Source organism: Acinetobacter gandensis (assembly GCF_001678755.1).
GTDB classification, from domain to species: Bacteria; Pseudomonadota; Gammaproteobacteria; order Pseudomonadales; family Moraxellaceae; genus Acinetobacter; species Acinetobacter gandensis.
Map to the genome: position 1 here is coordinate 1 of NZ_LZDS01000007.1, position 53,469 is coordinate 53,469.

General features: G+C 39.2%; 45 protein-coding genes, 1 tRNA gene and 2 pseudogenes. 22 read left to right on the forward strand and 26 right to left on the reverse strand.

From position 1 onward, the window contains the following. Window positions 1-120: 120 nt before the first annotated feature. Window positions 121-420, forward strand: a pseudogene (locus A9J31_RS03965) (ExbD/TolR family protein); the annotation flags it as partial. A gap of 103 nt (window positions 421-523) precedes the next feature. Here A9J31_RS03965 and A9J31_RS03970 read toward each other — a convergent pair. The 6 genes from A9J31_RS03970 to A9J31_RS03995 form a co-directional block, all read right to left on the reverse strand. Then, on the reverse strand, window positions 524-982 hold the full coding sequence (locus A9J31_RS03970) for a nucleoside deaminase (RefSeq protein WP_067762670.1): 459 nt from the start codon (window positions 980-982) through the stop codon (window positions 524-526). A 39-nt stretch (window positions 983-1,021) separates the two neighbouring features. Then, on the reverse strand, window positions 1,022-1,666 hold the full coding sequence (gene bioD / locus A9J31_RS03975; protein WP_067762671.1) for a dethiobiotin synthase: 645 nt from the start codon (window positions 1,664-1,666) through the stop codon (window positions 1,022-1,024). Next, entirely contained in the window at window positions 1,663-2,454 is a 792-nt protein-coding gene (gene bioC / locus A9J31_RS03980; protein WP_150923103.1) for a malonyl-ACP O-methyltransferase BioC, read from the reverse strand. Before bioC ends, bioD begins: the two co-directional genes overlap by 4 nt. A gap of 2 nt (window positions 2,455-2,456) precedes the next feature. Then, window positions 2,457-3,614 (reverse strand): 8-amino-7-oxononanoate synthase, encoded by a 1,158-nt coding sequence (locus A9J31_RS03985; protein WP_067762673.1) that lies wholly within the window; start codon window positions 3,612-3,614, stop codon window positions 2,457-2,459. Beyond that, a complete protein-coding gene (bioA, locus tag A9J31_RS03990; RefSeq protein ID WP_162270470.1) occupies window positions 3,611-4,936 on the reverse strand; it encodes an adenosylmethionine--8-amino-7-oxononanoate transaminase in 1,326 nt (441 codons plus the stop codon). The genes A9J31_RS03985 and bioA overlap by 4 nt, the downstream gene beginning before the upstream one ends. 87 nt (window positions 4,937-5,023) lie before the next feature. Continuing rightward, window positions 5,024-5,755, reverse strand: coding sequence for a lipase family protein (locus A9J31_RS03995; protein ID WP_067762674.1), 732 nt, complete (start codon window positions 5,753-5,755; stop codon window positions 5,024-5,026). A 189-nt stretch (window positions 5,756-5,944) separates the two neighbouring features. On the opposite strand from A9J31_RS03995, the gene A9J31_RS04000 reads away from it, so the two are divergent. Then, window positions 5,945-6,511: a peroxiredoxin gene (locus tag A9J31_RS04000; protein WP_067762675.1), complete on the forward strand. Its 567-nt coding sequence runs from the start codon at window positions 5,945-5,947 to the stop codon at window positions 6,509-6,511. Window positions 6,512-6,568: 57 nt separating this feature from the next. On the opposite strand, the gene ftn is transcribed toward A9J31_RS04000, so the two are convergent. From ftn to A9J31_RS04020, 4 genes and pseudogenes are all read right to left on the reverse strand, one after another. Continuing rightward, window positions 6,569-7,033 (reverse strand): heteropolymeric bacterioferritin subunit Ftn, encoded by a 465-nt coding sequence (gene ftn, locus A9J31_RS04005; RefSeq protein WP_067762676.1) that lies wholly within the window; start codon window positions 7,031-7,033, stop codon window positions 6,569-6,571. 376 nt (window positions 7,034-7,409) lie between these two features. After that, complete coding sequence (rlmF, locus tag A9J31_RS04010; protein WP_067762677.1) at window positions 7,410-8,384, reverse strand: 23S rRNA (adenine(1618)-N(6))-methyltransferase RlmF; 975 nt, start codon at window positions 8,382-8,384, stop codon at window positions 7,410-7,412. Between the two features lie 371 nt (window positions 8,385-8,755). Then, window positions 8,756-9,559, reverse strand: a pseudogene (locus A9J31_RS04015) (IS5 family transposase). 93 nt (window positions 9,560-9,652) lie between these two features. Further along, complete coding sequence (locus A9J31_RS04020) at window positions 9,653-10,921, reverse strand: MFS transporter (RefSeq protein ID WP_067762678.1); 1,269 nt, start codon at window positions 10,919-10,921, stop codon at window positions 9,653-9,655. Window positions 10,922-11,129: 208 nt separating this feature from the next. On the opposite strand from A9J31_RS04020, the gene A9J31_RS04025 reads away from it, so the two are divergent. The 5 genes from A9J31_RS04025 (at window position 11,130) to putP (ending at window position 15,906) form a co-directional block, all read left to right on the forward strand. After that, a complete protein-coding gene (locus A9J31_RS04025; protein WP_067762679.1) occupies window positions 11,130-11,768 on the forward strand; it encodes a 1-acyl-sn-glycerol-3-phosphate acyltransferase in 639 nt (212 codons plus the stop codon). A 61-nt stretch (window positions 11,769-11,829) separates the two neighbouring features. Next, window positions 11,830-12,753: a patatin-like phospholipase family protein gene (locus A9J31_RS04030; protein ID WP_067762680.1), complete on the forward strand. Its 924-nt coding sequence runs from the start codon at window positions 11,830-11,832 to the stop codon at window positions 12,751-12,753. A 97-nt stretch (window positions 12,754-12,850) separates the two neighbouring features. After that, on the forward strand, window positions 12,851-13,327 hold the full coding sequence (locus A9J31_RS04035) for an NfeD family protein (RefSeq protein WP_067762681.1): 477 nt from the start codon (window positions 12,851-12,853) through the stop codon (window positions 13,325-13,327). 16 nt (window positions 13,328-13,343) lie between these two features. Beyond that, a complete protein-coding gene (locus tag A9J31_RS04040) occupies window positions 13,344-14,198 on the forward strand; it encodes an SPFH domain-containing protein (RefSeq protein ID WP_067762682.1) in 855 nt (284 codons plus the stop codon). A gap of 217 nt (window positions 14,199-14,415) precedes the next feature. Beyond that, on the forward strand, window positions 14,416-15,906 hold the full coding sequence (putP, locus tag A9J31_RS04045) for a sodium/proline symporter PutP (RefSeq protein WP_067762683.1): 1,491 nt from the start codon (window positions 14,416-14,418) through the stop codon (window positions 15,904-15,906). Between the two features lie 120 nt (window positions 15,907-16,026). Here putP and A9J31_RS04050 read toward each other — a convergent pair whose 3' ends face one another. From A9J31_RS04050 to prpF, 3 genes are all read right to left on the reverse strand, one after another. After that, window positions 16,027-16,935 carry a polyprenyl synthetase family protein gene (locus A9J31_RS04050; protein WP_067762684.1) on the reverse strand — a complete coding sequence of 303 codons (909 nt, stop codon included), beginning with the start codon at window positions 16,933-16,935 and terminating at the stop codon, window positions 16,027-16,029. A gap of 192 nt (window positions 16,936-17,127) precedes the next feature. Beyond that, window positions 17,128-18,063 carry a GGDEF domain-containing protein gene (locus A9J31_RS04055; protein WP_067762685.1) on the reverse strand — a complete coding sequence of 312 codons (936 nt, stop codon included), beginning with the start codon at window positions 18,061-18,063 and terminating at the stop codon, window positions 17,128-17,130. 202 nt (window positions 18,064-18,265) lie between these two features. Next, window positions 18,266-19,456 (reverse strand): 2-methylaconitate cis-trans isomerase PrpF, encoded by a 1,191-nt coding sequence (gene prpF, locus A9J31_RS04060; RefSeq protein WP_067762686.1) that lies wholly within the window; start codon window positions 19,454-19,456, stop codon window positions 18,266-18,268. Window positions 19,457-19,787: 331 nt separating this feature from the next. Here prpF and A9J31_RS04065 point away from each other — a divergent pair, with 331 nt between their 5' ends. The 5 genes from A9J31_RS04065 (at window position 19,788) to A9J31_RS04085 (ending at window position 26,280) form a co-directional block, all read left to right on the forward strand. Beyond that, on the forward strand, window positions 19,788-21,176 hold the full coding sequence (locus A9J31_RS04065) for an amino acid permease (RefSeq protein WP_150923027.1): 1,389 nt from the start codon (window positions 19,788-19,790) through the stop codon (window positions 21,174-21,176). Window positions 21,177-21,249: 73 nt separating this feature from the next. Continuing rightward, a tRNA-Arg gene (locus tag A9J31_RS04070) sits at window positions 21,250-21,325 on the forward strand. 509 nt (window positions 21,326-21,834) lie between these two features. Beyond that, window positions 21,835-23,088: an OmpP1/FadL family transporter gene (locus tag A9J31_RS04075; RefSeq protein ID WP_067762688.1), complete on the forward strand. Its 1,254-nt coding sequence runs from the start codon at window positions 21,835-21,837 to the stop codon at window positions 23,086-23,088. Between the two features lie 309 nt (window positions 23,089-23,397). Next, on the forward strand, window positions 23,398-24,549 hold the full coding sequence (locus tag A9J31_RS04080) for an OmpP1/FadL family transporter (RefSeq protein ID WP_067762689.1): 1,152 nt from the start codon (window positions 23,398-23,400) through the stop codon (window positions 24,547-24,549). A 360-nt stretch (window positions 24,550-24,909) separates the two neighbouring features. After that, a complete protein-coding gene (locus A9J31_RS04085) occupies window positions 24,910-26,280 on the forward strand; it encodes an OmpP1/FadL family transporter (RefSeq protein ID WP_067762690.1) in 1,371 nt (456 codons plus the stop codon). A gap of 73 nt (window positions 26,281-26,353) precedes the next feature. Here the strand turns inward: A9J31_RS04085 and thrH are convergent, their stop codons facing one another. Continuing rightward, window positions 26,354-26,971 carry a bifunctional phosphoserine phosphatase/homoserine phosphotransferase ThrH gene (gene thrH, locus A9J31_RS04090; protein ID WP_067762691.1) on the reverse strand — a complete coding sequence of 206 codons (618 nt, stop codon included), beginning with the start codon at window positions 26,969-26,971 and terminating at the stop codon, window positions 26,354-26,356. Between the two features lie 200 nt (window positions 26,972-27,171). On the opposite strand from thrH, the gene A9J31_RS04095 reads away from it, so the two are divergent. Then, window positions 27,172-27,906 carry a phosphoadenylyl-sulfate reductase gene (locus A9J31_RS04095; RefSeq protein WP_067762692.1) on the forward strand — a complete coding sequence of 245 codons (735 nt, stop codon included), beginning with the start codon at window positions 27,172-27,174 and terminating at the stop codon, window positions 27,904-27,906. 168 nt (window positions 27,907-28,074) lie between these two features. Further along, the gene (locus tag A9J31_RS04100; protein ID WP_067762693.1) at window positions 28,075-29,454 is read left to right on the forward strand and encodes a WS/DGAT/MGAT family O-acyltransferase; all 1,380 of its coding nucleotides are present in this window, start codon (window positions 28,075-28,077) and stop codon (window positions 29,452-29,454) included. A gap of 318 nt (window positions 29,455-29,772) precedes the next feature. Here A9J31_RS04100 and A9J31_RS15635 read toward each other — a convergent pair whose 3' ends face one another. The 6 genes from A9J31_RS15635 to A9J31_RS04125 all read right to left on the reverse strand — a co-directional run bounded on the left by A9J31_RS15635 (window position 29,773) and on the right by A9J31_RS04125 (window position 34,539). Next, window positions 29,773-29,946 carry a PA1571 family protein gene (locus A9J31_RS15635; RefSeq protein ID WP_342669161.1) on the reverse strand — a complete coding sequence of 58 codons (174 nt, stop codon included), beginning with the start codon at window positions 29,944-29,946 and terminating at the stop codon, window positions 29,773-29,775. A gap of 143 nt (window positions 29,947-30,089) precedes the next feature. Continuing rightward, window positions 30,090-31,544 carry a ribonuclease G gene (rng, locus tag A9J31_RS04105; RefSeq protein ID WP_067762694.1) on the reverse strand — a complete coding sequence of 485 codons (1,455 nt, stop codon included), beginning with the start codon at window positions 31,542-31,544 and terminating at the stop codon, window positions 30,090-30,092. 42 nt (window positions 31,545-31,586) lie between these two features. Then, the gene (locus A9J31_RS04110) at window positions 31,587-32,153 is read right to left on the reverse strand and encodes a Maf-like protein (RefSeq protein WP_067762695.1); all 567 of its coding nucleotides are present in this window, start codon (window positions 32,151-32,153) and stop codon (window positions 31,587-31,589) included. Next, window positions 32,141-32,632: a rod shape-determining protein MreD gene (mreD, locus tag A9J31_RS04115; RefSeq protein WP_067762696.1), complete on the reverse strand. Its 492-nt coding sequence runs from the start codon at window positions 32,630-32,632 to the stop codon at window positions 32,141-32,143. Before mreD ends, A9J31_RS04110 begins: the two co-directional genes overlap by 13 nt. Beyond that, a complete protein-coding gene (gene mreC / locus A9J31_RS04120; RefSeq protein WP_067762697.1) occupies window positions 32,619-33,476 on the reverse strand; it encodes a rod shape-determining protein MreC in 858 nt (285 codons plus the stop codon). The genes mreD and mreC overlap by 14 nt, the downstream gene beginning before the upstream one ends. Window positions 33,477-33,492: 16 nt before the next feature. Then, window positions 33,493-34,539: a rod shape-determining protein gene (locus tag A9J31_RS04125; protein ID WP_067762711.1), complete on the reverse strand. Its 1,047-nt coding sequence runs from the start codon at window positions 34,537-34,539 to the stop codon at window positions 33,493-33,495. Window positions 34,540-34,672: 133 nt separating this feature from the next. On the opposite strand from A9J31_RS04125, the gene gatC reads away from it, so the two are divergent. The 4 genes from gatC (at window position 34,673) to A9J31_RS04145 (ending at window position 39,109) form a co-directional block, all read left to right on the forward strand. Then, complete coding sequence (gene gatC / locus A9J31_RS04130) at window positions 34,673-34,987, forward strand: Asp-tRNA(Asn)/Glu-tRNA(Gln) amidotransferase subunit GatC (RefSeq protein ID WP_067762698.1); 315 nt, start codon at window positions 34,673-34,675, stop codon at window positions 34,985-34,987. A gap of 52 nt (window positions 34,988-35,039) precedes the next feature. After that, a complete protein-coding gene (gene gatA, locus A9J31_RS04135; protein ID WP_067762712.1) occupies window positions 35,040-36,518 on the forward strand; it encodes an Asp-tRNA(Asn)/Glu-tRNA(Gln) amidotransferase subunit GatA in 1,479 nt (492 codons plus the stop codon). Next, window positions 36,518-37,993: an Asp-tRNA(Asn)/Glu-tRNA(Gln) amidotransferase subunit GatB gene (gatB, locus tag A9J31_RS04140; protein ID WP_067762699.1), complete on the forward strand. Its 1,476-nt coding sequence runs from the start codon at window positions 36,518-36,520 to the stop codon at window positions 37,991-37,993. The genes gatA and gatB overlap by 1 nt, the downstream gene beginning before the upstream one ends. Window positions 37,994-38,065: 72 nt before the next feature. Continuing rightward, window positions 38,066-39,109, forward strand: coding sequence for a hypothetical protein (locus tag A9J31_RS04145; protein ID WP_067762700.1), 1,044 nt, complete (start codon window positions 38,066-38,068; stop codon window positions 39,107-39,109). Window positions 39,110-39,477: 368 nt separating this feature from the next. Here A9J31_RS04145 and A9J31_RS04150 read toward each other — a convergent pair whose 3' ends face one another. Next, complete coding sequence (locus A9J31_RS04150) at window positions 39,478-39,870, reverse strand: lysozyme inhibitor LprI family protein (RefSeq protein ID WP_067762701.1); 393 nt, start codon at window positions 39,868-39,870, stop codon at window positions 39,478-39,480. Window positions 39,871-40,106: 236 nt separating this feature from the next. On the opposite strand from A9J31_RS04150, the gene A9J31_RS04155 reads away from it, so the two are divergent. Then, complete coding sequence (locus tag A9J31_RS04155; protein ID WP_067762702.1) at window positions 40,107-41,009, forward strand: NADP-dependent oxidoreductase; 903 nt, start codon at window positions 40,107-40,109, stop codon at window positions 41,007-41,009. A gap of 92 nt (window positions 41,010-41,101) precedes the next feature. Here A9J31_RS04155 and A9J31_RS04160 read toward each other — a convergent pair whose 3' ends face one another. The 5 genes from A9J31_RS04160 to sbmA all read right to left on the reverse strand — a co-directional run bounded on the left by A9J31_RS04160 (window position 41,102) and on the right by sbmA (window position 51,043). Then, window positions 41,102-41,545, reverse strand: coding sequence for a hypothetical protein (locus A9J31_RS04160; RefSeq protein ID WP_171256661.1), 444 nt, complete (start codon window positions 41,543-41,545; stop codon window positions 41,102-41,104). Window positions 41,546-41,695: 150 nt separating this feature from the next. Further along, a complete protein-coding gene (locus tag A9J31_RS04165) occupies window positions 41,696-42,541 on the reverse strand; it encodes a hypothetical protein (protein ID WP_067762704.1) in 846 nt (281 codons plus the stop codon). 94 nt (window positions 42,542-42,635) lie between these two features. Then, complete coding sequence (locus A9J31_RS04170) at window positions 42,636-43,607, reverse strand: hypothetical protein (RefSeq protein WP_171256658.1); 972 nt, start codon at window positions 43,605-43,607, stop codon at window positions 42,636-42,638. 250 nt (window positions 43,608-43,857) lie between these two features. Further along, complete coding sequence (locus tag A9J31_RS04175; protein WP_067762706.1) at window positions 43,858-49,209, reverse strand: GA-like domain-containing protein; 5,352 nt, start codon at window positions 49,207-49,209, stop codon at window positions 43,858-43,860. Between the two features lie 634 nt (window positions 49,210-49,843). Further along, on the reverse strand, window positions 49,844-51,043 hold the full coding sequence (gene sbmA / locus A9J31_RS04180; RefSeq protein WP_067762707.1) for a peptide antibiotic transporter SbmA: 1,200 nt from the start codon (window positions 51,041-51,043) through the stop codon (window positions 49,844-49,846). Between the two features lie 515 nt (window positions 51,044-51,558). On the opposite strand from sbmA, the gene A9J31_RS04185 reads away from it, so the two are divergent. The 3 genes from A9J31_RS04185 to A9J31_RS15280 form a co-directional block, all read left to right on the forward strand. Next, entirely contained in the window at window positions 51,559-51,753 is a 195-nt protein-coding gene (locus A9J31_RS04185; RefSeq protein ID WP_067762708.1) for a hypothetical protein, read from the forward strand. A gap of 204 nt (window positions 51,754-51,957) precedes the next feature. After that, window positions 51,958-52,389, forward strand: coding sequence for an HD domain-containing protein (locus A9J31_RS04190; protein ID WP_067762709.1), 432 nt, complete (start codon window positions 51,958-51,960; stop codon window positions 52,387-52,389). Window positions 52,390-53,273: 884 nt separating this feature from the next. Further along, the coding region (locus A9J31_RS15280; RefSeq protein WP_171256659.1) for a transposase at window positions 53,274-53,469 on the forward strand (196 nt) is incomplete at its 3' end.

Sequence of the window (53,469 nt, forward strand, 5' to 3'; positions counted from 1 at the left end):
ATGCACGTGTAGCAGTTCTTAACAGATTTACGGAATTAGGTCGACCACTTACCCAAGTTACGCCTTAAATTTGGCTCAATTAGGGGCGCTTTGCATTTCAAATCTTTGTGCAACAAAGCCATTCCAAATAACTCAATTAATATTGATCTACCCAATGGAACACCACCGCCAACCAATGAAAAACCACCTGAACCGGTGACACTTAAAATTGATGCGCAAGGTAAATTATTTTGGAATGGTCAAGCCGTTGCAAATAAGCAAGCTTTAGAAACACTTTTTGCTGGTGTTGCACAACAAGCAGATCAGGATACGATTAAAGTGCAACCTGACAAAATGACAGAATATAAAGATGTCGCTATGGTGATGGCAGCAGCACAACGTTTGAATGTCAAAAAAATTGGGGTCTCAGCAAATCAATAATTGCTCACCAACAAAAAAGCCAACTGATCAACTCAGTTGGCTTTTTTAATTCTTCACAGAAATCTATACAGTTAGTGACTCAGACAAAAACACTTAGTATTTATTACATATTTTTCTGCTTCCAAAAATCATATAGCTTATGATCACAGTTTGGCTTTAACTGACTAAAACTCAACCCGTCCTGTTTATGTGGTTCAAGTCTTAATTTTTCAGCAATCTCTGCTGTAGATAAACCATAGACTTCTGCATCAGCATTTGAATAGGCATATACAATTTTTTCAACTCCAACCATTCGCAGAGCCGCCAAACACATTGGACACGGTTGTCCGCTCGCATAAACGACACAGTCCTTCAAAGAGGTCGTATTTAAATTTTGTGCGGCTTGTCTTAATGCATTTAACTCGGCATGAGATGTCGGATCGCCTGAGATTAATATTTGATTCACCCCTGTACTCACCACAATGCCATGCTTAACGATCACAGCCCCAAATGGCCGACCACCTTGCTCAATATTTTCTTTCGCAAGTTGAATCGCAAGTTCTATAAACGCATGATCCGTCATAAATACGCCCAATCATTATTAATATAAAGAGTTAGCCCATTATGCCAATACAGGAACATCAATCCATAATGCTTGTGGAAAGTGTTTCGCTAAATATGCTTTTAAATATTCAGCAGTATCTTTAGAAATCAATGCATCTTGCGATTCATCATTTAAATTATAAGCGAGTGCATAAAGCACTAAGCCACGACTTTTTAATGCTTCCAAACTTAAAATCGTATGGTTAATGCTGCCCAAACGACCTGATGTCACCAAAATAACGGGATATTGGTTCTCTACAACATAATCGATTGTTAAAAGATCCGTGGTCAATGGCACCATCAAACCGCCCGCACCTTCCAATAAAACCGCTTGATATTTTTCTTTCAGTTGTTTGGTGGCAAACTCAATTTTTGCAAAATCTATTTCACGCCCATCGAGTTTGGTGGCTAAATGTGGCGATGCTGGATAAGTAAAAATTTCAGGCATGGTCAGCTTGGTTTCATCTTCAAGCAAAAAACCTGTACCCATAATCTGACGATGCTGCTCAATATCTTCAGAAACATCAACATTGCCGGTTTGAATCAGCTTTTGCGTGATCGTTCGTATCCCTTGTTCATTCCATATTTTCGCCAAATAGCCTGTGGTATAGGTTTTGCCAATTCCTGTATCAATCCCACTGATAAAATATACAGACCCTGTCATGGCTTTCTCCGCGCTATGCAATAGATAGGATGATAGGTCAGTGCATATTGCAGATGACCTGCTTCATCTTTTTCAGAAAACTGTTGATACTCTTGATAAAATTTTTGCAGACTGTATTTTGTCCAGCGATAACCACTCCCTGTTGCCGTGACACCAGTGGCTTTTAAATGCTGTAACACCTGTTTGGGATGAGTGAAATCCAAGTGATACCGCTGTTCAGATAGATGCAAAATTTCAAATTGATTGCCGACTAAGATATCCACTATCTGTGCTGCGCTAAAGTAATTCAGGCCTTGCCCAGTCAAGGTTTTTATTTCAATCAAATTTTGTGGGCCAAAACTGGAAAAACAAAAATAGCCATCCTCACTAAGTGAATTATGCACTTTAGCCGTTAATGCATTGAAATCCGTTAACCATTGCAATGCCGAACACGATGCAACTAGGTTTAAAGCCTTTGGCAACGCCACCTGTTCAATATCACCAATAAGCCAATCAATTTGAGTTGAGCTATTTGAAAGTGCTGAAAAATGCTGCTGAACTTCAGCATACAAATCATTCAACAACAATTTTTTTATACGAAACTGCTCTAATAATTGATCGGTTAAATTTCCTGAACCACAGCCAATTTCCAAAACTTCAGAGAATTCGTGTGACGGCAGATGTTTAGCCATTAAGCCAGCCAAATGTAATGCAATTTGCTTTTGCACTACGGCATGTTCACTATAGCTCAGCCCTGCTTGCGCAAAGCGTAGCGCCACGTGTGCTTTATCAATATCCATGCGTGTCAATCTCAAAGCAACGCAATCAGTTGCTCTAACTCAGCGGACTGAAGCTGAGCATTTAAGGAAATACGCAGGCGCGAGCTATGTTGCGGCACCGTTGGCGGACGCACTGGCATGATGTAAAAACCGGCCTGTTGTAAAGCTTTCGACTTTTTAACCGTTTTCAAGGAGTCGCCAATAATCACTGGCACAATATGCGAACTCGATGGGCAGGTAAAACCTTTGGCTTGTATTGCCTGCTGCAAACTTTTACTCATTTGTGCAAGATGGCTGCGTAAATGATTAAGGCTCAGTACGCGCTGAAAAATAAAATTCGTCCACGCCATACAGATCGGTGGCTGCGCGGTGCTAAAAATTAAAGGACGCATTTTATTGATTAAACAATCTCGAATAATCGGATGACAAATTAGGTAACCGCCAATGGATGCTAGCGCTTTACCAAAAGTGCCGACCAATAAATCAATCTGATCAATCACGCTATATTGTTCTGCACATCCGAGTCCCTGCTCACCACGCACACCAATTGCATGTGCCTCATCAACATACAGCATGACTTTAGCAAATTGCTGTTTAATCGCGACCAATGCGGCAAGATCAGTTTCATCACCATCCATACTAAAAATGGATTCGGTCACCACAATAATTCGTTCAATCTCAATATCGTCATGGTAGCGACCTAACAACTGTGTCAGATGTGCTAAATCATTATGGCGATAACGCACGTATTTCGCCGTGGATAAACGAATGCCATCAATCATGCTGGCATGAATCAGCTTATCGGCCAAAATTAAGGTTTTGCTGTCCGCCAGTGCCGGTAAAATTCCAATATTCATGTGGTAGCCACTGTTAAATAACAGCACTGCACGTCCATGAAAGGCATGGGTTAAACTTTGTTCGAGCAGTTCATATGCAGGGAAATTACCAGTTAACAACCGCGAAGAAGATGAACTCATCCAGCGTTGGCTATTCGGTGTTTCATCAAAAAATTGCTCACGTAGCTGTGTATTTGCAGCCAGTCCCAAATAGTCATTGGACGATAAATTCAGCATGCGCTGCTTATCTATTTCAATCCATCGATCAGTCTGAATATTGGAGCGAAACTGACGAAAGTTACCTTGAGTTTTTAACTCATCCAACTGTTCTGCATAGTGATCAAGCATACTCATGCTGCTCTCTCCCCCAGTCCTTGCACCACTTCTTGCAATTGCTGCAACAACACAGCCAACTGCTGCTCAGAAATAATGTACGGCGGCATCACATACACCAGTTTACCAAAAGGGCGCACCCAAATTCCGCGTCGCACAAATTCCTGTTGCAAGGTTTTCATATCAACATTAAAGCTTAATTCCACAACACCAATGGCACCAAGCACACGCACATCTTGCACATAATTGAGTTTAGCTAACGAACTCAAGCCCAACTTTAGCTGTTGTTCTATACGTTGAATATTACTCGCCCAGTCCTGTTGCATTAAAAGTTGGGTACTTTTCAGCGCAACTGCACACGCCAGCGGATTCGCCATAAAGGTTGGCCCATGCATAAATACACCTGCCTCACCCTGACTTATGGTTTCTGCGATATGCTTGGTAGTCAGAGTTGCAGACAAAGTCATATAACCGCCAGTCAAGCCTTTGCCAATACACATAATGTCTGGTTCAATTCCTGCCCATTCCCATGCAAATAATTTTCCGGTACGGCCAAAGCCTGTGGCAATTTCATCAAAAATCAATAAAACCTGATATTTCTCACAGAGTAATTGGGCTTGGCGTAAATATTCTGGGTGATAAAAACGCATCCCCCCAGCACCTTGCACAATCGGCTCCAAAATCAACGCTGCAATGTGTTCATGCTGCGCAGCCAAAGTTTGTTCAAGCTCTAAAATGTCGCCAGGATTCCACACCTCATCAAAGGCCGTTTGCGGTGCGGCAACAAAAATTCGATTGGGTAAACTGGAACCAAATATTTGATGCATGCCAGTCACAGGGTCACAAACCGACATGGCATTCCATGTATCTCCGTGATAGCCCGAGCGTGGTGTAATAAAGTTGGTTTTTTTATTTTTTAAAGATGCGGCGCCAGATTGGGTAGACCCATTTTTAGAAGACCAGTATTGCACGGCCATTTTCATAGCGACTTCAACTGCCACCGAACCAGAATCAGCATAAAAAATTTTATCTAAAGATGGTGGCGTGATTTTGAGCAGCAAGCGTCCTAATTCAATTGCAGGGTCATGAGTTAAGCCGCCAAACATGATATGTGACATATTTTTCAGCTGATCAACCACTGCCTGATTTAGTTCAGGATGATTATAACCATGAATTGCACACCACCATGATGACATGCCATCAATCAGCTGTGTGCCATCTTCCAGCTCAATAACTGCCCCAAATGCACGTTTGACTTTAAAGGTCGGTAATGGCGCTGTTATGGAAGTATAAGGATGCCAAAGGTGCTGCTGATCAAATTGTAGATCGGTTAGTTCGGTCATCCTTAACTCCATATAAGCGCGGTATTGCATCAATGCGGAATGATGTTAAACCTGCTGGAATCAAAAATAAATTGCGATATAGGCCAGCTATACGGAGATTTGTTCAATTTTCTTTAAATATTGGTAGATTTTGCAACTTATGCTTTCAGCATCAAATAAAGGAAAGCCATGTGAGCCAGAAACTAATTCAGTTTGTAAAAATTCTACTGCTAAATTTCGCAATAAACGTTCAACTTTGTAACTAACTAAATAATCTTGCTTGGCAAAAACATGATACTGATAACCACTATAATTTTTTAAGATACTTACATTATTTAATTTTTCCAAGCAACTCAACCCCGCATGAAGCACATCTAAATTTTGCGCCTGAATTAAACTTTGCAAAGTTACAAAATCTTGCTTGGTACTATCAGTCCCTTGACACACCATGAAACCGAACTTCTTTAAAGTAGCAATAGCATCTTGTTGAAAGGATTGTTTAAAGTGCTGAAAACTCATTTGATCCATTGCTGCTGACCAGTCTTGATTAGCAACAAAACAAGGATTTGAACCTAGCGTGATCAGGACTTTTTTCTGCTGATATTGTTTTTGTATTGCATCTACCAAAATAGTCGCCAACTGACCGCCTAAAGACCAACCGATAATCACATCAAATTGTTTTGCCTGTTCAACTTTCTGTGCAAGCACGTCTTTGTTTAAAGCATCAAAAATGTTCCAGAGTTCAACACTGAAGCCCTGTCCAATTAATGCCTGCTGTAAAGGAGTAAGTAATTTACTGCCGCCGCCCCATCCGGTAATAAGTAAAATATGTTGATTCAATGCAAACTCTAAAATTAACCGATTCCAAATAGTATAAAAGTTCAAAGTAAGTTTGATAGTGGCATTTCAGCACATCAACCGATTTGCAAAATACATTTGGGATCAATTTCGATAGATATAAAATCTGACTGCCTACATCGCTTTAAAATTTGCTAAGATCAGATAAAGAACAATATAAACTGATACTCTATGAAAGTTTCTTCATTGCTAAAAATCTGTTTAATGACATGTGCTTTAATAGCAACCACCCAAATCACAGTTGCCGAAACATCAATACTCAGCACCAGTCAAAACAAACAAAAACAATGGGTAGGCACCCCCGCACCCAACTTTAAATTGCAAGATCAAAACGGAAAATGGCACGAACTGAAGCAATATCAAGGGAAATGGCTTGTTCTGTACTTTTACCCCAAAGATAACTCCCCAGGTTGTACAGAAGAGGCCAATCAATTTAAAACCCTATATGCACAATTTTTAAAAAGTAATGCTGTTGTTTTGGGCGCAAGCTTAGATGATGTTGCTTCACATCAAAAGTTCTCTAAAGCACTGGGACTTCCCTTTCCAATTCTTGCCGATCAACAACATAAGCTAGCGACACAGTTAGGCATTGTACGAAACTTAGGGATTTTAAAAGTTGCCAAACGTGAAACCTTTCTCATTGATCCGAAAGGTATTATTGTTTATCACTACACCAGTGTGAATACACAGACACATGCGGCGCAAGTTTTGGCAGATATCAAAAAACTACAACAATAGTTTTCATGACTTAATAAAAAACCCAGCTTGTGCTGGGTCTTTAGATTTTTTCGCAAATTACATTTGAGACTGAATATAGTTTGGTAGGCCAATCAGTTCGATCAAACGCATTTGCTTTTCAAGCCAGTAGGTATGATCTTCTTCAGTATCTGACATTTGCTGACGCAGCATATCACGGGTCACATAGTCACCCTTTTCTTCACACAATTTTACGCCTTGTGCAAGTTTCTCACGAACATGATATTCAAGCGCCAAATCCGCTTTTAAACAGGTCACAACGTCTGTGCCGACTTCAATATCATCACGATTCATATTCGGCGTTCCTTCAAGGAACAATACGCGACGAATCAATGCATCTGCATGTGAGCCTTCTTCTTGGCTTTCATGATCGATACGTTCAAAGATTTTACTTAAACCCCAATCTTCATACATACGGGAATGAATTAAGTATTGATCACGAGCAGCCAGTTCGCCACCGATCAGCATATTTAAGTAGTCTACGACTTCTGGATTGCCACGCATTTTCTTCACTCCATACCCTTTTCAAATATTATGGACAAGTTTCAAAATGAATGCAAAATATAATTTTTGTAAGCTTATGATTTATATAAAATTTAAATGATAAACATACGCATTTGCAGTTCAATTCCGCGCATTTTTCACATATAAAAGAAGCCCTTGCAGAATATTCAAAGCGCTTAGAACACAAAATAAGCAAAAATCGCTGAATGCTGTTTTTTGTAACAATTAACAATGCGTCTTGTTTAGCACAACTATCGCCTGATTGATTCAACACACCATGCTTGCGCTGCTGTGTTTATTGATATAGGAAACTCTTTACTGATGCTTCATGCATTGCATGCCCAAAACAAAGTGAACACTTCGAGCAAAGGCAGGCTTAAGCTGAAGTCCAACGTGCATTCTTCCACGCTTGCTGTTGTCTTAAATCTAAAAAGGTCCAAGCGACAAAACGGCTTTCTTTTTGTCCCTGCGTCATTTTAATGGTTTTTACATCCACTGCTCCGCCCTTCGCTAAGGCATTTAACAGCACAGGCAATGTTGTTTTCTTGGAAACCAGCGTACTAAACCAAAGGCATTGCTCAGCAAACTGAATACTCTCTTGCACCATTTGGCAGACAAATCGTTCTTCGCCGCCATCACACCAAAGTTCGTTCTTTTGACCTCCAAAGTTTAACACCACCTTTGTACGATCAACCTGCTTGCCCAGTTTTCTTAATTTTTGAGTGGCTGTCGCGTTTGCTTCATCTTGCGAAGCATGAAATGGCGGATTACACATGGTCAAATCAAAACGATCTGAAGATTTAATTACGCCTTTGAAAATATTACTCGCTGCCTTCTGCAATCGAATCTGAATCCCTTTACGCAGATTCGGATTAGCCTCCACAATAAATTGAGCACTTTTAACCGATGCAGAATGAATATCTGAGCCAACAAATTTCCAACCATAGCTCCGATGACCAATGATCGGATAAATACAGTTCGCGCCAACCCCAATATCTAACACTTGAACGTTGTGTCCAGTTGGAATCTGCCCTTCGTTGTTGGCACTCAACAAGTCAGCCAAATAGTGAATATAGTCCGCTCGACCTGGAATAGGCGGACAAAGATAATCTTGAGGAATATCCCAATATTGAATGCCATAAAAATGCTTAAGCAATGCTTTATTCAGCATTTTCACAGCGTGCGGATCAGAGAAATCTACCGATAAATCGTTATATTTATTCGGGCTGACAAAAGGTGCAAGTTCCGGACAACTCTTAATTAACTGAGGAAAATCGTAACGACTGCGATGCAGATTTCGTGCATGTAATTCCAATTTTTGTTGCGGAAAAAATTTCTTTGCTTGCGCCATATGTATGCCAATAATCAAAGGGAGAACAGAATCATCTGATAAGGCAGGATCTATACCTGCAAATTAACTAATATTGTACGTGAATTTGACCATCTATGACGCCCCTATCCTTTTATTTGTCTATCTGCAAATCATTAACCACTTGGAAGTCTATTCTTATTTAATCTGGACATCTTTGTTTGCTATAGCACTAAATTTCATTAAATAAAACCGTGGAATATTGATTGAAAATAGTCGCGGGACATGAAGAATCAATAAAAAGTCCAATCAGTGATCACTAGGCTTTTCACAAAAGCGTAAGACAATGATTTATATTAAAGGCTTTGTTGCACAAAGATTTGAAATGCAAAGCGCCCCTAATTGAGCCAAATTTAAGGCGTAACTTGGGTAAGTGGTCGACCTAATTCCGTAAATCTGTTAAGAACTGCTACACGTGCATGGATCTCATTCACTTGGCTATCAAAACTCCTTGCACTGAGTTTATCTCCTAATAATTTGATGCAATGCATCTTAGTTTCAACCAAACTTCGCCGATGATAGCCTGACCATTTTTTCCATAGTGTCCTGCCTGAGAAGCACTGCTTCGCAAGATTAACTGTTCGAAGTAATTCATTTCGCTCTAGCGAGCTACTCTTTGTATCTTTTCATGGTTTCGCATTTTTTCTAGGTGGAATCACCGCATGCCCTTGCCGATCTGCAATGACCTGACGGCATTGCTTGGTGTCATAAGCTTCATCAGTATAAACAGAGTCAATCCGCTCATTTTGTGGAATCTGATTAAGTAAATCACCAAGCACCTGTGAATCACTGACATTATTGGTTGTAAGCTGAACTGCTCGTATTTGTAGGGTTTTAGCATCTATACCAATATGCTTTTGTCTTCTACAAAGCGTGGTGTAATCTGGAGCTATCCAATTTAATCCGCAAAGTTTAATCAGACTTTGCACAAAGCCAGTAACCATACGTAAAGACAGACGAAATAAGGATTTAATCATTAAGCAGCATTGGATGGCTGCGTCGGAGTAGGTTTGATTTCGCCCTTGTTTGCCTTTTGATGGCGCATACCATTGCGTAGCAGGATCAAACCAAATGGCAATATTTCCGCGACTCATAAGTGCTCGGTTATATGCGGGCCAATTGGTTGTGCGGTAGATTTTGTGTGCAGGCTTCTTCATTTGAAAATTATATCGCTGAAAAAGCCTTTACAGATAGGTTTGTGCAACAAAGCCGTTTTAGCTGATAAATACAAACTTAGAATAAATCACTATTTAAAGATCATTTTGCTCATGTTTTATGACTTTCCCCCACATCAATATCGGTACTAGGCTGCACGCTGCCAAAGCTGTGATCAAATATAAATACGTGCTATACCCCAGCACATCTGCAAATACGCCACTCACACTATACAATCCACCACTCACCGTCGCCATCAACGCAACTTGAAAAGTAAAATCTGTGCCTGCAACTGCTTTACGACTATATTGCATGACTAAGGTCAGCATCACGACCAAGAGCATGGCTGAAACCATATCTTCAAAAGCATTAATGAAATAAATTATCCAAGCATCTACAAGTCGCTTTAATTCGTATTGCAAACCTAACCATGCATAAGCCATTAGGCTGATGATTTTTAATATCGAAAAAGCAATCAAGGCATGTACACGCGAGAGATACTTCAAACTATAACCGGCTAAACCTGCCCCAACGAGTGCAGCAATAGCACCCAACATCGTCACATAGATTCCAATTTGACTAAAACTCAAACCTAAATCCACCATTAACGGCTTGAGCAGCGGCCCAGCAAAACCATCTGCAATTTTAAAAGTCAGCAGCACCAGCAGCCACATACGAAGTGTTTTGGTTTGGGTAAAATAAATCAGATACTGTTTTACAACTTGCCATAACGTTTGTTTGTTTACATGTGAATGCTGAGAGACGATCTGCTCTTTTTTAGGCTCTTGGTAAAACAGAATGGCTAAAGTATTTAAAAATACGATACCTGCTAAGCATAAAAAAGTTGTTTGCCAATGCAACCAATCCAGTGCCCAAAGTACCGCGCCACCACCGACAATAAAACCGAGACGCGATCCAACAACTTGAAATGTATTGCCCCAATGCTGCTGATCAGATTTTAAAATATTCACTGCCAAACCGTCAGTTGCGATATCTTGCGTGGCACCCACCAAATTCAGGCTAAGCAGTACCATAAAAAACATCAACAGATATACAGGCTCATCTAAATTGGCGATCGGTAAAAAAGATAAAACTATCAGGATGATGACACTTAAAAACTGGGTCGGAATAATCCAACTGCGATAATGCCCATAGCGCTTTGAACCTTGTCGGTCTACCAATGGTGCCCAAAGTATTTTGATTGACCAAGGCAGCATCAATAAGCCAAAACCACCTATATGTGCCAGTGATACTCCCTGAGCTCTTAATATGACAGGCAAGGCATGTGTCATAAACCCAACTGGCAAACCTTGTGCCCAATACAAGGAAAATAATAGAACATAGAGTTGGCGGTTTGAAACCATAAACGTCCCTGTATCAAATAAGCAAAATATGCAGTGAGCAGCTAAAACTACAGCGATTATGCCAATGAACTCCAATTCACGACAACATATGATACGAACAACCTTATTTGAGTTGATGATTCAACATTGCTCTGCACTTTTTATTAACGAATCATTTTAGAAAATTGTCAATTTAAGGTATCGCTCTAACACTTTTACAGAATATAAAATGAATAATAAAACACATACTGATTTTCCCGAACTACCACCTCTCGCTCCATCGCGTGGATCTATTTATAGTCGTGCCATTTTTAAGCGTCTATTTTTAGCACAAGGTTGGCGCTTTGTTGGTGAATTTCCTAATTTACCTAAAGCCGTAGCGATCATCTCACCACATACCTCTAATATTGATGCTTGGCACGGCTTTCTCGCTTTACTTGGCATTGGTTTGAAAATCACCATCTTTGGCAAAAATAGCTTGTTTGATACCCCACTCAAACATTTACTTAATTGGGTGGGAGTTATTCCAGTCAATCGTGAAAACCCTAAAGGTCTAACTAATGAAATTGCTAACATTATTCAAGCAAACAAACAAATTTGGATTGGTATGGCACCCGAAGGCACACGGAAAAAAGCCGATAAAATTCGCAGTGGCTTTTATTACATTGCCCATGCATCTCACATTCCAATTGTGATGTTTGCTTTTGATTATGCACAAAAGACCATCCGTTGCTTAGGCGTATTTCATACCACTGGTAATTTTGATACCGATCTGAATGACATACTCAACTTATATCAAGGACAGTTTTCTCCTCGCAATCCAGAGTGGTTGGCGCTACCGTTACAAAAGCACTGGAAAAAGCCCTAGTCAAAACCTTCATTTTTTGATGAGATGAGCACTTTGTTTAATTAACAATCAGATTTCCAAAATGAAACTCGCACATTATTTTCTTCCAGGCCTGTTGGTACTTGGTCTTGTCGGTTGTGATTCAGCAACTAAAAAACCAGCTACTCCAACTCCAACCCCAGTAAAAGCTCGTGAACCAGTTATTGCGATTGCACTTGGCGGTGGTGGTGCAAAAGGCTTTGCGCATATTGGCGTTTTAAAAGTCCTTGAATCACATGGCATTAAGCCAAAAATCGTGACCGGTACGAGCGCAGGAAGTTTTGTCGGCAGCCTCTATGCAAGTGGTAAAACCCCTTACCAAATGCAACAAATCGCACTGAACTTTAAAGAATCTGATATTCGTGATCTAACTTTAAATAGCCAAGGCATTATACAGGGGCAAAAATTACAAGACTTTGTGAATAGAAATATTGGCAATAAACCGATTGAACAATTCCCGCGTCGTTTTGCGGCTGTCGCGACACGTTTAGACAACGGTAAGAAAACCGAATTCATTCGAGGGAATGCAGGACAGGCTGTACGTGCCTCGTGCAGTATTCCTAACGTATTTGTTCCAGCCACCATTGCAGGTGTCAAATATGTTGATGGTGGTTTAGTGAGTCCAATTCCTGTAAAAACTGCGCGCGATATGGGTGCAGATATTGTGATTGCCGTTGATATCTCAGCCCGACCTGATGGGACAAAAGCTGTAAGTATGTTCGGTCTACTTGACCAAACCATCAATATTATGGGGCAGCAAAGTATTAATGAAGAATTGAAAAATGCCAATATCGTGATACAGCCGAAAGTCGGTCATATTGGTACACTCGATTTGAAATCCAGCAATGCCACCATTTTAGAAGGTGAAAAAGCTGCACAACTAAAAATTGTCAGCATTGAAAAAGCAATCAGCAACTTTAAACAATCTCCTGCTGCATTTAAACCGGCGCCAAGAGCCAAAATTTAATTCAGCGATTTTTTTAATATTCATTAGCTTATACATCTGCTACATTGATATAGATGCTGGTTCATCTATATCAATTACCCAATATAAGAGTAGATGTATGGAATTTATTATAGAACCTTGGCACTGGTTCGTTCTGGGTGTTGCATTAATCCTGTTCGAATTGATTTTGCCTTCTTTTGCCGCACTCTGGTTTGGTGTATCGGCCATTTTGGTCGGCATTTTATATTGGATTTTTCCTTCAATGGACTTTAATGTCCAAATCATTATTTGGATCGTACTTTCCATCCTATGCACTTTTTCGTGGTTTAAATTTATTAAGCCCTTATCTACCGATAAAACCAAAGCTGGACTTTCTCGTGAAGCCACTATTGGACAAGTCGGCATGGTCATCCAAACCCAGCTAAATCATGGTTCAGTTAAAGTTCGTTTTCCTATGCCTGTACTTGGCTCTGATGAATGGCACTGTCGAACTCAAGATCAGCTCGAAGTGGGCGATCGCGTTCGAGTCATCGACATCTTAGGCAACGATTTAGTGGTTCAGCGCCATAGCAGTAGCCAAAATGACAATCTATAAATAAGAGAGAAATGAAATGTCAGGTGTTTCAATTGTTTTTTTAGCCTTCCTTGTTTTTGTGGCCGTCACCATCTTTAAAGGTGTTCGCATTGTGCCTCAGGGTTTTAAATGGATTGTGCAGCGCTTAGGTAAATACCATACTACCCTCAACCCAGGCCTAAACTTTGTCATTCCTTATATTGATGAAGTGGCTTATAAAGTGACCACCAAAGATATCGTGTTAGATATTCCATCTCAGGAAGTGATTTCACGTGACAATGCCGTACTATTAATGAATGCAGTAGCGTATATCAATCTCACTACGCCTGAAAAAGCGGTGTATGGTATTGAAAACTATACGTGGGCCATTCAAAACTTAGTACAAACCTCTCTACGTTCAATCGTAGGTGAAATGGACTTAGATGATGCGCTGTCATCGCGTGATCATATTAAAGCCAAACTCAAAGCTGCAATTTCAGATGATATTTCGGATTGGGGTATTACCCTTAAAACTGTCGAAATTCAAGATATTAAGCCATCTCACACCATGCAAGCAGCCATGGAAGAGCAAGCTGCAGCTGAGCGTCAACGCCGTGCAACAGTGACTAAAGCTGATGGTGAAAAGCAAGCAGCTATTTTAGAAGCTGATGGTCGTTTAGAAGCGTCTCGTCGTGATGCTGAAGCACAAGTGGTTTTAGCTGAATCTTCACAACGCGCGATTGAAATGGTGAGCTCAGCCGTCGGTGATCAAGAAATTCCTGTGGCATACCTGTTGGGTGAGCAATATGTCAAAGCCATGCAGGATATGGCGAAATCCAATAATGCGAAAACTGTGGTTCTACCAGCCGATATTCTTAATACCATTCGTGGTGTGATGGGCCGTAACCAATAATTTTTTGATTTCACAAGCTTCAAATGGGCAGCTAGAGACTGCCCATTTTTTGTGGTCACTGCGAAAATTGAAGCAAAAACAGTAAATTTATGTTTAAATTTCCCGTTATTTTTTGACGTATCAGGATCTTAAGCCTCTATTTACCAACATAATCAAGTAAATTCCGCTTAAATCCTCCGTTTTAAAAGCACTTGTCCAACGCCAAAACGGATATCGTATGAGCTCCCTAAATCCCACCCTAATTACTTTCCTCTTTTATATTGTCGCCATGGTCGTGATTGGTTTACTCGCATATCGTGCAACGAGTAACTTTTCTGACTACATTTTGGGTGGCAGACGCTTAGGTAGCTTTGTTACAGCGCTATCTGCCGGTGCATCCGATATGAGTGGCTGGCTACTTATGGGTCTACCCGGAGCAATCTACCTTTCAGGACTTTCTGAAATGTGGATTGCCATTGGCTTAATCATTGGTGCTTGGCTCAACTGGTTACTGGTTGCAGGCCGTCTTCGCGTACATACTGAAGTACAAAATAATGCGTTAACACTCCCCGACTATTTTTCTAATCGCTTTAATGATCAGAAAAAAATTCTGCGTATTGTTTCTGCCGTGATCATTTTGATTTTCTTTGCCATTTATTGTGCTTCAGGCATGGTTGCAGGTGCACGCTTATTCGAAAGTATGTTCGGCATGTCGTATAGCACTGCCCTATGGATCAGCGCAATTGCTACTGTAAGTTATGTCTTTATTGGTGGTTTCCTTGCTGTAAGCTGGACTGACACCATTCAAGCGGGCTTTATGATTTTCGCCTTATTACTCACCCCTATTGTGGTGATGTTATCGTTCTCAGACTTAACACAATTCACCATGGCACTTGAAACAGCACGCCCTCAAGCCATGGATGTTATTGGTGATCTGAGCTTTGTCGCGATCATGTCACTTTTAGCATGGGGTTTGGGCTACTTTGGTCAACCACATATTCTGGTACGCTTCATGGCAGCCGATTCAGTTAAATCTATTCCAAATGCGCGCCGCATTGGTATGACTTGGATGACACTGTGCTTAGGTGGTGCTGTAGCTGCTGGTTTCTTTGGTATTGCTTACTTCCAACAACATCCAGAACTTGCGGGTGTGGTAAGTGCCAACCCTGAAACGGTGTTTATGGAATTAACTAAAATTCTATTTAACCCTTGGGTTGCAGGTATTGTACTTGCAGCAATCTTAGCTGCCATTATGAGTACACTGAGCTGCCAGTTGCTCGTCTGTTCAAGTACGCTCACTGAAGACTTCTATAAATCGTTCCTTCGTAAATCAGCATCGCAAACAGAGTTGGTTTGGGTTGGCCGTATTATGGTGCTATTGATTTCAATTCTTGCCATCTACATGGCTGGTAATCCTGATTCAAAAGTTTTAGGTCTTGTTGCTTATGCATGGGCAGGATTTGGTGCCGCATTTGGTCCACTCATTATTTTGTCATTGTTTTGGAAACGTATGACGTTGAATGGTGCTTTAGCAGGTATGGTTGTCGGTGCTGTGATGGTGATTTTATGGAAAAACGTTTGGGGCGATACAGGCGTTTATGAAATCATTCCTGGCTTCATCTGCTCACTCATTGCAATTGTCGTTGTTAGCTTGATGGGTAAAGCACCTTCTAACGAAATTACAGATAAATTCGAAGAAGCAGACCGCATCTATAAAGAAAGCATTTAATCGGTTTTATATCGATCAAAAAGGACGCTCAGCGTCCTTTTTTTAAATCAGAAATTTTTATTTTACTGAAAAAAAGCCCATAACATCATGCAATGTTATGGGCAGTTCATCGTGCTTAATTTAGCTTTTTCGATTTAGTAAAAACTGCGTAATCTTCAGCAATTCTGTAGCATCATCACCAAAGTATGCTAAGGCATTAACAGCTTGATTATGTAATGTCTCAGCGTATTCTTTTGCTTGTTCTAAACCCAACAATGCAGGATAAGTCGATTTATCAACTTGTTGGTCTTTACCTGCTGTTTTTCCAAGCACTTCTGTATCTGCAATAATATCTAAAATGTCATCTTGAACTTGGAACGCTAAACCAATAGCAAGTCCAAACTCACGTAGTTTTGGAATGGCTTGATCTGTTCCATTAAAAATCGTCACTGCTGCCATCATAATTGCAGCAGAAATAAGTGCGCCAGTTTTATTACGATGAATATTTTCCAGTTGTTCTTGATTTACGTGCTTACCTTCGGCTTGTAAATCCAGCACTTGTCCATTGACCATTTTAGAAGTCGCAGTCGCTAAAATCTGCATTTGCTTTAATACAATTGGAGCGTCTACAGCAGCACCCTGATCAAATAAACGACTACCCAAAACTTCAAATGCCATCGATTGTAAAATATCACCTGCCAATAACGCAGTATCTTCACCGAATGCCACATGACATGTCGGTTGACCACGACGTAATAAATCATTGTCCATGCATGGCAAATCATCATGTGCCAATGAATAACAATGAATAAACTCAATTGCCACCGCTGCTCGGCGAACTGCCGCAGCATTTTGATTCGGATTTAATGCAGCTGTTGCATAGCAAAGTGCCGGACGAACACGTTTTCCACCCAACATCACAGCATGATACACCGCACCTTTTAACGGTTCTGGAATAGCAAAAGCATCCAGTGCTGTTAGTAAGTCCTGTTGAATACGCTCTTGCGCTTCAGTCAGGGCATAAGTAGAAACATCTGTTAATGAGGACACATTCACCTCGAATATTTAAATCAACTAAAATCTAGTATGTTTAGCAAACCCGTTGCTAAACCTATGGTCATTTTGACTTGTTGCATGATACTGCTTTCTGTACGTATTCTCTATGCTCATTGTCAAATCTGCTTATTAATCATTCACTGGTCTATTTATCTCTTCACATTCGATAATTTTTAAAAAGCACCATTAACATTCGAATAAATTAATACCGTCACCGTCGCTATAACAAGTACAATTTTTAGAGCTATATTTTGCTTGATATAAAGCTTGATCTGCTTTGGCCAAAGTCTCAGCTAAGACCCCATCTTGATATTGATGTGCAACGCCGCATGAAATCGAAAGTTTCAGAACCTTATCAGCATAGTTTGCAGACATAGCTGAGACTTGATGACAACATTGCTGTGCTATATGACATGCATCTTTTAATTGCATATCTGGCAACGCAATTACAAATTCTTCACCACCAATTCGAAATACGTAAGCATCCTCCATGCTTTCAATCACACGCATTAAAATTTGAGCAGATTTCACTAAAATTTCATCGCCAAAATCATGTCCATAAATATCATTAATCTGCTTAAAGTTATCTAAATCACACATAATCAAACTCATTTCAGATAAGTCTTGGCGTGCAAGTTTGAGTTGCCATTCTTCTATCTGCAAATCAAAACCACGACGATTCAGCACTTGTGTCAAATGATCGATATAGACTTGCTGCTTCAACAATTGATTGTGTTGCATTAATTTCTGTTCAGATTGTTTTAAATTAGTGATATCTGCACAACACAGCATGACATGCTTTAACTGACCATCATGCAAATAATGCGGTTTTAAAGTCAGCCAATAGTGTCGTTCACTTTCCGAATAAATAAACGGTTCAATATGCTCCATCTCTAAGCAACGCAAACTAAATTCAGATTGATTCGGCTGTACACTCAACATTATTTCGAGTTTATTGGAGATGAGTTGACTTAAGTCTGTTCGAAAACTACGTTGAAAAAGTTGATTCGCACACAATAAGTCAGCAGTTGCGGAAAAAAGCGCAGCAGGCATTGGCAGTGCATCAAGGACTGCTAAATGTTCTACTGAAAGTTCCTGTTTTATTAAGTCATTTTTAAGCATGTTCGAGCCAGTTTTTTCAGGGTATAGCTATGCGGAATGCTATCAAATGAAATGTGATAAATATCACTCTATTCTTCTAATATTAAATGCAGTACATATTATATTTAAATATATACTAAATAATGCTTTATATATTCATTAAAAGAATAAAGGCAAAAAAAAGCCCCTGCTGAGCAGAGGCTTAATAAAATTTTTATGTAAATTAATCGAGTGTATCCGCTGGTATACGCACCCAACCTTCCATCAATACACGCGCACTGCGACTCATCACTGCTTTTTTAACCACCCATTGGCCATTCTCATTCACCGCTTGAGCACCTACACGTAGCGTCCCAGATGGATGCCCAAAGCGAACAGCTTCACGCTCGCCTCCACCTGCTGCCAAGTTTACCAAAGTACCTGGTATAGCAGCAGCTGTACCAATAGCCACCGCAGCTGTTCCCATCATGGCATGATGCAGTTTACCCATTGAAAGTGCGCGAACTAGTAAGTCTGTATCAAGTGCCGTAATTTCTTTAGAACTAGATGATGTATAGGCTTTAGGTTTCGATACAAATGCAATTTTTGGCGTGTGCTGGCGTTTTTCAGCTTCTGAAATATCTGCAATCAATCCCATTTGCACTGCACCATAGGCCCGGATTTTTTCAAAACGTGCTAAAGCTTTTGCATCACTATTAATGACATCCTGTAATTCAGTGCCGGTATAACCAATCTCTTCGGCATTTAAGAAAATCGTTGGAATACCGGCATTAATGAAAGTTGCAGCAAAACTTCCTTCATCAGGAACCGTTAGTGTGTCCACTAAGTTGCCTGTAGGAAACATTGCACCACCATCTTCACCGTCATCAGCAGGATCTAAAAACTCAATTTGCACTTCAGCTGCAGGAAATGTCACACCATCTAATTCAAAATCACCAGTTTCTTGCACTTCTCCATTGGCCATTGGTACATGTGCAATAATGGTTTTATGAATATTGGCTTGCCAAATACGAACGGTGCATAGACCATTTTCTGGTATGCGTGCTGCATCCACTAAACCATTCGAAATTGCAAAAGCCCCCACTGCTGCTGTTAAGTTTCCGCAATTCCCGCTCCAATCAACAAAGGCTTTATCAATCGATACCTGCCCAAACAAATAATCGACATCGTGATCCGGTTCTGAACTTTTCGCTAAAATTACAGTTTTACTGGTACTTGAGCTTGCACCGCCCATACCATCAATTTGTTTACCATAAGGGTCTGGACTACCAATGACTCGCAGTAAAATTTGGTCACGCACTTTGCCCGCTTGCTGTGCAGCGACAGGTAAATCATCAAGCTTAAAAAATACGCCTTTACTTGTACCACCACGCATATAGGTTGCTGCAATTTTAATTTGGGGTGCAAAACTCATTTTTATTGAATCCTTGGATATTTATCATTGTGTTCTAGCAGACCATTCTTTTCTGCGTATTGGCATCATACAATGTTTAACTGAAGTTTTAACAATCACATGACTTAAGTATAAAAAAACAACACTCAATACCTTTTTCATATAAATGAGACATCCACCAATTCATTTAAAATAAAATTAATCTATTGATTGATATAATTTTAATCTAACAATACAGCTTAATTATTAATTATATTATTCATAAATATTTTTCATATATTTTGAGCTACTAGGCTATTCAATCTTGATCTATTACAATTAACAAAATTAAACCATTCTCGGGATGAGTAACTTGACTACCAATTCCTCCGAACTCAAGCGTGGCTTAAAGAATCGTCATATTCAATTGATTGCCATGGGTGGTGCAATTGGTACAGGCTTATTCTTGGGCTCCGCTCATGTGATTCAATCAGCAGGTCCTTCCATTATATTGGGTTATGCCATTGGTGGTTTGATCGCATTCTTAATTATGCGTCAACTCGGTGAAATGATTGTGCATGAGCCTGTCGCAGGTTCATTCAGCCATTTCGCGTATAAATACTGGGGTAAATTTCCCGGCTTCCTGACCGGTTGGAACTATTGGATCCTCTATATTCTAGTTGCAATGACAGAGCTGACCGCTGTCGCAAAATACATTAACTACTGGTGGCCTCATATTCCTGCTTGGGCATCTGTACTGTTTTTCTTTGTGATCATTACAGCTGTTAACTTAGGCAATGTGAAATTTTATGGTGAATCAGAGTTCTGGCTCTCTATCATTAAAGTAACTGCGGTTATTTCAATGATTGTGTTCGGTTTGTATTTACTATTAACAGCAGATTCAAACTCTACTGCATCATTTAGCAACCTTTGGAATCAAGGTGGTTTCTTCCCAAATGGCTTTGAAGGTTTATTCTTCATGCTTGCCTTCCTAATGTTTGCCTTTGGTGGTATCGAACTGATTGGTATGGCTGCAGCAGAAGCAGAAAATCCAAAAGAAACTATTCCAAAAGCCATTAACCAAGTCGTTTTCCGTATCCTCATTTTCTATGTGGGCTCATTAACGATTCTTTTATCTCTAGTACCTTGGAACCAACTTGACCTTGGTGGTCTAGATAAAAGTCCTTTCGTGATGATCTTCAGTCAATTGGGTATTGATTGGGCGGCACACTTACTTAACTTTATTATCTTAACTGCTGCATTATCTGTATATAACAGTGGTATGTATGCAAACAGCCGTATGCTTTACAGCTTGGCAAAACAAGGAAATGCACCTAAAGTTTTTGCTAAAACCAATAAACAAGGCGTACCAATTCCAGCTGTTTTACTTTCAGCGGTATTAATTTTTGGTTGTGTACTATTAAACTACTTTGTTCCAGAAGATGCGCTTGGTCATTTAATGTATGTGGTGGTTGGAGCTTTAGTCTTGAACTGGGCTATGATTACTATGACTCACCTTCAATTTAGACGCGCTAAACGCATTCTAAACTTCAAGACATCGTATGAAGCACTTTGGTCGCCAGTAAGTAACTATATTGTTTTAATTTTCATTGCTTTGGTACTCTTCATCATGTGGACCCAAGGTTTTATGGAATCCGTTTTGATGATTCCAGTATGGATTACAATCATGTTGCTGATGTTCAACTATCTTAATCCTAAAGATTTGAGTGACATCAAAATGAAAGAAGAGAAAAAAGATTAATCAATTTAAAAAGTTATTGTTTCGGCAATAACTTTTTTTTTAACTCAAATTGGAGTAAATTAGCCACCGTCTAGCGCTCTTAGCTTAACTGGATAGAGCAGTTGCCTCCTAAGTGACCGGCGTGGGTTCGAGTCCCGCAGAGCGCACCAGATGAACTTCCCATCATTTTTTGAAGTGTCTCATCGTCACTTTAGCCATTTTCATGAAATGAGTTACCCCCCTACTATTGAAAACTAATATCAAAACACTTCATTAATTTAAATTTAAAACATTTTTAATTAGTTCTTTTGCATTATTTATTTTACTGTCAATGTGCATTTCGATGCTCATAAGGTCAAAAATGCCAACTTTTTTCAATTCGTTTACGATCTCAGTTAATTTTTAAGTTTTTTTTCGCAGCCAATTAATATTTTTTTTAGAATATTTATTCTATTTTAATCAATGTTTTATTTTTATTTATTAGTACATTTACTCTAAATTATTCATTTTTTATCCCTATTTTTTAAACCTAGAGCATTTACTCTTATTTTAATTGTGCTATTTTTGTCACATGGCGTAACAAATAGGCTAAAACCAAGAAAAAGTTACGCATAACGAATATTTGCAGTATCCCCAAAAAACTAACAAGTTTGATTCGTATCTCAAGGAAAGACGAAGAATGAAATTAAAAACTTTAACTACAGCGATGATTCTTGCAACTGTACCAATGACAGGTGCATTTGCTGCAGCTTTAGACCGTTCAGGTCAGTCTATTTCTGCTTTCTTACAACCAGGGAATTACTTTGAAGCTGGGATTTCTGTTTTAGATCCAACAGTAGAAGGTAAAGCTAAAGCTGCATATGGTGGCGGAAATCTATCTGATATGGCCGGGGATTATTATTTCCCAACAGCAGCAATTAAAGTTCAGCCTACGAAAAATTTCTCATTCGGTTTGCTTTATGACCAACCTTTTGGCGCTGACGCTGCATATTCAACAAACGACCCATTGGTAGGTGCTGGAACAGGCTTATTTCATTTAAATGGTGAAAATACTGAAGTTGAAGTAACAACACAAAACCTTTCTTTTATTGTTGGCTACCAGCCTGTTGAAAGTATCAATATTTACGGTGGCGCAGTTTATCAAACTGTGAAAGGTGATGTCCAACTACGCGGCGCAGCTTATGGTTCTGCAGATGGATTGGGTAAATATAATGCAACAATGAAGGAAGATTCAGCAGTGGGTTGGTTAGCAGGCTTTGCTTATCAAATTCCAGAAATTGCTTTAAAAGCATCTGTAACATATCGCTCTGAAATTGAACATGAAGCATCTACTCGAGAGTATGGCCAAAGTAACGTAATGGCATTAGTTACAAGTAATCCTGCAAATGCAATTTTCGATGAAAATACAACAACAAACATTACTACACCTCAATCAGTAAACCTTGATTTCCAAACTGGCATCATGGCTGATACAGTTGCATTTGCAAATGTCCGCTGGGTAAATTGGAAAGATTTTAGCATCCGCCCAGAAAAATTTGATCAAATTGGCCAAACTTTAGGCGCAATAGGTCAAACGCCAGACAACCCAAATGGCTTTGATTTAGTGGCTTATACTGATGACCAAATTTCAGCAACTGTAGGTGTTGGCCGTAAGTTTAGTGAACAATGGGCTGGTAATGTATCTGTAGGTTATGACACAGGTGCGGGTAATCCTGTTTCTACGCTTGGCCCAACTGAAGGCTATTGGAACGTTGGCCTAGGTCTACAGTTTAGCCCTGCTCCAAATTACTTTATCGCTGGTGGTGTCAAATACTTCATGCTAGGTGATGCTGATGCACAACCTGCGTCAATGTTTGGTACTAACAATTCAATTGCATCATTTGAAGACAATGACGCATGGGCATATGGTTTAAAAATTGGCTATAAATTTTAATTAATTTGTAAAAGTAAGGCCATAGTTCGCTATGGCTTTAACTTTTTTGTTATCTTCTTCTATTATTTGATCAAACAATAAACATTTAAAATTTCTAAAAACGCATAGAAATAATAAGTTTTTTACTCTAATTTTTCATTTAAAAATCATAAAGATAAATATTTACAACTAGAACAATTACTCTAGTTATGCTTGTTTTTTAACTTCTTGCGTTCAATTTTAGAGTAGCAACTCTTATTTACTGTTTTTCTATTTATGTTACTTTCCACACACTGAAATAACATTAAAAGTTACAAACAGGGAAATTGTATGCAACTCAGCAACCTATCTAAAGCTATTCTGATCAGTGTAATGCCTATCACTTCTGTTTTTGCAGGTGGTTTAGACCGTTCTGGTCAGTCAATCTCAGCATTCCTACAGCCAGGTAACTACGCCGAAGCAGGCATTTCTGTTTTAGATGCTGAAGTAAAATCAGATGAATTGAATGTTGATGATATGGCTAAGTCATATTATTTCCCATCAGCGGCAGTTAAAGTTCAGGCTACAGATAAAATCTCTCTTGGCTTAATTTACGACCAACCTTATGGCGCTGAAGCAGAATATGATGCAACATCACCTGTTTTTGGTAATGGTATAGAAGGCACTAAAGTTGATGTTAAAACAGAAAATTTAACTGCTTTAATCGGCTATCAACCTACTGAAAACTGGAATTTCTACGCTGGTCCAGTTTGGCAAACAGTTGAAGCGAATATCAAATTGCGTGGTGCAGCTTACGGTGGCAACAGCAAACTTGGTACGTATAATATTGATGTTGAACGTGAAGAAGCATTTGGTTGGTTGGCAGGCTTTGCTTACTCAATTCCAGAAATTGCATTAAAAGCAGCCATTACTTATCGCTCTGAAATTGAACATAATGCTAAAGCGAACGAAACAACGCTTTTACCATCCCCTTCTTTAAGCGCACTTACATCTTCAGTTGATGCAACTACACCTCAATCAGTAAATTTCGACTTCCAAACAGGCATTGCTAAAGACACATTAGCATTTGCAAACGTACGTTGGGTACATTGGAGTCAATTTGCAGTTAAGCCAACGTTGCTTGGAAATGTAAGTTCAATTCCTGCGCCACATGTACGTCAAAACTTAATTGACTATTCAGATGACCAGTGGTCAGCGAATATCGGTGTTGGCCGTAAATTTAATAGCAAATGGTCAGGTTCAGCATCTGTAGGCTATGACTCTGGTGCAGGTAACCCTGTGACAACATTAGGACCTACTGAAGGTTATTGGAATATTGGCTTAGGCGGTCAATACAGCCCTGCTGAAAACTATTTCATCCAAGCTGGCGTTAAATACTTCTGGTTAGGTGATGCTACAGCGCAAACTGGTGGTAATGAAATTGGTGACTTTAAAGATAATCATGCTTTAGGTTATGGCCTAAAAATTGGTTACCGTTTCTAATAAGATAATCTGTAAAAAAGCCTCTTTATGAGGCTTTTTTATTTTTTATTGTGACACAAATCACTTTATTAGTTTTACCCCATAAAAGATATGATTAATTTATAAAAAATTAATATTTTCATATACTTAAATCTTTATGTAAAAAGTCATCTTGAATAACAATAACTTAAAATATTTTTTAGTATTTTCACTCTATTTTATATAAATCAACAGCTTTTATTTACCATTAGTTCAATTTTAGAGTCTTTACTCTTTTTTATTTATGATGTTTTTCGCACATGAATATGATTAAAAATAATTTACATATCTCATATTTTTATTAACGCATTGACGCGTTTTTTATACTAGGAAAGTAGAAGAATGAATTTAAAAGCATTAACAAGTGCCATTTTATTAGCAAGTTTACCAACCACTGGGGTATTTGCTGCAGCAATGGATCGCTCTGGGCAGTCAATTTCTGCATTTTTACAACCGGGTAATTATTTTGAAGCAGGGATTTCTGCATTAGATGCAAATGTATCAGGGAAAATTCAAGATAATTTCGAACCAGGTGGCGGTACGCCAAGTAAAGGAGCTAGCCTTCAGGGAACAGATCTTAGCGATATGGCTGATTCTTATTATTTCCCGAATGCAGCCCTTAAAGTTCAATTGAATGAGAACTTTTCATTTGGTCTAATTTACGACCAACCTTTTGGTGCAAAAGCTAAATACTCAACTACAGATGCTATTCAAAAAGGTGCTGTCAATTTAAATAATGATGTTGTAGGTGCATTTTACAACAATGGCGAAGCAACTGAGGTTGATGTTAAAACACAAAACCTTTCTTTAATTTTTGGTTTCCAACCAACTGAAAATTGGAATATTTATGCAGGTCCTGTTTATCAGACAGTTGAAGGCGAAGTTAAGCTTCGTGGTTCCGCCTATGGTCCATTTGGAGCTGTAAACTGTAATACACCTACTTGCCAAACTGGATTTAAAGATGAGGCTGGTAAGGAAAAATCACGCGGATATGACGCAAAAATATCAGAAGATAGTGCTGTTGGATGGTTAGCTGGTGTTGCATATCAAATCCCTGAAATTGCACTAAAAGCATCTTTAACCTACCGTGCCGAAATTAAACATAGTGTTGATGTTCAAGAGTCTATGATGACCCATACTACCCTTGGGTTTGCACTTCCAATCTTTAAGCCAAACTATGCATATAAGGAAGCTTCTACTGATGTTACTACGCCACAATCTGTTAACTTAGATTTGCAAACAGGGATTATGGCCAATACCGTTGCTTTTGCGCAATTGCGATGGGTAGATTGGTCGGAATTTAAAATACGCCCAAATAAATTTGGTCAAATGGCTTCTGCTCTAACTCAATATGCAGCTAAAACTGACCGTGGTTTTGACCTTGTTGCATATGAAAAAGATCAAATTTCTGCAAACATAGGTATTGGTCGTAAATTCAATGATCAATGGGCTGGCACAGCTATGGTTGGCTGGGACTCTGGTGCGGGTAACCCTGTTTCAACTTTAGGCCCAACTGAAGGCTATTGGAGTGTTGGTTTAGGTGGTCAATTTAGTCCAACACCACAAACATTTGTACAAGCCGGTGTTAAGTACTTCTGGCTAGGTGATGCAAAATCACAAGTTGCAAGTCATTTCGGTACAGATGAATATGCTGCAAACTTTGAAGATAACGATGCAATTGGTTATAGCTTGAAACTTGGTTACCGTTTCTAAGTTGCTTTAAAAACTTTGGATTAAACAAGAAAGGGCGCTATAAGCGCCCTTTTCTATAACTTGCTATTCAGAATTAAGCTGGAATATCACGCACTGAAGCATTACGGATTGCTTCTTTTAGTGCTGCATAGCCATGAATTGGCGGGAATTGCGGGAATTCTGCAATCACGTTTTCCGGTGCATCAAACAGGAAACCTTGATCTGCTTCACCTAGCATTGTTGTATCGTTATAAGAGTCGCCTGCTGCGATCACACGGAAATTCAGACCATGTAATGCTTTTACTGCTTGGCGTTTTTGATCTGGCTGACGCAATTTATAGGCAGTGATCATGCCCTTTTCATCAGTTTCAAGTTTGTGACAAAAAATGGTTGGCCAGCCCAACTGCTTCATTAAAGGATGTGCAAACTCATAGAAAGTATCTGAAAGAATAATTAATTGAAAATGAGTGCTTACCCATTCTACAAACTCTTTGGCGCCTTCAAATGGCCCCATATCTGCAATTACGTCTTGAATATCGTTCAAACCCAAACCGTGTTGTTTTAGGATATTTAAACGCTGAGTCATCAACACATCGTAATCTGGAATGTCACGAGTCGTTGCTTCAAGTTCTTTAATGCCTGTTTTTTTCGCAAAATTAATCCAAATTTCAGGTACTAAAACCCCTTCTAGATCTAAACAAACGACTTCCATGCACTCTACCCTCTGTTAAGTGAAAAAATTTTTTCAATATCATAGCGGAAGAATAAAAAAATGCATTGTTCTTTTTTAAATCTATTTTTTTCATAAGTATCTATTTTTTAGTGATAAGTGTGTTTTAGCATTTCCATTAAAATAGTTCTGAAATAAATTAATATAGGTTTTAACGTTCCAAGCCTATAGCCAGGACATTCATGACTACCATCCCTACTATTGACCTTGTCGATGCACTTGCATCTGAATATGCAGATAAATCACCTTCTGAGATTATGAAGCTTGCACTGAGCCAGCAAGGTGAAATTGCCATTTCCTTTTCTGGTGCAGAAGATGTTGTACTGATTGATCTTGCATCGAACTTAGGGATTCCATTTCGTGTATTTAGTTTAGATACCGGTCGCTTACACCCTGAAACTTACCAATTTTTAGATACTGTCCGTAAACATTATAAAATTGATATCGAAATCTGTTTTCCAGAAAGTGATGCCGTACAAAAACTGGTGACAGAAAAGGGCTTTTTTAGCTTCTATCAAGATGAACATAAAGAATGCTGTGGTATCCGCAAAGTACAACCTTTGCGTAAAAAATTAGCGACTTTAGATGGCTGGATCACAGGTCAACGTAAGGACCAAAGCCCAGGCACACGTAATGAAATTCCTGTTGTACAAGCAGACCCTGGTTTTTCAGGCCCGGGCAAGCAATTGATTAAATATAATCCTTTGGCAAACTGGTCTAGCGCTGATGTATGGAACTATATCCGTCTCATGGAAATTCCATATAATCCACTACACGAACGTGGCTTTATCTCGATTGGCTGTGAACCATGTACTCGACCTGTTTTACCCAATCAACACGAACGTGAAGGTCGTTGGTGGTGGGAAGATGCAACCCATAAAGAATGTGGTTTGCACGCCGGCAATATGAAAAAATAATCAAGAAAAAACCACTGATAAAGCAGTGGTTTTTTTCAACCTATTGATACACATAATTCCATATCATTCTGGTCTAAAAACGCTATACTGCAATTATCAATTTTATAATTCGAACAATGCTACTCAGATAAGAGTAGCTGTAGAAATTGCAGTGAGGCAATCAACGCTATGCGTCCATTACATCCTATTGATTTCATCTTCTTAAATTTAGAGAAACGACAACAGCCAATGCATGTTGGTGGTTTATTTTTATTCCAAATTCCTGAAAATGCACCCGCTACCTTTATTCAAGACTTAGTTGCAGATATTCGTGATTCCAAATCAATCCCAATCCCACCTTTTAACAATAAACTCAATGGCTTCTTTTGGGATGAAGATGAAGAATTCGATTTAGATCACCATTTCCGCCACATTGCTCTGCCTCATCCTGGTCGTATCCGTGAACTTTTGACATATATTTCTCAAGAACACAGCGCTTTAATCGACCGTGCCAAACCGCTTTGGACCTGTCATATTATTGAGGGTATCGAAGGCAATCGATTTGCGATGTATTTTAAAATTCATCATGCAATGGTTGATGGTATTGCGGGTATGCGTTTGGTTGAAAAATCTTTGTCGCATGATCCACATGCAAAAAGTATTGTCCCACCTTGGTGTGTTGAAGGCCCACGTGCTAAACGCTTAAAACAACCAAAAGTAAGTCGTGTTAAAGGCATTATGGCTACTTTAAAAGGCCAGCTAGATTCTACACCGCGTGTACTTTATGAGTTATCACAAACCGTGCTAAAAGATATGGGACGTAATCCAGATTATGTTTCGAGTTTCCAAGCGCCAAGTTCAATATTAAACCAACGTGTAAGCTCCTCTCGCCGTTTTGCAGCCCAGTCATTCGAATTTTCGCGTTTGTCACATATTGCCAAGTCTTTGGGTGTAACGATTAACGATATTGTCTTGGCAATTTGTTCAGGTGCATTACGTGAATACTTACTTGTACACAATGCACTACCGAAAAAGCCATTAATTGCCATGGTACCTGCTTCGGTACGCTCGGATGATTCTGATATGTCAAACCGAATCACCATGATACTTGCGAATCTAGGTACACATAAAGAAGACCCTTTAGAACGCCTCAAAATTGTTCGTCGTAGCGTATTAAATGCGAAAGAACGTTTCAAACGCATGAATTCAAATCAAATTTTAAATTACAGTGCATTTGTTTATGGTGCTGCAGGTTTAAATATCGCATCTGGTTTTATGCCAAAGCGCCAAGCCTTCAATTTGGTTATTTCTAATGTCCCAGGCCCGCAAGAGCCTTTATATTGGAATGGTGCACGTTTAGAAGCACTTTACCCAGCTTCAATTGTATTAGATGGTCAAGCATTAAATATCACCATGACCAGTTATTTAGATAAACTTGAAGTTGGTCTGACAGCATGTCGTAATGCACTGCCTAAAATGCAGAATCTGTTGACGCATTTGGAAGACGAAATTCAACGATTTGAAGCAATAGTGAATCAAGATGCCCCAAAGTTACAGGCGGTTAGCTAACCGCCTCTTTTCAAATTTCTAAACTCCTCAATAAAAGAACTTCTCAACAAAAAAGCCTTATACATGTATAAGGCTTTTTATAATTTTTCTTATAAAAATAGAATCTAAAAATAGAATCGTTATGTCTTAATTTCTTGAATTAACTCGTTTCAATTTAAAACTGCTCTGAGTTATTTGTGTAGTAATTATCAAGCATCAATTTAAATAGATCACTCATCTATTTTTCTTTTCTAAGGGTTCAATAAGCTCTGCTATTCAAGTTTAATACATATCTTTAAAGGATGCCGCACACTGCAATATAGCCTTTGCAAAATATACTTAAGCTTTAATTGAGCGACATTTTTTCAAAAGCTGATGGCAAGCTGCACGAATCATGCTTGCAGTAATCTGAACTTCGTTACCGCGATCATCAACGATATAACCTGAATGAATTGCTTTCGCCTCAACCACTGTTTTAAGACTGCTGTTCATTACTGCTTTGCTCATACCCATTATACACCTCATTTTGCTAAGCCATTTTTCGTCATTAATATCAAAAAATGGCTTTGGCTATTCGATGTGTCTAGTATTGAAAATTACAGTTGAAAAGTAAAATCTCAGATGTAACAAGTGTTTAACGATATTCTGTTACAATTTCAGCTGAGAATGATATCGTATTGCTCTTGCGTATATAGATTTTCCACTTGGAACTTAATCGTTCTGCTTATAAAGTGCTCTAAATCCGCAACTGCAGGTGCTTCAGCCGTTAACAATCGGTCAATCACAGAAGGATGTGCAACAACGGTAAAGCCACTTTGTGACTCATAAGCACGTGCATATCTTAAGATTTCTCGAAATATTTCGTAGCAAACAGTCTCGGCAGTTTTAACATAACCACGCCCCTGACAAGTTGGACATGAATCACATAATAAATGTTCCAATGATTCACGTGTACGCTTACGGGTCATTTCCACCAAGCCTAATTCAGAGACTTGAGTAATTTTCGTTTTAGCATGATCACGTTCGAGCATTTTCTCAAATTGATTCATCACTTCTTCACGATGTAGCGCTTCTTGCATATCAATGAAGTCAATGATGATGATCCCGCCGAGATTACGTAAACGTAATTGGCGAGCAATAACCTGAGTCGCTTCCATATTGGTTTTAAACACAGTGTCTTCTAGAGATCGGCCACCAACATAAGAACCTGTATTCACGTCAATCGTGGTCATCGCTTCAGTTTGGTCAATCATCAGGTAACCACCTGACTTCAATGCAACACGTGTTTGTAATGCCTTTTGAATATCTTCTTCAACATTGTATAGATCGAAGATTGGACGCTCCCCTGGATAATGCAATAAACGATTCTGCATACTCGGAACGAACTCTTGCACAAACTCACTTAACTTGCCATGAACTTCACGCGAATCGACCTGAATTTTAGACGTATCTTCATTGGCCAAATCACGAATGACGCGTTGTGGTAACGGCAATTCTTCAAATATCAATGATGGCACGACGATACTGCGCTGCTTGCGCTGTATGTATTCCCACAGTTTGGCAAGGTATGCCATATCTTGTGCAATTTCCTCTTCAGGAATGCCTTCCGCCGCGGTACGGACAATGACAGAACCTGGAAGATTATGTTGTTTTTGAATACGCTCAATCATGCTCCGTAAACGGTCACGCTCTTCTTCAGACTCAATGCGCTGCGAGACACCTGTATGACTACCATACGGCATGAGAACCAAATAACGTGAAGGAATAGAAAGATCAGTAGAAAGTCGTGCGCCTTTCGTTCCGAGCATATCTTTCATCACTTGAACAGTAAGTACCTGCCCCGGTTGTAGCAAGTCAAATACATTAGGTGTCGGTTGATTACGCTGCCATACCATATCATTGATATGTAAAAAAGCAGTTCTTGAAAGTCCAATATCAATAAAAGCTGCTTGCATACCTGGCAGTACGCGAACCACTTTCCCTTTATAAATATTTCCCACTAACCCACGCTTCACCGTACGTTCAACGAATAATTCATTGACCGTGCCGTTTTGAATCAATGCCACACGACATTCCATCGGTGTGACATTAATCAACAACTCGTCAGACATAACAAAACTCAAAACATTATAAAAATTCTGGTGTTTCAGCAGTTAATTTAGTGCCTTAACTGTCTGTAATAACTGTACGGTTTCATATAAAGGTAGCCCAACCACATTGCTGTAGCTCCCTTCAATACAAGGAATATAGCGCGCAGCTATTCCCTGAATCGCATAGGCTCCCGCTTTGCCTATCGGTTCGCCCGTTGCCCAATAGCTTTCCATATCATCTAGGCTAAGCGATTGAAATTCAACCTGTGTACGCACTACTATACTGCAAATTTGTTGTTTTGTACGTACGCAAACACCTGAATACACATCATGTTTGCGTCCAGAAATGAGTTGCCACATTTCAAATGCGTGTTGTTTTGATTCAGGTTTACCTAAAATATGATGATCGACACTGAGACTGGTGTCGGCTGCAATGACAATTGCATCGGGATATTCATCTTGTACCGCTTGAGCTTTTGCACGAGCTAGACGCTCGACATAATCTGCAACTGACTCACCCTCATGTACCGACTCATCAATATCGGGACTGAAAATATCAAAGTTTAGCCCCAACTGTTGGAGCAATTCACGACGACGGGGTGAGCTAGAAGCGAGAATTAAATGCGCCATTTTCTGAGTACATAATACAAAATTGGCCAAAGTAAAATGCTAGCCAATAAAGGTTGCCAATGACGTGCAAAACTAAACTGTAGCCCACTCATGACTTGTGCAATCCAGACAAAGAACAGATGTGCCACAATTGAAAGTGCAGCAATTATCCATAGATTTGCAAAGGTAAGTATGCGGCGCTCACGGGTTAAAAACCGCGTTACAAAGGCAATCACGACAAAACTCAAAGCATTCATGCCAAATGGTGCATCGAGTAGTAAGTCTGCAAATAGGCCCGTCCCGAAAGCAAACCAAATACCACACCATGTCGGCTGACACAGCACCCAAAACAACATGACCATCAACATAAACAGTGGACGCCATCCCGAAATATCATAAGACAAGGGATAAACCATCAACAAAGATGCCATCACAATTGAGATGATGATTGGAAATAATGGATCACGCTGTGTATGACGGCTCAGCTTAGCGAGTGACATGTGGTTGCTCCATCGCTAACGAATCTGAAAATAAAACCACAACATGATGACCACCTGCGAGTTGCGCCGCTGGTTTTAAATCAATTTGTGCGAATTCACCCGAATTGTGTCGGCTGACTTTTGACACTGTACCGACTAAATAACCCGCTGGGAAATGTGCCCCCAAACCTGAGCTATAAACTTTTTCACCCACTTTGATGTTGGCGCTGGTTGGTACATATTCCATCTTTAAACGACCTAAATCACCTGTACCCGTTACGATGGCGCGCATACCGGTATGCTCCATACGTACTGATAAAGAATGTTCTTTGTCTGACAGCAACATGACACGGCTACTATGTGGATAGACGTTAATAATCTGCCCCATAATCCCTTTGTCATCGAGTACTGTCTGCCCCACTTTTAACTGGCTGCTTGCACCACGATTAATCACGATAATATGGCGCAGTGGGTCGGCATCTGTACCGATCACTTCTGCAATTTCCATACGACCATCAATGATTAAAGGTGTATCAAGTAAACCGCGTAAACGGGTGTTTTCAGCAGATAATTCAGAAAGTTTTTGTAAGCGGACTTGAGCCTGTAATAACTCAGCTTGCATCGCAGTATTTTCACGGCGCAATTGAGCTTCAGACTTGGTTTGTTGATTTAGCCATTCTCGCGATAACACTGGATAGCTTGCAAGGGCATATATTGGATTATATGCCGCATACAAGACGTCTCTTGCCGGTTGAATTACATGTGGCATGCGCCAGTCGAAAAACAGCACAACCAAACATGTAATCACCGCAATGATAAATGAGCGAAAAGATGGCGGTTGTCTTGAAAACAGTTGCGTTTGCACCCGCCGAGTCCTTTTCTTAGCCTACAAATAACATGTCATGATTTGGGTTATCGAAGAATTCGAGAACCTTACCACCACCACGCGTCACACAAGATAGAGGATCTTCTGCAACTACAACAGGAAGGCCTGTTTCTTTCGCAAGAAGCTTATCTAAGTTACGAAGTAATGCACCACCACCAGTCAACACAATACCACGCTCTGCGATGTCAGAAGACAATTCAGGCGGTGTTTGTTCAAGTGCTGATTTCACCGCAGATACGATGTTTTGTAACGGATCAGAAATGGCTTGAGTTACTTCATCAGACGTAACTGTAATGGCACGCGGTACACCTTCAGCCAAGTTACGACCACGGACTTCAATTTCCAGTGCTTTCGCACCTTCATCAGGAAGCGCCATACCCACTTCTTTCTTGATGGTTTCTGCAGTGGTTTCACCAATCACACAGCCATGTGCTTTGCGTACATAGTTAATGATTTGTTCGTCAAATACATCGCCACCAATACGCAGTGAATCTGCGTAGACACAGCCTTGTAATGAAATAATTGCGATTTCGGTTGTACCACCACCCACATCGACAACCATCGAACCACATGCTTGCTCAACAGGCATGCCTGCACCAATTGCAGCAGCCATTGGCTCTTCAATTAAGCGAACTTCACGTGCGCCAGCGTTATAAACCGCTTCGCGAATTGCACGACGTTCTACCAATGTTGATTTGCAAGGTACGCATACCACAACACGTGGCGCTGGTGGAAATAGACGTTTTTCGTGCACTTTGCCAATAAACTGATTCAACATGGTTTCAGTTACTTCAAAATCTGCAATCACACCATCTTTCATTGGGCGAATCGCAGAAATATTTGCAGGTGTACGACCCAGCATTTGTTTCGCGTCAAGACCTACTGCGGCAACGATTTTTTGTGAACCACTGTGGCGAATTGCCACCACCGTCGGTTCATTTAATATAATGCCTCGTCCTGGCGCATAAATAAGTGTATTTGCAGTGCCTAAATCAATGGCAAGATCCGGCGAAAACAAGCCAATTAGTCGTTTTAGAATCACGGGGACGTTCTCAGTTAAACTTTTATATGGACGCAAGGTGGCAACTTTAACTAAATGTGATGATTTGAACAAGTCAATCGCTTATTATAAGCCACTATATTTTGATTTTTTTTAATACTGATTAGGTAATGTTATGTCTACATCGGATGCACAGCATTCTGCAGATCTAAATGCACAAACAGTTTCAGGGATTGCACATCTCGCACGTTTATCGCTGAATGAGACGCAATCTGCTGAATATGCTCAAAGTTTAAATAAAATTTTAGGCATGATGGAAACCCTGAAAGGCATCAATACCGACGGTGTTGAACCGCTCAAAAGCCCATTCGACAATCCACAGCCTTTACGTGAAGACCGCGTATCTGAAAGCAATCATCGTGAAGAATATCAAGCAGTTGCTCCTGCAACTCAGGACGGCTTATACCTTGTTCCTCGTGTGATTGAATAATTTTCATTCAGATAACCCATTTATTCAAATTAAACGTAAAGAAATATTTCTTATGACTGATTTACATCGCTTATCCATTCGTGAGCTGTCTGAAGGTTTGGCTAGTGCTAAATTTTCTTCACGCGAATTGACTGAACACTATTTAAAACGCATTGAAAAAATCGATGCACAAGTAAAATCGTATGTGACCGTCACTGCAGAACAAGCACTTGCACAAGCTGATGCGGCTGACGCGGCACTAAAAGCCGGTAATGCAACTGCATTAACGGGTGTGCCGATTGCACATAAAGACATTTTTTGTACCCAAGGTATTAAGACCACTGCTGGTTCTAAAATACTGGACAATTTTATCTCTCCTTACGACGCGACCGTTGTAGCGAAAGGTAAAGCTGCGGGCCTTGTCACTTTAGGTAAAGTGAACATGGACGAATTCGCCATGGGTTCAACCTCTGAAAACTCATATTACGGCGCAACAGCAAACCCATGGAATTTAAGCCATGTACCGGGTGGCTCATCTGGTGGTTCTGCTGCTGCCGTTGCCGCTGACCTTGCCCCATTTGCAACAGGTACAGATACAGGCGGTTCGATTCGTCAGCCTGCGTCATTCTGCGGCTTGACTGGCCTTAAACCGACTTATGGTCGTGTATCTCGCTTCGGTATGATCGCGTATGCATCATCACTGGATCAAGGTGGCCCAATGGCGCGCTCGGCTGAAGACTGCGCTTACCTCATGAATGTGATGGCAGGTCATGATGCGAAAGATTCAACTTCAGTTGAAAAAGACGTCGACAACTACGTTGCTAACTTAAATGATACTTCGGTAAAAGGTTTACGTATTGGTATTCCTAAACAGTACTTTAATGTTGCTGGTTTAGATGCAGACGTAAAAGCACGCGTTGAAGAATCACTGAAAAAGTTAGAAGAAATGGGCGCGACATTGGTTGAGATTGATCTCACCATGACGGATGCTTATGTTCCGACGTATTATCTGATCGCGCCTGCTGAAGCATCGTCTAACTTACAACGTTTTGATGGCGTGCGTTATGGCTACCGCTGTGAAAACCCTGTGGACTTAATGGACTTGTACAAACGTTCACGTTCAGAAGGTTTTGGTAAAGAAGTTCAGCAACGTATTTTGATTGGCACTTATGCGTTGTCTGCCGGTTATTACGATGCGTACTATGTGAAAGCACAAAAAGTACGTCGTCTCATTCAACAGGATTTCTTAAAAGCATTTGAGTCTGTAGATGTGATTGCTGCCCCTGCTGCACCGACAACTGCTTATAAGATTGGAGCAAACCTTTCTCCAGTTGAAATGTACTTGGGTGACATCTACACCATCGCGGTGAACCTTGCGGGCTTACCTGCAATTAACGCGCCTGTTGGTTTTGACAAAGACAACTTACCTGTTGGCTTACAGCTGATTGGTAACTACTGGTCAGAATCGCAATTGTTGTCTGTGGTACATCAGTATCAACAAGCAACCGATTGGCATACAAAACGCGCTGCAATTGCTGAGGAGAATGCATAATGGCTCAAGCTCAAAAGAAACCAAAATCTAACCTGATTGATGGTTGGGAAGTGGTGATTGGTATTGAGATTCACACTCAGCTTGCTACCAATACCAAAATTTTCTCAGGTTCATCGACTGTGTTTGGTCAAGACCCAAATACACAAGCGAGCCTTGTAGATTTAGCAATGCCGGGCGTATTACCTGTATTGAACAAAGAAGTGGTTGATCTTGCGATTCGCTTTGGTTTAGGTATCGATGCATATATCGACCAAGCGTCTGTGTTTGCACGTAAAAACTACTTCTACCCTGACTCTCCAAAAGGCTACCAAATTAGCCAAATGGACAACCCGATTGTGGGCTTGGGTCATATCGACATTCAACTTGAAGATGGTACGGTGAAACGCATTGGCGTAACTCGTGCGCACCTTGAGGAAGATGCAGGTAAATCAATCCATGACCAATTTGAAGGCATGTCAGGTATCGATTTAAACCGTGCAGGCACACCACTGCTTGAAATCGTATCTGAGCCGGATATGCGTTCGGTTGAAGAAGCTGTTGCTTATATTAAAGCGATTCACACGTTAGTGCGTTGGTTAGGTATTTCTGACGGTAACATGGCGGAAGGTTCGTTCCGTGCGGACTGTAACGTGTCACTGCGTCGTCCTGGTCAACCGTTTGGTACGCGTTGTGAGCTTAAAAACCTCAACTCATTCCGTTTCATTGAGCAAGCGATCAATGTTGAAATTGAACGCCAAATGGAAATCTTGGATTGGGACGGTACAATCGACCAAGAAACTCGTTTGTTTGACCCTGTGAAGATGGAAACGCGTTCTATGCGTTCGAAAGAAGAAGCGAACGATTATCGCTACTTCCCAGATCCTGACCTGTTGCCTGTGATCATTGCAGATGAGCAAATTGAAGCGGCACGTGCTGCCCTTCCAGAGCTTCCTGCTGCACGTCGTGCACGCTTTGTAGCGGACTTTGGTGTAACTGAGTACGATGCTCACGTACTGACACTGACTCGTGAAATGTCAGAGTTTTACGAAGATGTGGTGAAAGCTGCTGGTGGCGCTGCGCAAGGTAAGATTGCGGCAAACTGGGTGATGGGTGAATTCTCAGGTGCTTTAAACAAAGCTGGCCTAGACCTTGCTGATTCTCCTGTGTCGAGTGAGAAATTGGGTGGCATGATTGCACGTATTGTCGATAACACCATCAGCGGTAAGATCGCGAAACAGGTGTTCGGCTTTATGTGGGAAGAAGGCAAAACTGCGGACGAAATTATTGCTGAGAAAGGCTTGAAACAGGAAACTGATACAGGCGCAATTGAAGCAATTATTAAGGAAGTTCTTGCTGCCAACGAGAAGATGGTTGAAGAGTATAAATCTGGTAAAGAGAAAGCTTTTAACGGTCTAGTTGGTCAGGTGATGAAAGCATCACGTGGTAAGGCTAACCCTGCACAAGTGAATGAATTAATGAAGAAATTAATTGGTTAATTTATTCGCTAATTATTTGATTTCATGTTATAAAAACCTCGCTTAATGCGGGGTTTTTTTATGGGAGAAAGTATGGAAATTAAAATTTACTTTAATAGAACTAGTGCACCCCCGCTATTAGAAAACTTTTCAGGTTATCTCATTTTACTCTCTCCCTCTAATTGGGATGATTTTGGATACAAAACAACGTTTAATATCCATATTTGTGACTATTCTAAGAACCCTTGTATAAAGAAAAGTTTTGGTATAATTAAAATTGGTCAACTTGCGCAATCACCAACAAATAGTATTTTTGAAACAGAATATTTTAAATACTATTTTGATTTACCTATCCCACAACGCTTTCTAAACACACTACCAAATAATTTATTTTCTTTGCCAGAATACGAACACTTTTATTTCGATCTAGAAAATTATTTCTCGGAGGACTTAACTTTACTTAGTTCCTTTTACGAAAAAATTAGAGATATTGTTAAAAATAACTTACAGCATCAGATTCTAACTGAAAACTTTTTTATTAAATCCTTTAAAAGGACGATGTGTTTTACTACTCAACAAGAGTTTCAATGGTTATATGAAAAAACCAAATCTATAGATATTTTTGAAAAAAATATATTGAAAGCTAAGCAAATTCTTAACCATAATTATCCTGCTGATTTAGAAGAAGATATTAATATAATGCTACATGGTTTTCTTATTGCTACATTAGAGAATTATCTTGAAACAACGTTCATTACAACTGTACTTTCATCAGATAGCTTTATCCTCAAGCAAGCTTTAAACGATGGCTCAACCAAAGATTTAACATTCAAAATTCAAGAATTAAATAATTGGAAAAATACTCTTAGAAAAAAAGTAGAAGACTCTCTTAAAACAAAATCATTCCATAATGTTCAAACTGTTATTCCTATGTTTAAGACAACATTAAACTGTGATATTCCCAAAACTACTTGGCTAGTGCCAGCCGTTGAGAAAAGACATGATTGTGCTCATAGAGCTGGGTATACTAAAGAACAGAAGAAAATACGAATCTCAAAAGAAGATATCGATACCCTTATTACAAATATCAGCGAGTTCGTTAGGAAAATACAACTTCAAATTCTAAAAATAGATTAAATGTTCTCTCTCCTTTTAAGAAAGAATTATTAATTTATTTTCATAACTTTATTTATAGAATCAATCCAAACACTTCATATCTAAAACAACATGACTATCAAAAAAGCATCCTCCCTCACCAAACTCGAAGACTTGGGACGTATCCAACTTTCAAAGTCTTTCTTTATGCGTGACTTCTACCCTCACCCCCTTGCGCAACAGTGTCGCTCATCCCAAAGGGAGAAGGAGAAATCATTACCAATTAAATACTTTTATAAAATTAATATTGGAAGTTCCCTCTCCTTCTAGGAGAGGGCTAGGGAGAGGTTTTAGAAAATTATTAATGTGAGCGAGTTTTAAATTCCTATCCCGCAAAGGAGAGCTAATCATTAATACTTTAAAAAATTCTCCAACTCATTCGCCCTTTCCGTTGTCATATCCATGAAACAGCCCGCACTCGTTACACGTACAATTGAACCGCCATTCGGATCATAATAAAAGTTACAGTTCGCATCCCTATACTTCATCCATAAACGCTGTGTATTTTGCAGTTCTTTTTTACGTGTTGCGCTTAAGGTGTTCATCAAATTTTTATAAGCCTTATTCAAGCGCACATCTTGCCGTTTTGTTTCTGCTGCTGTGCACTCCACCATGCTTGCAGTTACACCGCCAGCTTTGTCCATACACGCTGTAAATTGCTTACTCAACGAACGATCATCTGCCTGTGCCATTTGTATAAAACCCAAAACAACCATCAGCGCGCATATAAATTGCTTAATCATAACTTTCCCTTTATAAATTTATAGATACAAATGTCTTTACTAGGAAGACCATTTTTATTTTTCCATTCATTTCCACACTAAAATAAAATAACAAAAACAGTGCGCATATCCATACTAATTTTAAGCACTGTTCTATTTATAGAAAAATCTAATGCAAATTTCGCTCTGTAATCCATAAACACCGCCTGCCTATAATTCAACCAAGATTTAAAAAACTAAATGTAATAGGCACAAAAATGAAATCAACCATCTTAGCAGCACACCAATACGGCCAACCTGAAGTCCTCGAATTTGCACAATACGAACTCCCACCATTAGCCGCAGGCATGGCGCGCATTCAGGTTAAAGCCTCTGGTATAAACCCCATTGACGCACGTCGCATGACAGGTGAATTTAAACATGCAGCCCTACCGCAAACCTTTGGTACAGAATATGCAGGTATCATTGCAGAAGTTGACGGCTCTCAAAATGAATGGACTGTTGGCGATGAAGTGCTCGGTTCAGGCGGTGCCTTTACCCATGCAACCGTGATTGATGTACCACTAGCAAATTTGATCCGCAAGCCGAAAAATATCGATTGGCCTATTGCTGGAACAATTGCAGGCGCAGCACAAACAGCCATGACCATTTTAGATGAAACGGGCCCTGCTCAATCTTTACTGGTACATGGCGGCTCAGGCGGAGTCGGTTCAATTGTGGTACAGCTCGCAGTAGAAAAAGGCATTGAGGTTGTCGCAACGGCATCAGCAGCCAATCAAGACTATATTCGCAAATTAGGTGCGATAGCTGTCACTTATGGAGAAGGTTTAGTTGAACGTCTAAAAGCAGTGCATCCAACACCTTTTGATGTCTCTATTGATATGATCGGCTCGGAAGAAGCAACTCAAACCTCTCTTGCTGTGGTCAAAGTTGGCGGATTTATGGGAAGTATTGCTGGTAGAAAATTATCTTCCAATAAAATTCAGCCAGTATGGGTTAAACGTAACACTAAAAACTTACAACATGTCGTTGATGGTATTGCTGACGGCCGTTTCACTTGGACAGTCAGCCGTGAATATGCATTTAAGGATGCGCAGCAAGCCTATAGTGATATTTTAGAAGGTCATACCAAAGGTAAAAGTGTACTGGTTTTTGAATAATTATTAGCTAATCCATAATGTAAATGAGCGCTAAACAGCGCTCATTTACATCATTATTTAACTTAAAAATATGTATTTCAAATTTAAAAACCTTATCGAGTAATACCCAATTTATTCCAAATTTCTGGGGTTAAAAATTTAGTCACCAATTTATTCAAATCGACATAACGCAGTACGCCTTGTAATTGTTGTTTAATTTCAGGCGTCTTTAAAATTTCATCCCCTGTGATACTACCAAGCTCTTGAAAACTATCACCCACAGCCTGTAGACCATCAGCTTTAATCACGGCCTGCGTTTGTGTAGAACATTGCTCCACCAAAATTCGCTGCATCACTTGCGCTAAATTTTTATCGAGTTGCGTTTTTTGCGCATCACTGACATTACTGTATTGTTTTAAATCTGGATGCGCTGCCAAGGCAGAAAAGGTCCATTGCAAAACCGTGGTTTTATCTGCGGCAGTGGTCGATTTCAATAAACATTGACTAAGCTGATCGACAGTAGGACTCGCCAAACTCACCTGAGTTGACCCGAGCATGATGAGCGTCAATAAAGCTAAACCTGCAGGTCGTGAAAAACGTAGATGTAATTTTTTAGATAAACCGTAAGCCATAGACCAAACTCCCAAAACTTGAGTCACCTTTGTATCATGAAGTGCTGTATTTGCTGTTTGGTCTATGTAACTCAACTATTCATTTTTGCTAGTCGGTGCATAGATGAGAGGATGAATTGTTGGCCTTCTATTCCAATACCAGTAAAAATATCCATGGGTATCGAGCAAACTATGGGTGGTCAATGTCGATTTATTGCTATCACCTCGCCAACATGCAAGTGCTGCATTACGGTTATTATGTAGGTCAATAAACTCAGGATTCGAATATTTGGGTTTCGCAGGAATGTATAAAGCATCTCCCGGATTGACCCATAAATCTGCCAAGTAAATCTTGCCAAGATTTGGGAAAAAACGCCCAACGGAGATGACCAGTGGCATTTGATCTTGATCTGTCGCGCAAAAAATATGCGGAAAGTCGTGATGTTCTAAATCAGTAGCCACAAAAGGAAATAAGGTTTTTCCACTACAGTCAGGCTTACCGCCATCTAGATAGGCAAAACAATGACCTGCCATTATGCCGTATTCATAATGAATTTCTGACAGTCGTTTTTGATTTGAATGAATCTGAATCGCTTCACCTGCCTGAACTAAGGTGATACCGAAAGCTGCCGCGGTTTCTTTGCTTGCCACCAATGGCATAAACTCGAAGTGCCGCCCTTCAAATTCAAGCTCCGTTTGCTCCCCCCAATTGGTAATTTTAGTCGAAATCTCGGAAGGTACATCGTAGGGATTTCCCATCGTCATTTTCGCATTGGTGGCTGACTCTGTAATTAAATGAATCCCCGCCCCAAGTGACGCTAGATATATTGGATGCCCTCGATCATTCAAAAAGAAAGGTGTTTGCTCGATATTGACTGTAATCTCTGTCAATTCTCGGTCAAATAATGGTGCATTAAAATAAGTTTCATTTACTGAACTCATGGTTTTTCCTTATTATTTTTAAAACTTTATCTGAGTACATCATTGGATCAGGATAAAAGCTTATTTCCCCAAATGGCTTTTATCCTGTTGACGTTTATTTCATACGATTCAACATATTTTTTGCCCCTGCATGGTTATAGTTGGTCGCTAAGTTTTGTAGGATGCCTTTTGCTCTTGCATTGGCGTTTGGATAACTTTTGCTATAAGCAGGCACTGATGTTAAGCATTTTGCAACGAGCATGCCTGATTCAGCATAGGCTCTATTGGCATTTGCACCATTTAATTTGCCATAGCTATAAGCGCGCTGTGCATTATTACAAGCGGTGACTTGGTTTTTACCCGCATTTAAGTCACGTCGTGCATTCACATACAGGCGCATTTGTATCTGCTGCGATGTTTCTGCAACTGGCTTCGCCGCTGGTTTATTTTCAGGCTCTTTGGCTTTAGCTTCTTTTTTAGTCTCTACTTCTTTTTTTGCTTCATCTTTCGCATTGCTTTTTGTTGTCGTTGCCTTTGCTTTGCTTGATGTTACTTTTTTAGCTACGTTTTCTTCTTGTTTATTATAATTTTTGCGACGTTCATCGGGTCCAATGATTGCTGTATACAAACTGACTAAGCGGGTTTCAGAACGGTCATTTGATTTACGCTCTGAAACGGGTTCAATAGCAACCATCCAGCGCTGTCCATCTGCCTGACTACACTGAAATACACCTGTACCCTGTTTTATGCTGCTATAGGTCGCTAATAATTTACGACTCCATACATTTTTGACTTGGCTCAAATTGCTTTTATTCAGTTGAATAAATTTGCCATTTTTGGCTTGGCAGTAGCTGCTCATATTTTGCTTGGGTATCAGCGATTCTGCTTTAACATTTTTCTTTTGTGGCCCCCAATCATAGACGTATTCTTTCGCCTTTCCATTTGCGCTATTTAGCCCTTTTTGATTGATCACTTCTTGTGGTGAAGCATAATGATTAAATGAATTTGGGTTTAAACTCTGCATGGTTGTACAACCATGTAATGCAAATCCAATACTCCCCACCCATAACATTGCCTTTAAATTCACAGCAAAAATCTCAAAAATTTCACCTCTAAAAAATAGCGTAATTTAATGCCTTTCACAATTTTATAACCTTGATTTTATTTATTATTTTTATAAATTTAATCACTAAAATCGCATGCATTTGAGATGTATACACATTTTATTCATTTTAATTTGATGAGTTTCACATTTTATTTGGATCTAGCGGTGTTTATGAAGAAAATAAAAAAGAACCTCCGAGGAGGCTCTTTTTTATTGCTTAAATTCTATTTAATTAGAATAAAAGCTGGTTATTATCTAACAATTCTTGAAGTGTGGTATTTACATTTTTCAATGTAAGCAACTCAGTTTCAGTATATGTCGAATCAGTAGCACTACCATCACGATCAATACTAATCACAGTATCATTACCAGATGTATTAACTTTAATATAATTACCAATATAATCACTGTCAGTAGCTAAATTACTTAATCCATCTTGCAATAGAGCATTTACATCAATTCTATCATCCTCTGTTACACTGAAATTACTCCAAGTATCGTGACCATTTCCACCAGTATTATCATCAGATAATAAATTGAAGATGACAGTATCTGCTACGCCTACATGGCTTGAATAACTATCATCATAACGGCTACCTGTAATTGAAGCGCCTATTCCAATATTCAGGTTCGCAGTATCAGATAAACCGCTCACATCATTTACAGTATAAGTAAAACTCTCTGTTTGACCAATACTGTTGCCATCTTGCGTTGTGTAAGTGTATTTACCACTTGCTTCAATATTTAATATTCCATAAGTACCAGTAATATTTACAGAATCCTGATTCTGCAGCAAAACATCATTCTGATAGATATGTCCATTTTCAAAGCGATATGTCTCTGCTCCTTGTTGAATGGTGAAAGTCGCTACATTAGAAACAATATCTTCTTCCAGTAAATTACCCTCTTCACTATATATACCCTCTATAGTTGTAAAGTCATTTAACGAAGTTTCAATCACTGAAAGTGTCGTATCAACTGTAAACTCACCATTATTTGCAGGCGTTGCCCCGAACGCGCCTGTATTAGTGGTTATATTTTCCACATTAACATTAAGGATATATTCGCCCGCAATTAAATCGTTAAGTGGAATACTTACCGTATAATAGCCATCCACTACTTGGGTACTGTCAGTTAAAGTTAATATACCGGTTGTCACTTCACCACTTTGACCGATAATTGTGTAGGTCGCAGTAACCTCGCCCCAATCCTCAGTTACAGAAGTATTCAATACTGTACCTAGTAATTCAGCCGTAATAGTTAATGTTCCATTAGCTACAGTATTTTCTGTAATGTTAAAGCTTTCTGAAAGTGTATAAGTATTTGTCCAAGTTGTATTAGTAACCACTGACCCTGTAATCGGTCCATTAGTTCCTGTAGCCTGAGCATCGACAACTTGTACTTTTGGTAATAACTCACTGACACTATTTGTTTGCGCGATCTTAACCGTTGCATCGTCATCAACTGCATCTACAGTAATCACACCATCGGCTTGAAGATCATTTTCATCCCAATCAATAGTTGATCCTTCAGCATCAGTACGGATATTGAGATAAGCTTGTGAAGTATTACCAGCTGCATCAGCTACTGTATAAGTGAATGTATCAACTTTACCCACATCATTAATATTCCCATTACTTACATAGCGATAAGAACCATCAGCTTGCATATACAAAATACCGTAATTACCAGATATCGCGGTTTCTGTATTATCTGTAGCAATTGGTGTATTCACAGCATGTGTAGTTTCAGCAGAAATGACTTGTGTCACTGTCAGACCTTCACCAATATCTGCTACATCTGAATCTGCTCCACTCACTAACACATTACCTACTGCATCTGCTGTTGAGTACTGAGTTGATGTTTCTATACTGATATTCACACCACTAAGAAGCCCTACATCAGCAATTGCTCTTAATAATTGACTTAGAGCTCCATCTCCTGACGGACTCGAGAAAGCAATCGTATAATTGCCTTCTGGTATATCAGTAAATTCAATATTTTCTGCTGTCATTACCGTGGTCAATAATGCTGGTGTTAACTGAAGAGCATTTTCAACTGTTGTAACAATCTCACCTGTATCAAGATTCACCAACATCAAATCAGCAGAAAGAGTTTGACCAAATAATGCCCCTATTGAGTCAACTAATGCTCTAAGATCTAAACCTGTTGTACCATTTACATCTATCGAAACATCTTGAGTGGTATCAGGAGCAACAGTAAAATTAAAGCCACCTGCACTTAAGTCAATCTCTGCTAATCCTGATAATACATTTGCACCAGCTAGTCCAAAAATAAAACCACTGTCGGTCAGATTATTTTCGATAACCGTGTCGAGTACATTCACATTATTTAAATCGTCATTGGCAAATAGAACTGCCTCAACAACTAAACTGTCTGTAATTGTGCTTTCATTGCCTGCTGCATCAATAGCTTGCACAGTAACGTTATAACTACCATCAGCTAACTCTGGAAGCTGGCCATCGGCAAGTGTCCATGTACCATCACCATTATTCACTGCGGTATAATTAATACTATCCACAGTCACAACAACTGTTGCTGTCGGATCATCAATTGTACCTTGTAAAGTTGGCGTACTATCACCCGTTGTATTTGTCACAAGAGTTGTTATTGGTGCTTGGGCATCAATGCTTGTACTTGCGGCTTGAGAAGGGTTACCAGCAGCATCAATTGCTATAACATTAAGTACTGCCCCATCTGTTAAGCCTGGATTTGTGATTGACCACAAACCATCAGCTCTTACGACTGTTCTGCCAATTTCATTGTTATTCTCATCAGTTACAACCACTGTTGAGCCCGCTTCTGCTGTACCTGTAATATCTCCTGTAGCACTTACAGGATTAATCACAGGAGCATCCGGTGCATAATCATCCAAAATATTAATAGTTAAAGTTGCGCTATCAGTCGTTACTCCATCCGCACCTAATATTGTATAAGTAAATACTTCTGATTTTCCGATAGATTCAAAATCACCATTTCCAATATATTCATATGAACCATCAGCGAAAATTGTTAAAACCCCATACTCTCCGTTAATGCTTACACCGCCCGTAGTCACCTCTTGCGGTGCACCGTCTCCAAATTGAATATGAGTAACTGTTGCTAGCTCAGGATTTTCATCATTGGTTAAAACATTATTATCGACAGAGTAATTTTCAAATGTCGTTGAAGTCACTTGGGTAGTAATGCTAGTTTCCTGCAATAAAGTCAGGGTATTTGAAAGTAGTGCGGTTGCTGCTGCATCAACAATCGTATCTAACAAACCGGTTACACTGAAGCCAAGTAAAGAAATTGCATCAGTATTACTTAATAAACTATCGTTTAATGCGCCAACAAGTTCATCTACAGGTAGGCCATTCACTAATGTAAGTACAGGCGGTAAGATAACCTCTGTGACTAATGCTGCAATAGCACCACCACCTAAAGCATTATTTACAGCATCAAGAACAACTTGTTGATTATCGGCACCTAATAACACGCCTGCATCACCGAGTTCTTGAAGTGAAATACCACCACCATCAGTATCAAGTAGATTAGTTAAGGCACCCGCATCATTACTGACTACAACACGATAAGTACCTGCTGGCAAATCAGATACTGTTGCAGTTAAGGTATTATCTCCTGTAATCCCTAATATTCCCAGCCCAGCTAAATCACCAACTAATTCAGAGTCTTGGGTGACTGCTGAATACACAATATTGCCATTTTCATCTAAAACATCAACACGATACGCATCGGCTACTGCAAGTAATGATGTTTGTGAAATTGAAATTGCAAGGCTATTTGTAGAACCAGAAAGTACCACTTCTGTTCCTGCATCCGCACCGCTAGTTGATTCAAGTAAATTAATCACTTGAACATTCTCATCAACAACAGCTGGCTCGGTTGTTGTGATTTCATTACCCATATCTAGATTTACATTGTCATCTAGAGCAATCTGGACTGCTGGTGCAGTTAATGGGATCAAGTCATCTAGTCGACCTTGTAACCCGTCTTTCTCAGCTTGTACTTCTGCCGGTAAGGTATTTACTGCATTTTGTGCGATGGCTTTTAGTTCGGCAGCTTCATCAATCGCAGCCTGGGCAACTGCCTGCTCTGCTGGTGTGATGAGACCATTACCATCTGTATCCGCATCAGCAATCGCTTGCTCGGCTTCGGCATAAGCTGATTCCGCTGCAGCCACCGCCGCTTCTGCATCCGCGATTAAGCTGTCCGTTGCATCGTCAATCCCATTGCCATCGGTATCGGTGACCGCTGGAACGGTGATGTCCGTTAAGGCATCAATTCGATCTTGCAATGCATCTTTGTCCGCGCTGTCTGGCAAGGCATCCACTGCATTTTGTGCTGCATCTTTAGCATCTTGTGCATCTTTTAAGGCATCTTCTAAAGCAGCTTTTTCTTCAGGTGTGATTAAGCCATCTGTATTGGCATCAGTGAGTGCATCTTCTGCTGCTTGATACGCATCTTCTGCTGCTTCAACCAGATCTGTGGCTAAATCAACTGGATTTTCTGTGCTGTCATCGACTCCATTTTCATTGGCATCGTTGACCGCTGGAATGGTGATATCCGTCAACGCATCCAAACGATCTTGGAAGCCATCTTTGGCATCTTGCACTGCTGCAGGTGCCGATGGTAAGGCATCTACCGCATCTTGCGCTGCGTCTTTGGCGTCTTGTGCCGCTTTGAGTGCTTCTTCAAGTGCAGCTTTTTCGGTTGGGGTGATTAAGCCGTTTGCATTGGCTTCTTCTAATGCATCTTCTGCGGCTTGGTAGGCATCTTCTGCGGCTTTTACTGCCGCTTCAGCATTGGCAATTTGTGCATCCACCGCATCATCAATGCCATTGCCATCGGTATCTGTCACCGCTGGAATCACAATATCCGTTAAGTTATCTAAACGGTCTTGTAGGCCGTCTTTGTCTGTACCATCTTTTAAAGCATCAACAGCTTTTTGAGCAGTATCTTCTGCAGCTTTAGCATCAGCAAGTGCTTGCTCAAGTTTTGCCTTTTCCTCAGGGGTAATTAATCCATCAGCTTGTGCATCGGTCAAAGCATCCTTTGCGGCTTTGTTCGCATCTTCTGCTGCTTTAACCGCCTTTTCCGCTGCATCAAGCAATTGACTTGAATTATTAGGACTCGATGAACTATCAGAGTCGTTATTTGCCCACCCTAAAATGCCACCTGCAGTTGCAATTGGTATTAACCAAGCCCATAAACCGGCAGTAGTATCTGAATAAAGTAAAGGATTGATCTCTTCTATAGGATTATAATTAATCTCTAAAAAACCGACCGCATTATCCCCTGTTTCTAAAATATATAATTTATTATTATCTTCTAAAACTACATCATTCAAATCTGGATTTTCAGAAAAATAATTTTCAATAACAAGCTGTTGACCATCTTTGGTTTTTATAATAAGGGAATTACCGACACGTTCCGCACTTTGTATATTTTCTCTCGTGGTATGAATAACAACGACTGAAGCCTCATTTAAAGTTACTTGATTGGTTTGTACATTTTCAAGAACATTATGATGCTCTTTAGATACGACTTGTACCTGCAACATGGGATTTCTCCTATCGGGCTTATTTATAGTTAATAGTTCTAATAAAGTTTTAGTAACTTCTAAATTGAAGTTATTTCCGATTACATGTTTTTACCTAGCTGAAAGGCTTTGTTGCATAAATATGTAAGCATCTGATTTAAATAAATTTAATTTTAGATCAAAAAAATAATCAAAACTTTTAAAATCATATAGTTATGAAATCTTTGTGCAACAAAGCCTAGCTGAAATAAAAACACATAGATTTATGTGCAATAGTTCAACAAAGTTACAAGAAAATCACAGTTAGCTTTTATTACACTTCTTTTACGAACAAAAAAGTCATTAAGCAAGAAAAATAATGCATTCAAAAGCACAAGTTTTAAGAGAAATTGTGACTTAGTTCACATTTAGTAGAGCAAATATGCTAATTAAATGTTAAAATAATTATCTGCTAGTCATTTTTTTTATCTATTCATTACTTAAAACAATTAAATCTAATACACTATTTATAAATATTTACTTTTATTTACAGTAATGCTTTTTAAATTATGAAACACTTGTATAGTTATTTTCTAACCTGATGATTTCATAAAACAATTATTATAAACCCATAAAAAAAACCTGCATTTAGCAGGTTAAATTCACAGTTAAGTATTTATTTTTTATTAAGTTGTTCTTCAAATATTTTTAAGCGCTTATAAATAGATAGCAATTCAATGATTGTCGGCCATGAGCTAATTAAATATTGAAATGATTCACGCACTTTCCCGAATACATTTCCAATTTGCATCATTAATCCTAATGTAATAGTGCCAGCTGCAATACTAGGAAATAGAATAAAAGTACCGTATATATTATCCAATTGTAAGTACCAGATACGAACCAAATTAAAATATGCATAGTGAAAATAAAGTCTAAAGTAATTAAATCTAACTTTTGAAAAAAGCGCTTTTAATGTTTGAGGTTGTGCGCGATCTGCATAATCTTCGCCATACACCAACTCTTTGCGATACGCCGCTTCTACTTTCTGATTATTAAATTCGAGTCCTGGTAATTTATAGCCCACAATCATCAGTATGAGCGTACCCACTACTGACCAAGCCACCGCAGCCCACATTAATGCATGCGGAATTTCACCAACTATTGGTAATTCTTTTACATGCGCAGACAGACTAAATAAAACAGGTAAAAAAGCAATTAAAGTCATCACCGCTTCAACTAAACTCACACCTAAACTTTCTGTGGTTTTTGCAAAGCGCATCGTATCTTCTTGAATTCGCTGAGATGCCCCCTCAATATGTCTAAGCTGATCCCAATGCAAGGTATAAAACTCATTCATTGCCGTACGCCAGCGAAATACATAATGACTTACGAAAAATAAGTTCAATACCGCAAACGTGACATAAACCAATGCAATATATAAAAATGTCATTATTCCCATATAAAGATCATTTACATTGCCGCCACCACTACTCAACATCTTTTGAATCAAATCATAAAAAGGGCTATACCAAGCATTAACAACCACACTCATTTGGACACCGAACCAGATATTAAACAATATTAATGCTGTGCCCCAGACTGACCATGGTTGCCATGGATTGCTTGACTTTACTTTCCAGGCCAGTGAAAAAATACAACTAGAGATAAAAAACCAAAGATAGAACCATATAAAGGAAGGTGACCAAAAACGGCTCACACCAATCGGTAATTCGGCTTGATGATAGTTCTCTGGTAAACCTATGATTGTTCCCCATTCACTGCCACCACTATACCAAAGCGCGATATTGATAAAAAACCAAACAATGAAGGACCCAAAAAACCATTTGGGATTTGGAAAAAAAGATTTAAACATCTGCTAAAAGAATTCCTTTATTTTTTTCTTTTCAAACTAACCTGCAATGATAAAGCTTAAAAGTTATATTACATTCAGTTTTATAGATAAATTATGTTCGAAAACACAATCTGATATATCTCATTAAAACTTTACGTAGATTTTTCATTCATTGTGTGCCCAATCAAGTGATCTAATGCAATTTTTAAGCACATAGCTGAATTTAAGCTGAAATTTTAACTTTTATTTCTTCGGAAAAGCGTATTTCAATAAAGAGAACTATTCGAAATACGAATAAAATAATGAACACTAATCTAAGCCGTATCTTTAGCACGAAGTTGCACAAACTCATTTTTTACTAAAAAATAAAATTCATGGGCATAAAAACAATAATTCCGATATAAATACCCAACTAAGTGAAAGAAATATTTATGAAAAAAAATATTTGAGTCATCCTACAATATTTACAAAAATAGTTAATTCACCAATAATATGCTAAGCTCAATTAACAACCAATGCTGATATGGGGAAGTAAAATGGAAAGCACGATTGTAGAACTTTTGCAACCAGTGACTTTAGAAAAAGAAAATTGTAGTCCCCTTGTTTTTGAAACGGGAACTGTACTGAAAGTCGTGATGCAAACTCCTGAAGGCCTATTGGTCAGTAATGATAACAATTTTAACTTTATGATTTCATTGAAAGATAAAAACCAAGTTTGGCGTGAAATTTAATTGATATCTATGCAGCCAGTTATATCACCCCCTACCTACAGTTGATATAACTGGATAAACCCTTCAACACCAAATTTTTTTGATTGTTAATATATCTATCTTAACTATAAACTTCATAAAGCCCCGCTTCTTTCATTTGTTTTGGTTTTTTATTTTTAATAAAAAATATTTTTCCCAATGCTCAATTTTATAGATAGGTTAAATATGTCAAATTTAGACATAGCTATTGACTTGGCTACACAACGTCATGCGGGTCAAAAGGACAAAGCTGGACAAGATTATATTCAACACCCTTTACGTGTGATGAATGCCGTCGATACTCAAGATGCTAAAATTGTGGCCATATTGCATGACATACTTGAAGATACAGAAACGACCGCTCACGAATTAAACTCCTTAGGTTTTGCTACACATATTGTAGACGCGATTCAAGCATTGACGAAACAAGCAGGTGAAACCCGTTTGCAAGCTGCTGAACGCACTGCTCTTAATCCATTAGCAGTAAAAGTCAAACTTGCTGACTTAATGGACAATATGGATGCCTCTCGTTTAACTCAGATAACTGAAAAAGATGTCGATCGCATGGAACAATATAAACTTGTTATCTCTCGATTATTAGCCGCTCAGAATAGCTGATTTAATTAAATACATATTTATATTTCTATCGAGTGAATAATTAATTATTAATATATTTCAATATGTTAAACAAACTAAATTTCTAGATCAATTTAATTAAACTAAAAAACTAGATATCTAACTCTATTAGGCTTTTATATTGTTTACAAATTCTATTTGCAAAATAAGGTTGAATAAATAAATCAAATATCATTTTTCAAGCACCCAATATATTGCATGCTTTTAAATAGATATTCTAGATATTTACTATTGAAACAGTTTCTATTTATCTGTCTATGCACCCTATAAGTAAGACGAACAACAGCTTCACAAACTGAAGTGCCAACTGCTCCCTCCCATTCAGACATGAACGGTATAATGGACATTTCGATATTATTGACCAGCAGTAGTCACAGGTAGAGATAAACCGTTTTCATGAGAGAGGCTATACGACTTCTTATTCTGTTGCGCTTTTCTACATTCTGTATCGGTGGGTTTCATCTGTACTTACCCTATTTAATACTAAAAATAATTGGGTAAATTTTCCCAATAATTACTCACTGAAGACATAAATTGGGGCAAACAGCTTAGGACAGGGTCGGACAATACAGCCAATAAAAAAGCCTTTAAACATTGAGTTTAAAGGCTTTTTTATATTCCGATGGATTACTTCGGAAAGAATTTTGGTGGAGATGGCGGGAGTTGAACTCACTAGAACTCAACCCTATCAATTTCTATCTAATATAAGTTATTGAATTATCTATTATTCAATTACTTGCATATGATAGTTTGTGATAGCCATTAAAAAAAGTGTGGCAAAAAATGTGGCAAAGATTTATTTAGCTTAGAACGGCTTTGTTGCACAAACCTATCTGTAAAGGCTTTTTCAGCGATATAATTTTCAAATGAAGAAGCCTACACACAAAATCTACCGCACAACCAATTGGCCCGCATATAACCGAGCACTCATGAGTCGCGGAAATATTGCCATTTGGTTTGATCCTGCTACGCAATGGTATGCGCCATCAAAAGGCAAACAAGGGCGAAATCAAACCTACTCCGACGCAGCCATCCAATGCTGCTTAATGATTAAATCCTTAT

What these genes read in the sequence shown, in the direction of transcription:
- A9J31_RS03970 (WP_067762670.1), bottom strand. Translation starts at nt 982, where the DNA reads ATGACGGATCATGCGTTTATAGAACTTGCGATTCAACTTGCGAAAGAA.
- bioD (WP_067762671.1), bottom strand. Translation starts at nt 1,666, where the DNA reads ATGACAGGGTCTGTATATTTTATCAGTGGGATTGATACAGGAATTGGC.
- A9J31_RS03985 (WP_067762673.1), bottom strand. Translation starts at nt 3,614, where the DNA reads ATGAGTATGCTTGATCACTATGCAGAACAGTTGGATGAGTTAAAAACT.
- bioA (WP_162270470.1), bottom strand. Translation starts at nt 4,936, where the DNA reads ATGACCGAACTAACCGATCTACAATTTGATCAGCAGCACCTTTGGCAT.
- A9J31_RS04000 (WP_067762675.1), top strand. Translation starts at nt 5,945, where the DNA reads ATGAAAGTTTCTTCATTGCTAAAAATCTGTTTAATGACATGTGCTTTA.
- ftn (WP_067762676.1), bottom strand. Translation starts at nt 7,033, where the DNA reads ATGCGTGGCAATCCAGAAGTCGTAGACTACTTAAATATGCTGATCGGT.
- rlmF (WP_067762677.1), bottom strand. Translation starts at nt 8,384, where the DNA reads ATGGCGCAAGCAAAGAAATTTTTTCCGCAACAAAAATTGGAATTACAT.
- A9J31_RS04020 (WP_067762678.1), bottom strand. Translation starts at nt 10,921, where the DNA reads ATGGTTTCAAACCGCCAACTCTATGTTCTATTATTTTCCTTGTATTGG.
- A9J31_RS04025 (WP_067762679.1), top strand. Translation starts at nt 11,130, where the DNA reads ATGAATAATAAAACACATACTGATTTTCCCGAACTACCACCTCTCGCT.
- A9J31_RS04030 (WP_067762680.1), top strand. Translation starts at nt 11,830, where the DNA reads ATGAAACTCGCACATTATTTTCTTCCAGGCCTGTTGGTACTTGGTCTT.
- A9J31_RS04035 (WP_067762681.1), top strand. Translation starts at nt 12,851, where the DNA reads ATGGAATTTATTATAGAACCTTGGCACTGGTTCGTTCTGGGTGTTGCA.
- A9J31_RS04040 (WP_067762682.1), top strand. Translation starts at nt 13,344, where the DNA reads ATGTCAGGTGTTTCAATTGTTTTTTTAGCCTTCCTTGTTTTTGTGGCC.
- putP (WP_067762683.1), top strand. Translation starts at nt 14,416, where the DNA reads ATGAGCTCCCTAAATCCCACCCTAATTACTTTCCTCTTTTATATTGTC.
- A9J31_RS04055 (WP_067762685.1), bottom strand. Translation starts at nt 18,063, where the DNA reads ATGCTTAAAAATGACTTAATAAAACAGGAACTTTCAGTAGAACATTTA.
- prpF (WP_067762686.1), bottom strand. Translation starts at nt 19,456, where the DNA reads ATGAGTTTTGCACCCCAAATTAAAATTGCAGCAACCTATATGCGTGGT.
- A9J31_RS04075 (WP_067762688.1), top strand. Translation starts at nt 21,835, where the DNA reads ATGAAATTAAAAACTTTAACTACAGCGATGATTCTTGCAACTGTACCA.
- A9J31_RS04080 (WP_067762689.1), top strand. Translation starts at nt 23,398, where the DNA reads ATGCAACTCAGCAACCTATCTAAAGCTATTCTGATCAGTGTAATGCCT.
- A9J31_RS04085 (WP_067762690.1), top strand. Translation starts at nt 24,910, where the DNA reads ATGAATTTAAAAGCATTAACAAGTGCCATTTTATTAGCAAGTTTACCA.
- thrH (WP_067762691.1), bottom strand. Translation starts at nt 26,971, where the DNA reads ATGGAAGTCGTTTGTTTAGATCTAGAAGGGGTTTTAGTACCTGAAATT.
- A9J31_RS04095 (WP_067762692.1), top strand. Translation starts at nt 27,172, where the DNA reads ATGACTACCATCCCTACTATTGACCTTGTCGATGCACTTGCATCTGAA.
- A9J31_RS04100 (WP_067762693.1), top strand. Translation starts at nt 28,075, where the DNA reads ATGCGTCCATTACATCCTATTGATTTCATCTTCTTAAATTTAGAGAAA.
- A9J31_RS15635 (WP_342669161.1), bottom strand. Translation starts at nt 29,946, where the DNA reads ATGGGTATGAGCAAAGCAGTAATGAACAGCAGTCTTAAAACAGTGGTT.
- rng (WP_067762694.1), bottom strand. Translation starts at nt 31,544, where the DNA reads ATGTCTGACGAGTTGTTGATTAATGTCACACCGATGGAATGTCGTGTG.
- A9J31_RS04110 (WP_067762695.1), bottom strand. Translation starts at nt 32,153, where the DNA reads ATGGCGCATTTAATTCTCGCTTCTAGCTCACCCCGTCGTCGTGAATTG.
- mreD (WP_067762696.1), bottom strand. Translation starts at nt 32,632, where the DNA reads ATGTCACTCGCTAAGCTGAGCCGTCATACACAGCGTGATCCATTATTT.
- gatC (WP_067762698.1), top strand. Translation starts at nt 34,673, where the DNA reads ATGTCTACATCGGATGCACAGCATTCTGCAGATCTAAATGCACAAACA.
- gatA (WP_067762712.1), top strand. Translation starts at nt 35,040, where the DNA reads ATGACTGATTTACATCGCTTATCCATTCGTGAGCTGTCTGAAGGTTTG.
- gatB (WP_067762699.1), top strand. Translation starts at nt 36,518, where the DNA reads ATGGCTCAAGCTCAAAAGAAACCAAAATCTAACCTGATTGATGGTTGG.
- A9J31_RS04145 (WP_067762700.1), top strand. Translation starts at nt 38,066, where the DNA reads ATGGAAATTAAAATTTACTTTAATAGAACTAGTGCACCCCCGCTATTA.
- A9J31_RS04150 (WP_067762701.1), bottom strand. Translation starts at nt 39,870, where the DNA reads ATGATTAAGCAATTTATATGCGCGCTGATGGTTGTTTTGGGTTTTATA.
- A9J31_RS04155 (WP_067762702.1), top strand. Translation starts at nt 40,107, where the DNA reads ATGAAATCAACCATCTTAGCAGCACACCAATACGGCCAACCTGAAGTC.
- A9J31_RS04160 (WP_171256661.1), bottom strand. Translation starts at nt 41,545, where the DNA reads ATGCTCGGGTCAACTCAGGTGAGTTTGGCGAGTCCTACTGTCGATCAG.
- A9J31_RS04165 (WP_067762704.1), bottom strand. Translation starts at nt 42,541, where the DNA reads ATGAGTTCAGTAAATGAAACTTATTTTAATGCACCATTATTTGACCGA.
- A9J31_RS04175 (WP_067762706.1), bottom strand. Translation starts at nt 49,209, where the DNA reads ATGTTGCAGGTACAAGTCGTATCTAAAGAGCATCATAATGTTCTTGAA.
- sbmA (WP_067762707.1), bottom strand. Translation starts at nt 51,043, where the DNA reads ATGTTTAAATCTTTTTTTCCAAATCCCAAATGGTTTTTTGGGTCCTTC.
- A9J31_RS04185 (WP_067762708.1), top strand. Translation starts at nt 51,559, where the DNA reads ATGGAAAGCACGATTGTAGAACTTTTGCAACCAGTGACTTTAGAAAAA.
- A9J31_RS04190 (WP_067762709.1), top strand. Translation starts at nt 51,958, where the DNA reads ATGTCAAATTTAGACATAGCTATTGACTTGGCTACACAACGTCATGCG.